Genomic DNA, 55,567 nt, shown 5'->3' with positions numbered 1-55,567 from the left:
GTTCTGTGCTGTCGGCGGCGTAACACCAGTGACCGCGATAGGCGGTGGGGTTCGTCGCGATGGCGGATCCAGTWCCGTCACCATGAATGGGTTCAAATAATCGCCCCTGCATGATCAAGCGTTTCACCGTCGGCTGACCAAAGCGGGAGGTGCATTGTTGGTGATAAGCCGGTGTCTCTGACAACTGCAACTGATGACTCTGCATACGGTGGGCTTTTTTGTCCAAGTTGTCTTTTGCATTGGGACCCGGCCAACTTTTCTCCCACGCCAGATAAAACTTGATCGCCACTTCCCAGTGTTCTAACTCGCCGCTTCGGCGGTTTGCGACCAGAAAATCAATGGCACCGAGGGTTTTTCCGTCAACATGCAATTGGATCTCTTCTGCCACCAGATCATAGTCAGGATGATGGTGGATCAACTGCGCCCATAACCATTGATAGAAAAACCCCAGTCGCGTATTGCCTTCATAGCGCAAACTGAGTGGCAAGACAGCACGTTGACGAAAGGCATCCAACCATGCTTTATCGGCAATCAGAGAGGAGCCCGCCAGCAAGGGGGGCAGCGTTAATACCGCGTCAAAGTATGTGCGCAGACAAGGCGGTAATGCCATGTGTGACGGCGTTTGAATCACGGTGTCACCTGATTTTTCATCCATGTTGTCCATTTCGATTTTGTGTGCGGGCTATGCGTCTACAGTAAGGCCGAGAGGACTAATTGTAACAGGCTGCGCGGTATGCGTGCAGCGTCGCATCGCTCAAATGCGGTGTGATCATCAATGAAAACCCACCGCTTTGTGGCTTTTATCCTGTGGTTTTCACGTTAGAATAGATGGATCCCGCGAGAAGGAAAAAGACATGAATAATATTCAATTGGAATCGGTGCTCAATGACATTCTGAGTCCACATTTGATCAACGATTACTGCCCGAACGGCTTGCAAGTGGAAGGCAAGACCGAGGTGAAAAAAATCATCACTGGCGTGACGGCTTGCCAAGCGTTGATTGAACGTGCGATTGAAGAAAAGGCGGATGCACTTTTGGTGCATCACGGTTTCTTCTGGAAAGGTGAGCCAGCCGAAATTCGTGGCATGAAGTTTCGTCGTATTAAGGCATTGATTGAAAATGGCATTAACCTGTACGCCTACCATTTGCCGTTGGATGTACACCCGACACTGGGCAATAATGCCATGCTGGCGCAGCTGTTAGGGCTGGAAGTATTGGGTGGCCTAGAACCGGGTAAGAGCAATTCCGTCGCGATTTACGGCCAATTGGCGCAACCGATGAGTGGAACAGACTTTGCCGCGCGTATTGCGATGACACTACAACGTGAGCCGTTGCACATTGGTGACAATGCGCCTACGGAAATCAAAACCGTCGGATGGTGTACCGGTGGCGGGCAAGACTTCATTGAACTGGCGGCGCAAAAAGGGTTGGATGCGTTCATTTCGGGTGAGATTTCAGAGCGTACCGTGCACACCGCCCGTGAGTTGGGGATCCATTACTTCAGTGCTGGCCATCACGCTACCGAGCGTTACGGTATTAAGGCACTGGGGGAGCATCTTGCTCAGCAACATGGCTTTGATGTGACCTTTATTGATATTGATAATCCGGTGTAAGGTGGCTCACTCTTACTCTTGTTTTGCGTTTGTCATGTGCTGACAGGGTGAACGGGCGTTGATCGTCGATATTTTGGGTTATCAAGGTTCGGTCGCCGAGGTGCGTGAGCGGCAAGAGAGCAAAAAACAGATCGTAAACAAAAGGGCCCGAGGGGCCCTTTGTATTATATGCAAGGTGTTAACCTATTACTTCACGCTATTATTCGCGTTCATGTAGCGGGCTGAACTCACGTTGCGAGTGACCGGTGTAAAGCTGACGCGGACGGCCGATACGGTTGGCCGGATCTGCATGCATTTCGTTCCAGTGTGCAATCCAACCAATAGTACGCGACATGGCGAAGATCACGGTGAACATAGAAACAGGAATACCGATCGCTTTCAAAATGATGCCAGAGTAGAAGTCCACGTTCGGGTACAGTTTCTTCTCAATGAAGTACTCATCCGACAGCGCAATTCGCTCAAGCTCCATCGCCACATCCAACAATGGATCTTGAATGTTCAGCTCATTTAGAACGTCATGACAGGCTTCACGCATCACGGTTGCACGTGGATCGTAGTTCTTGTACACGCGGTGACCAAAGCCCATTAAGCGGAAAGGATCATCTTTGTCTTTCGCGCGCTCAACAAACTCAGGGATCGCATCCACACTGCCGATCTCTTCAAGCATTTTCAAGCAAGCTTCATTGGCGCCACCGTGTGCCGGACCCCATAGTGAGGCAATACCCGCCGCAATACAGGCAAATGGGTTGGCACCCGAAGAGCCCGCAAGCCGCACGGTTGATGTTGACGCGTTTTGTTCATGATCCGCATGCAGGGTAAAGATCTTATCCATTGCGCGCGCAACCACAGGACTGACTTCGTACTCTTCACACGGTGTTGCAAACATCATGTGCAGGAAGTTCTCAGCATAATCCAAATCATTTCTTGGGAAAATGAAAGGCTGACCGATCGAGTACTTGTAACACATCGCCGCCAAGGTCGGCATTTTTGACAACAAACGGAATGCCGTGATCTCACGGTGGGTATCATTATTGATATCCAGTGAGTCGTGGTAGAAGGCCGCTAGTGCACCGACCACCCCACACATAACAGCCATTGGGTGAGCATCACGGCGGAAGCCATGGAAGAAGCTGGAAATTTGCTCATGCACCATAGTGTGACGTGTAACAGTTGTGCGGAATGTTTCATATTGCTCACGGGTAGGCACTTCGCCGTACAGCAAGATATAACAGACTTCGAGGTAATCTGCGTTATTGGCCAGTTGGTCAATCGGGTAGCCGCGGTGAAGCAGAATACCTTTATCGCCATCAATGTAGGTAATTTGAGATTCACATGATGCAGTGGCTAGAAAACCAGGGTCAAAAGTAAAGTAACCGTTAGCACCAAGTTGGCGTACATCAATTACTTCTGGCCCTTCAGTGCCCCCGATAATCGGCAGTTCGACGGGTGCTTCCCCTTCAATGTGAAGAGTCGCTTTCTTGTCTGCCATAACAATCTCCTTTGTATTTTTATAATCCTAATCCAAGGCGGATGTATGATTGTTGTACCGCTGGCTGCTGAAAATGTCAATTTTTGTACTCTCAATTGTGCGCTTGTTAATAACTTTGAATTAAAAAGTATAAATTTCTAAAAGCGTGTTTGCGGTCATGTAACGGCGTTTGTATTTGAATGTTACGGGGCGTATACTCGCGTTAGGTCTCTGATTCTGCTGATGCCTGATGCAATTACACGACGTTCCTCCCTCATTGAGTACGTGAAGAAAAGCGCTTGCCTTTACGTTTGGGAAAACAAATATGCAACATCGTGTTGCGTAAATGTTAAGCGGGCGGCTTGAGTAAGAAGCGGAGAGTCATAACTATAAAATTGCTTCCATCAAATGGAGCTGAGTGGGCAATCACCGTGAAAGTAAATAAGCCAAGACCCGTCAACCTCGACCTACAGACGATTCGCTTTCCTTTAACAGCGATAGCGTCAATCATCCATCGCGTTTCCGGCGTGATCACGTTTGTTTCCGTCGCCATCCTATTATGGCTGCTGAACGTCTCTTTATCCTCTCCTGAAGGTTTTGCCAGTGCCCAAAGCATTGTTGACAGCTTCTTTGTGAAATTTGTGCTGTGGGGAATCCTGACCGCGCTCTTTTATCACATTGTCGTCGGGATCCGCCATTTGATGATGGACATGGGATATTTTGAAGAAATGGAAACCGGTATCGCCAGTGCGAAAGTCAGTTTCGCCATTGTGGCCGTGCTGTCTCTCTTTGCAGGAGGCTTGGTATGGTAAATAACGTTTCTACCGTTGGTCGTAACGGTATTCATGATTTCATTCTGATCCGTGCAACGGCCATCATACTCACTTTATACACCCTTTATATGGTTGGTTTTCTCGCATTTGGGCCGGAGCTGACTTACGACACATGGACCGCGTTCTGGGGACAATTAAGCACCAAGGTGTTTACCCTGTTAGCGCTCTTGTCTGTCTTGATCCATGCCTGGATTGGCATGTGGCAAGTCCTCACGGATTACATTAAACCTGCGGCGCTGCGTGCTGGCCTGCAATTTGGTGTGGTTGCGGTGTTGTTTGTGTACCTGTTGTCAGGTTTCTTTATTGTGTGGGGTGCGTAAATGAGCATTGCAGTTCGTGAGTTTGATGCGGTCGTGATTGGTGCAGGTGGCGCAGGTATGCGTGCCGCACTGCAAATTTCTGAGCAGGGCCTTAAATGTGCGCTGCTGTCTAAAGTCTTTCCCACCCGTTCTCACACGGTCTCCGCGCAAGGCGGGATCACTGTGGCGTTGGGAAACTCCCATCCGGATAACTGGCAATGGCACATGTATGACACCGTTAAGGGGTCTGATTACATTGGTGATCAGGATGCCATTGAATACATGTGTAAAAACGGACCGAAGTCGGTGATTGAGCTAGAGAAAATGGGGCTGCCTTTTTCTCGTTTTGATAATGGTTCTATCTACCAGCGTCCGTTTGGTGGTCAGTCCAAAGAATTTGGTGGTGAGCAAGCGGCGCGTACTGCCGCGGCGGCAGACCGAACCGGCCACGCCTTGCTGCACACCTTGTATCAGCAGAACATCAAACACAAAACCACCATTTTCTCGGAATGGTACGCACTGGATCTCGTGAAGAACCAAGACGGTGCCATTTTAGGCTGTACCGCACTGTGCATGGAAACCGGTGAGGTGTGTTACTTCAAATCGAAGGCGACGATCTTGGCGACGGGCGGGGCGGGGCGTATTTATGCCTCAACCACCAATGCCCATATTAATACCGGTGACGGTGTCGGTATGGCACTTCGTGCGGGTGTACCGATGCAAGATATGGAAATGTGGCAGTTCCACCCAACCGGCATTGCGGGAGCAGGGGTACTGGTCACCGAAGGGTGCCGCGGTGAAGGGGGTTACCTCCTCAACAAAGACGGTGAGCGCTTTATGGAGCGTTACGCACCGAATGCCAAAGACTTGGCTGGCCGTGATGTGGTGGCCCGTTCGATGATGGTGGAAATCCGTGAAGGCCGCGGTTGCGATGGCCCTTGGGGTCCGCATCTTAAGTTGAAAATGGATCACTTAGGTAAAGATGTTCTTGAATCTCGTCTACCAGGGATCTGTGAATTATCCCGTACCTTTGCGCACGTTGATCCGGTGAAAGAGCCGATCCCTGTGATCCCGACCTGTCATTACATGATGGGCGGCGTGCCGACACAAGTGTCAGGGCAGGCGATCAAGCAAAATGCGATGGGCGATGACGTGGAAGTACAAGGCTTGTTTGCCTGTGGTGAGATTGCATCGGTCTCTGTACATGGCGCTAACCGATTAGGCGGTAACTCACTGCTCGATCTAGTGGTCTTTGGCCGCGCAACGGGTTTGCATTTGGGTGAAACACTGTTGGCTCAAGCCGAAGCGCGTCCGGCAACCGAATCTGATATTGAAGCGTCACTGGCGCGTGTGAACCGTTGGAACAACACGCAGAAAGGGGAAGACCCCGTACAGATCCGCAAAGATCTGCAAACCTGCATGCAGAATAACTTCTCGGTATTCCGTGAAGGGGATGCGATGGCGACGGGTTTGGAAGAGCTGAAAGTGATCCGCGACCGCCTTAAAACCGCCCGTTTGGATGATACCTCTTCTGAATTTAATACTCAGCGCATTGAATGCCTTGAGCTGGAAAACTTGATGGAAACGGCGTTTGCAACGGCTGTCGCCGCGAACTACCGCACAGAAAGCCGTGGTGCCCATGCCCGCTTTGATTTCCCTGAGCGTGATGATGCGAATTGGTTGTGCCATTCCATTTATAACCCGGAAACAGAAGCGATGACGAAGCGTGGTGTAAACATGGCCCCGGTGCATCGTGATGCATTTCCGCCAAAAGCGCGTACCTATTAGGGGAGGACAACAACATGAAATTAAGTTTTTCTATTTATCGTTACAACCCTGATGTTGATAACGCGCCCCATATGAAGGGTTATACGCTGGAGGTGCCGGAAGGTTCCGACATGATGGTGCTGGATGCCTTGATCTTACTGAAAGAGCAAGACCCAAGTCTGGCGTTTCGTCGTTCTTGCCGTGAAGGGGTGTGTGGCTCCGACGGCATAAATATGAACGGTAAAAATGGGTTAGCCTGTATCACGCCGTTATCGGCGCTGACCGGTGAGAAAACCATCGTGATCCGTCCGTTGCCGGGTCTGCCGGTGGTGCGTGATTTGATCATCGACATGGAGCAGTTCTACACCAATTACGCGAAAGTAAAGCCGTTCTTGATTGACGACGGCGCCATGCCGCCCGCCCGTGAAAACTTACAGTCACCAGAAGATCGGGCACATCTTGATGGCCTGTATGAATGCATCATGTGTGCGTGTTGTTCCACATCATGCCCGTCATTTTGGTGGAATCCGGATAAGTTTATTGGCCCCGCAGGGTTATTGGCGGCCTATCGCTGGCTAATTGATAGTCGCGATACCGCAACGGATGCGCGTTTGTCCGATTTGGACGATGCATTTAGTGTTTTTCGTTGCCATGGCATCATGAACTGTGTAAATGTTTGTCCTAAAGGGCTAAATCCAACAAAGGCGATCGGTCACATCAAATCGATGTTACTCAAGCGCGCAGTCTAATTTAAAGCATTATCGATATGCAGGCTTGGTAGCGTCATGCGAAGAGTCTGCTTTAAGTCCGGTGTTCATTCGGGCAAGAATGGCGATAACTAGTGGTTAAGGGAAAACAATGCAGAACGGCGTTATGAAGACTTGGATGGAGTCTTCACACCTAGCTGGCGCCAATGCAACTTATGTAGAGGATCTCTACGAGTTGTATCTCAGCGATCCAGAATTAGTAGACGAAGAATGGCGTCACGTGTTTAGTGATTTGCCTGTGGTGCGTGAAGATGCCGTAGAGCAGCCTCACTCGCGCGTTCGTGACTATTTCCGACGTCTCGCGAAAGAAACAACCTATTTAAGTGCTGCCGTCAGCGATCCAGATGTTGATGCCAAGCAGGTTAAGGTATTGCAGTTGATTAACGCATACCGTTTCCGTGGGCATCAGCACGCAAATTTAGATCCGTTAGGTTTATGGCAACAAGAACGCGTGCCAGATCTCGCTCCTGAGTTTCACAACCTGACCGAAGACGATTTCAATGAAACCTTCAATGTGGGTTCCTTTGCCATTGGCCAGGAAACCATGAAATTGTCCGCGTTGTATGACGCATTGAAGAAGACCTATTGTGGGTCTATCGGTGCTGAATACATGCACATCACGAATACTGAAGAGAAACGCTGGTTACAGCAGCGGCTTGAGTCTGTGGTGGGCCAAGGCAACTTCAGCCAAGAAGAAAAGCTGACGTTTCTTGATGAATTGACCGCGGCCGAGGGGCTTGAGCGTTACCTAGGGGCGAAGTTCCCAGGGGCGAAGCGCTTCTCCTTGGAAGGCGGCGATGCCATGATCCCGATGGTGAAAGAGCTGATCCGTTACGCGGGTAGCAACGGGGTACGTGAAGTCGTGGTGGGCATGGCACACCGTGGCCGTTTGAACATGCTGGTCAACGTCTTGGGTAAAAAACCGCAAGACTTGTTTGATGAGTTTGCCGGTAAGCATGGTGAGTCATGGGGAACCGGGGATGTGAAATACCACCAAGGTTTCTCGGCGGACTTTGCAACACCGGGCGGCGATGTGCACTTGGTGCTGGCGTTTAACCCTTCTCACCTCGAAATTGTCAATCCGGTTGTCGTGGGCTCGGTACGTGCCCGTCAAGATCGCTTGGGTGACCGAGATGGCTCACAAGTACTGCCTATTACCATTCATGGGGACTCGGCGATTGCCGGTCAGGGCGTGGTGGCAGAAACATTCAACATGTCACAGTCACGCGGCTACCGTGTGGGGGGGACTGTACGTATTGTCGTGAACAACCAAATCGGTTTTACCACCTCGAACCCAACGGATACCCGTTCGACGCAGTACTGTACTGACATTGCAAAAATGGTTCAGGCACCGATCCTGCACGTGAACGCGGATGATCCGGAAGCGGTTGCGTTTGTGACGCGCATTGCATTGGAATACCGCAATACGTTTAAGCGTGATGTGGTGATTGATTTGGTGTGTTATCGCCGTCATGGTCACAATGAAGCGGATGAGCCGAACGCGACGCAACCGTTGATGTACCAGAAAATCAAAAAACACCCGACGCCACGTAAGATTTACGCCGATGCGCTGACCGACAATGGCACCATTGAGTTGGAAACAGCAACATCGCTGATCAACGAATACCGTGATGCCCTTGATCGCGGTGAGTGCGTAGTGAAAGAATGGCGTCCGATGAAACTGCATTCTGTCGATTGGTCCCCTTACTTGGGGCATGACTGGACAGTGGATTGGGCGAACAAAGTCGATATGGGGCGTTTGCAAGAGCTAGCGCAACGTGTGTGCCAGTTCCCTGAGAGCCACAAACTGCAAAGCCGGGTACAGAAATTGTATAATGACCGTCTTGCGATGTCGGCCGGTGACAAGATGCTCGATTGGGGCATGGCGGAAACCTTGGCCTACGCCACGTTGGTGGATGAAGGCAACCGCATTCGTATTACTGGTCAAGATTCAGGCCGCGGTACGTTCTTCCACCGCCATGCGGTATTGCATAATCAAGGCGATGCCAGCACTTACATTCCACTGTCTAACCTTCATGATAAGCAGGGCACCTTCCAGGTCTTTGACTCCGTATTATCTGAAGAAGCGGTATTGGCGTTTGAATACGGTTATGCGACGGCAGAGCCGAGCGGTTTAACCGTATGGGAAGCGCAGTTTGGTGATTTTGCCAATGGGGCACAGGTTGTGATCGACCAGTTCATCAGCTCCGGTGAGCAGAAGTGGGGCCGTATGTGTGGCTTGACCATGCTGCTGCCGCACGGCTATGAAGGCCAAGGCCCTGAGCACTCATCAGCCCGTCTTGAGCGTTACTTGCAGTTGTGCGCAGAGCAGAATATGCAGGTTGTGATCCCATCGACACCGGCGCAGGTGTATCACATGCTACGCCGTCAGGTGGTACGTCCTATGCGTCGTCCGCTGGTGGTGATGTCACCGAAATCATTGCTTCGTCATCCACTGTGTACCTCTTCCCTGGACGATTTGGCCAACGGTAATTTCCAGGCCGCCATTGGTGAAATTGACCCATTGGATCCGAAACAAGTGAAACGCGTGGTGTTCTGTTCAGGCAAAGTGTACTACGACTTGCTCGAGCAGCGCCGTAAGAACGAACAGACCGATGTGGCGATTGTGCGCATTGAGCAGCTGTATCCTTTCCCGAAAGAAGAGGTAGAAGCGGCGTTAGCCGACTACCAACATGTCACCGATTACATTTGGTGTCAGGAAGAGCCACAAAACCAAGGGGCATGGTACGCCAGTCAGCATAACTTCCGCTCAGCGTTGCCAATGGGTTCGCAGCTGGAATATGCCGGCCGTCCCGCCTCGGCTTCACCGGCGGTAGGTTACATGTCGGTTCACCTGAAACAGCAAAAAGCGTTAGTAGAAGACGCATTAACAATAACGCAGTAAGAACTGGAACAAAAAGGACAAAACCGATATGACGATCGAAATTCTGGTTCCCGATTTACCTGAATCCGTTGCCGATGCAACCGTAGCGACTTGGCACAAGCAGCCAGGCGATGCCGTAACACGTGATGAAGTTCTGGTTGATATCGAAACAGACAAAGTGGTGTTGGAAGTACCCGCACCGGAAGATGGCATTCTTGAAGCAATTCTTGAAGCGGAAGGCACCACGGTTTTAACCAAGCAATTGATTGGCAAAATCAAAGCGGGTGCTGTCGCGGGTGAGCCGACCCAAGATGTGCCGGCGGAAGCGGAAGCCTCCCCGAACAAACGCAATACTGCGGCATTGGGTGAAGAAACCAATGAGGCATTGAGCCCAGCGGTACGTCGTTTGCTGAGCGAGCACGGCATTCAAGCGTCTGCGGTGAAAGGTTCAGGGGTAGGCGGTCGCATTACCCGTGAAGATGTGGAAGCGTACGTGAAAGGCGCGACGCCAACGGCACCTGTGGCTGCACCGGTTGAAGCGAAAGTGGAAGCGCCTCTGGCACACCGTAGCGAAAAACGTGTACCGATGACCCGTTTGCGTAAGCGTGTTGCAGAACGTCTGCTTGAAGCGAAGAACAGCACAGCTATGCTGACGACGTTTAACGAAGTCAATATGAAACCGATCATGGACCTTCGTAAACAATACAAAGACATTTTTGAAGAGCGCCACGGTATCCGTCTTGGCTTTATGTCTTTCTACGTGAAAGCCGTGGTTGAAGCGCTGAAGCGTTACCCGGAAGTGAATGCCTCCATTGATGGTGATGACATTGTTTATCACAATTTCTTTGATGTGAGCATTGCCGTGTCAACACCGCGTGGTTTGGTGACACCCGTGCTGCGCGATTGCGACAAGCTGAGCTTGGCAGAAATTGAAAAAGGCATTCGCGAGTTGGCCATTAAAGGGCGTGACGGCAAGCTAACGGTAGACGATTTGACCGGTGGTAACTTCACGATTACCAATGGTGGTGTCTTTGGTTCGTTGATGTCGACACCGATCATCAACCCACCACAGTCCGCGATCCTTGGGATGCACAAAATTCAGGATCGTCCAATGGCGGTAGACGGCAAAGTGGAAATTTTGCCAATGATGTATCTTGCGCTGTCTTACGATCACCGTTTGGTCGATGGCCGTGAGTCAGTGGGTTACCTAGTAACCATCAAGGACTTACTTGAAGATCCAACCCGTCTACTGCTGGACGTGTAATCGACGGGACGTGTAAGCATGCACGTCGGTTAGCCCAACAGTAAGATGGCATCAAGGCCGGACAGGCTCAACGTTCGGTCTTGGTGGTACAACAACAGTACATGAAGAGGAAATACCCAAGAGTATTTCATATGGATATAACAAGCCCCATTGGGGTATAAAATGGATAGAACATATGAATTTGCACGAATACCAAGCGAAACAGCTGTTCGCCGAGTACGGTTTACCTGTTCCTGAAGGTTACGCCTGTAATACACCGCAAGAAGCGGCAGAAGCGGCAGGAAAAATTAGCGGTGATAAGTGGGTCGTGAAATGTCAGGTCCATGCCGGCGGCCGCGGTAAAGCGGGCGGGGTAGAGCTGCACGACACCAAAGACGGCATTAAGGCGTTTGCCCAAAAATGGCTAGGGAAAAACCTCGTCACGTATCAAACGGATGCCAATGGCCAACCGGTCAGTAAAATTCTGGTGGAAGAAGCCTCGAATATTGCCAACGAGCTGTATTTGGGGGCGGTTGTTGACCGCGCCACACAACGCATCGTTTTCATGGCCTCGACAGAAGGTGGCGTGGAAATCGAGAAAGTGGCAGAAGAAACGCCAGAGTTGATCCACAAAGCGGCGATCGATCCGCTGGTGGGGCCACAGCCATACCAAGGTCGTGAATTGGCTTTCAAACTGGGTTTGAAAGGCGACCAAATTAAGCAATTCACTAAAATTTTCCTCGGATTGGCAACCATGTTTGCCGATTACGATCTCGCCTTACTCGAAATTAATCCTCTTGTGGTAACCGGCGACGACGATCTTCTTTGCCTTGATGGCAAAATCAACATTGATTCCAACGCCCTATATCGCCAGCCTAAGCTGCGTGAAATGCATGATGCCTCGCAAGAAGATGAGCGTGAAGCCCATGCGGCGCAGTGGGAGCTGAACTATGTCGCGTTAGATGGCAGCATCGGTTGTATGGTCAACGGTGCCGGTCTTGCGATGGGAACGATGGATATTGTTAACCTACACGGTGGTCAACCGGCAAACTTCCTGGATGTTGGCGGCGGCGCAACGAAAGAGCGCGTTACAGAAGCATTCAAAATTATTCTGTCAGACAGTAATGTGAAAGCGGTATTGGTGAATATTTTCGGCGGTATTGTTCGCTGTGATCTGATTGCGGAAGGCATCATCGGTGCGGTTGAAGAAGTCGGTGTTGAAGTCCCTGTCGTGGTTCGCCTTGAAGGCAACAATGCCGTACTGGGTGCCGAGACGCTGGCGAAAAGTGGTCTGAATATTATTGCTGCAACTTCCCTAACGGAAGCAGCGGAAAAAGTGGTTGCTGCTGCGGAGGGTAAATAATGTCTGTACTCATTAATAAAGACACCAAAGTGATCTGTCAGGGCTTTACGGGCGGGCAGGGCACATTCCATTCCGAGCAGGCGATTGCTTATGGTACACAAATGGTTGGTGGGGTATCGCCGGGCAAAGGCGGCACCACGCACCTTGGTCTTCCTGTGTTTAATACGGTACGCGACGCGGTTGAAGTTACAGGCGCAACGGCGACCGTTATCTATGTACCAGCACCGTTCTGTAAAGATGCGATTCTTGAAGCGATCGATGCTGGCATTGAGCTGATTGTGACGATCACCGAAGGGATCCCAACACTGGATATGCTCGACGTGAAAGTACGTTTAGACGAAGCGGGCGTACGCATGATTGGGCCAAACTGTCCGGGTGTGATCACGCCAGATGCTTGTAAGATTGGTATCATGCCGGGTCATATTCATAAGCCGGGTAAAGTGGGTATCGTCTCGCGTTCTGGTACCTTGACCTATGAAGCGGTGAAGCAGACCACAGATGAAGGCTTTGGCCAGTCAACATGTGTTGGTATCGGTGGTGACCCGATCCCGGGCTCTAACTTCATTGATATTCTGGCGTTGTTTGAACAAGACCCAGAAACAGAAGCGATCGTGATGATCGGTGAGATCGGCGGTACCGCAGAAGAAGAAGCGGCTGCGTATATCAAAGATCATGTTACTAAGCCGGTTGTCTCGTACATTGCGGGCGTAACAGCGCCTCCGGGTAAACGTATGGGCCACGCGGGCGCGATCATTTCGGGGGGGAAAGGCACGGCAGAAGATAAATTCCAGGCATTGGAAGCGGCAGGTGTGCGTACCGTGAAGAGCTTGGCCGATATCGGTAAAGCTTTGCGTGATGTGACGGGCTGGTAAGCGAGCGTTTATCACCGATTGTGAAAGACCATAAAAAAACCCGCCAATGGCGGGTTTTTGTTTTTCAGTCACGGAGTCTGATGCTCAAGGGCTCAAGGGCTCAAGGGCTCAAGGGCTCAAGGGCTCAAGGCTTCAGGCGTCAGAGCGTTTAAATTGGCTCAGCATGAAAATGGCTGCCGCCGAGACGACCACTGACGGGCCCGCGGGGGTGTCGTAATGCCATGACATCGCCAAGCCACCAAATACGGCCAAGGTACCGATCACAGAAGCCATCACGGCCATGGCTTCAGGGCTGTGCGCAAAACGGCGTGCAGTGGCCGCCGGAATGATTAACAGTGACGTAATGATCAGTGCCCCGACGAATTTCATCGCAACGGCAATCACTAAGCCGACCATCAGCATCAATAATAGACGCATGAGATCCACATTCACGCCTTCGACTTTGGCCAAATCTTCATTGATGGTCATCGAAAGCAGCGGACGCCACAAGACAAGGAGCATCGCCATAGCGATCACACCCCCGCCATAAATCCAGTACAAATCATGCGTTGTCACAGCCAGTAAGTCACCAAACAGGTACGACATTAAATCGATACGCACGTTATCGAGGAAGCTGACGGCCACTAAGCCGAGTGACAAGGCACTGTGAGCTAAAATACCGAGTAGGGTATCGGTCGCCACCACTTTTTGTTTTTGCAGCGTCACCAAAATAACGGCCAACGCTAAACAACAGATGATCAGCGCCAGATTCAAATTAATATTGAACAGAAAGCCTAACGCGATGCCGAGTAACGAGGCGTGTGAAAGGGTATCGCCGAAATATGCCATTTTTCGCCATACCACAAAGGAGCCTAACGGTCCCGCGAGCAGGGCGATCCCCACACCGGCAAGCAAAGCCGGCAATAAAAACTCAAGCATCGTGTTTCTCGTGTTGGTGATCGGTGTGATGATCATGCTGGCAAGGGCCAACGGGGCTGCCAGACATTGCATGTTCATGGTTGTGATGGTGATGATAAAGCGCCAGTTGCTCACTTTGCTGACGACCAAACAGCGCCACGTAAGAGGGGTGGTTAGCAATCATCTCGGGTTCACCAGAACAGCAAATATGGTGTTGCAGACAAATCACATTGTCAGTTTTCGCCATCACCAAATGCAGATCATGGGAAACCATCAAAATGGCGCAATCGAGCTTATCCCGCAGCGATTGAATTAAGCTGTACAGTTCCAACTGGCCATTCACATCCACCCCTTGCACCGGTTCATCCAGTACCAGAAGATCCGGTTTTTGCAGCAGGGCGCGGGCTAACAACACGCGTTGCATTTCACCGCCAGACAGCGAATGCATGTTGCTGTGCTGCAAGTGTTTACCATTCACCATTTCAAGAGCTTGCAGGCGAGCTTCTGCCGTATAGCGCCCCGCCAAGCGCATAAAGCGATCAACGTTGAGTGGCAGTGAGTTATTGAGGGCGAGTTTCTGTGGCACATAGCCAATACGCAGCCCTTTTTGGCGTAGCACTTTGCCGGAGGAAGGCTTATGAAGCCCGGTAATGACTTTGACAAGGGTCGACTTGCCGGCACCGTTGGGGCCGATCAGGGTCGTGATTTGCCCGCGTTCGAGCTTAAGAGAGACCTGATCGAGCACATGTCGTTCAGCGAATGTGACGGTGACCGCTTGTAATTCAACTAAGGTTGTCATGGTTTCTTTGCTTTCGAAATTTGCCAAAGTGAGATGTTATAATATAACATCTTTGGCGTTGTTGTCATTCAGAACTATTTTTTGGGGATCCATTATGCGCCGTTTACTTCTTACTTGCAGCTCGTTTGGCTTGTTATTTTCTTCTTATGTGCAAGCCGACGCGCCCAATGTGGTGACAACGGTGAAACCCTTGAGCATGATCGTACAAGCGTTAACGAAGGATGTGACGACCAGTGACACCTTGTTACCTGCCGGGACATCTCCCCATGACTATGCGCTACGCCCGTCGGATGCGCGCAAATTGCATGACGCTGATTTGGTGATTTGGGTGGGACCTGAGCTTGAACGCTTTTTGACAAAAATTCTTGATGGCCACAGCAATGCGTTTGCCTTGACTGCCCAGCCGGGTATCGATTTTCGCCATTATGGTGAGTCAGAGCAGGGTGATTCGCATGCAACGGCGTCGCATAATGGGCATGACCACCACGATGAAGATGCACATGCTGCTCACGAGCACAGCGACGAAGCGCACGGTCACGACCATGAAGGGATTGACCCGCACGTATGGTTAGGGCCTGAAACTGCATTGCAAGCCGCCAATGTGATCACGCAAAAACTGATCGCGTTGGATCCGAGCCACAAGACGCAGTACCAAGCCAACCTAAAAGCGTTTAACGGCGAAGTCACATCGGCAGTCACAGAGATTGAGCAGTCACTCAAGCCGCTAAAGGATAAAGGCTACTTTGTCTTCCATGATGGTTACGGCTATTTTGAAGACCAATTTCAGTTGAACAACTTAGGCCACTTTACGGTAGAGCCGGATCGCCGCCCAGGCGCTAAAACCTTGATTAACATTCGTGCCTCGTTGAAAGGTGCCCAAGCGCAGTGTGTGTTCAGTGAGCCACAGTTTACCCCGGCAGTGGTCAACAGTGTGGTACGCGGCACCGACGTAAAAGTGGGCGTGTTGGATCCAATGGCCACGGATATTCAGGAAGGGGCTGACGGCTACCCGCAGTTTTTACGTCAACTCGGCCAACGCTTCGTATCGTGCTTACAATAACGCGGCTATCGCGTTGCGTGCCTAATTAGCCAGACACTCGCCATGTCGTCAACAACATGGCGGCGTGTCAAAAAATCAGAGCATCAAGTTGTAGTAAATCGCTGACGTAAAAGCATTTTTAATGCTGAATTTTGTGTGTAAAACGTACTTTGGTACGTTTTTTTATGCATCCTGCCTCATTTTATAAATGCCAACTTATATTCAATGCCCTGATATTGCATAATGAGCCTATATTCTTATTGCTCTGGTTGTGGTGTATTTCAAAGGCTATGTTTAAACGGTTTACGGCTTCCATTGTATTATCGCTCCTGCTCTTATTGATGGGGGGACGCGCTTTTGCATCCAGTCCTTTGTTCTATCCTTTGCCGGTTGAGAAACCGGGAGGGATGGTTGTTGCCAGTAAAATACTGCAAGATACGCAACGCGGTTTGTGGATTGTAGATGTGCAGGGCACATTGTATTTTTACGATGGACTCACCCTTAAACTGGCCCTTGATAGCCAAGGCCATGCCATTGATAACGTGCAAGATGCGGCGATGGCCGGATCGAAGTTATGGCTGGTAAGGGGCGACGCGGCCTATTACTACGCGCCGGCGACCACCGAGTTGCTGCGTTTGACCATTAGCCAAATACCGATGGAATACGTTGCCAGTCAAGGTGATACCATTTGGTTTGCCAGCCGGCGTGGCGTGTATAAGATGCAGGAAGATGACTTACAGCCTGCCTTCATTCCTTTTGAACACCCGTTGAAACTCAGAGGACTACACATCGAGGGACCCTCGGTGTTCGTGGCCGCCCAAAGTGGCTTGTATGAGTTGCCCTCCACCGATCAAACAGTATTTCAAAAACACTTTCCACAGCAACATATCACCGATGTCTTTCTCGATACCCAAGGTACCTTGTGGTTTGCCTCGTTGAATGGATTATTTAAAGGACGAGATGGCCAGCCCGTTGAGTTCATTGGTGGCCGTTTTGACTTACCCGTCTCGACCTTACAACAAACGGATAAGACCTTGTGGGTCGGATCGAAGCACGGGTTGTTTGCTATTGATCTCGAGACGCAGCAACAGCAGCAATTTTTGCCCTCCAAGCACAATGATTATGCGTTGCCGGGGCAGCGCATCTTGGACTTAGAGCGTGATAAAGCGGGTGGCTTGTGGATTTCAACCGAAGAGGGGATCAGTTACCTTCCTCAAGGGACGGAATTATTTAACCGGGTGCGATTTGGCAACGACGTCGATCAAATCAAGGCGCACCGCATTAATGATGTTGTGTATACCAGTGACGGCAGTTATTGGTTGGCGACGGATAACGGTTTGTTCGAGTTGTCATCGTCGATGGAAGTCCTACGCCACGAACCGACGTTAGGCCATGTTGATAAAATCAGTGTATGGCAGCAAGAGCTGTGGTTGCTGGCCGATAAGACGGTGCGGGTGTATTCGCGTAAAACGCATACTTGGCGCCCACTTGCGTTACCGCATGGCTCTGCCAGTCACGCTATTACCAGTTTAAAAGTGGATCATTATGGCTCGCTGTGGCTGGGTATGCGGTCGCAACTTTACCGCTATTGGCCGGACACTCAAGAGTGGATCTCGTTTGGTCAGCACTGGCTGAAAGATCCGATGGGTGATGAAAGCGTTACGGTGATCTATGAAGACAGCGAATACCAGATCTGGGTAGGCACGGATTATGGTTTGTACCAGTTTGAAGCGGGCCACTTATACCTCGTCAATAATACCTCGTCGCAAGGGGGCGTGCGTGATCTGTATGAGGATCGCATGGGCCAACTTTGGATTGCCCATCACTACGGCTTACAGTATTCCCAAACCTTGTCGCCGCTGTCGTTGCAACCGATCTCGCTCTTAGGCGGGCGCGCGTATCCCTTCTGTATTGTGGGTGACAATAATGGGGTGTGGGTCAGCACCACGAGTGGCTTGAGCTATTTATCCTTTAATGCCCACCCAAGACGCCACTTCACGGACACGGAAGGGTTGGTGCCCAACGAATTTTCCGACCAAGTGTGTCAGCGAAACGATACCGGTAAATTGTTATTCAGTAGCCGAGAAGGGGTGGTACAGATTGAGCCCCGCACGTTATTAAGCAGTAAAACCGCTATCGCCCCCTTAGCGCTGAGCGAAGTGCGCGTGAACAATACTTTGCATCAGTTGGGGGGGCTGGCGAGTGAACCTTTGTTATTACCGTATGGTGCCATGGCAAGTTTTGAGTTCAATATCACCGCCCTAAAAGGGCAGCCACATTTTGATTACCGATTGGTGAACGAAAGCAATGTGCCTACGGAATGGACAACCATTAATAGCCGTTTCTTGTTATTGGAACCGCTGTCACCGGGCAATTATTTGCTCGAAGTGAAAGACAGCCTGTTTGATGGCGGTGAAGTGGTGCGTTATCCCTTCAGTGTTGAGCGTCCTTGGTTCTTATCGTCGTTCTTGATCGGCGGCGTGCTATTGGTACTGGGTGCCATCGTGCTGACGACCTTGTACTGGCGAAGTCGTACGTTCAATGAACAAAATCAGCAACTCAAACAAGCGGTATACCAGAAGACAGCCAAAATTGAATTGCAGAAAAAACAGCTTAATGCGAGCAATATGCAGTTGCAGCGTATTTTGGAAATTCGTCAGAATTTGATGGCGCAGTTGTCGCATGAATTACGTACGCCGCTGAGTTTGGCGCAGGGTATGCTGGCGGGATTGAAAGAAAAGCTTCCTCCGACGAGCCAGTTGGAGGTGGTGGAGAAAAATATTGCGCATTCGTTACATGTGGCAGAGCAGCTGTTGTCGTGTGATGCGCTGGCGTTGATCGAACCGGATAAACGCTGTGAGCAACGTGTCGCGCCCATTATTCAAGCATGCTGTATCAGCTGGCAGGTCGAAGCGGAGAAAAAACAAATTGCCCTGTGCTTGGAAGACAGCACAGCGAAGGTCAGCGTGTTCTTGGCACCGTATCACCTTGAAATCATGCTGGGGAATTTGCTTTCTAATGCCTTGAAATATACCGATCATAAAGGCGGGATCACCGTCAATGTGCGTGAAATGAAATCCCAATTGGTCATCTCGGTGAGTGACACGGGACGCGGGATGACGGAAGAAACCAAGGCCCACTTGTTTGAAAGCTACTATCAGGAAGAGCCGGTATTCAGCCCTGAGGCTGGGTTTGGCTTGGGGTTGAGTACGGTTAAACAGCTGGTGGAGTTGTACGACGGCGACATTTCGGTGATCAGTTACCAAGGGGTCGGCAGTGAGTTCATTATTCGCTTGCCTATTTATCGCTCGGAAATTCATGGGCTCGAGAATGCCTTAGAGGCGGTGGATGCGTCGGAAGCCAAACTGAAAATATTGATTGCCAGTGCCGATACGTCACAAAAAGAGACATGGTCCTCGTTGCTGAATACCGATTACCAGCTGCACTTCGTGGCTGACGGCTATGATGCATTGATCGCTATGCAAGATCATGCGCCCGATATGCTGATTGCGGATCTGCATCTGCCAGGATTAACCGGAACACAGCTGTTACAACGTCTGGCAGAGGAATTGCCTTTCGATTATCAACCAAGACTGATCTTGGTTACGGAAGGCAATGAGGTCGATCACGGTGAAGTCTTAATGGCTGGGTGGGCGCATGCAGTGCTGACAAAGCCGCTCGATACCAGTCAAGCCTTTGTTGCGGTCAGTCGTTTGTTGCACAGCTTGAAAGAGAGTACAACAGAGGGGGCAGAGGAAGAGGTAGTGGATACGGTTTGGCGTGACAGTGTAAAAGCGTTAGTGGCAGCGCATTTCCATCATCCAGACTTTGGTACATCTGCGGCCGCCAAGGCCTTGTTCATGTCAGAGCGCAGTTTACAACGTAAGTTTAAACAAGAGTTTGGGATAGCCTTTAAAGACTATGTGACCCAGTTCCGTTTCACCCAAGCGGCATTAATGCTCAAGCAAGGGGACAGGGTCGCGGATGTCGCCTTGGCCTGTGGGTTTAACGACCCATCGTACTTCAGTGTCAGGTTTAAAACCCATACGGGACAAACCCCTACGCAGTTTGCCAGCGGATTTGTCAATCAAGATGTCGAACAACGCTGAACGGTCTATTGACGTAAACGCGATAAAATAAAAATGTGATGACAGAGAATCACGCTTTAAAAGCCCAGCCTTAGCCGCTGGGCTTTTTTGTTTGTGAGTGTATTGAGTGCCGAGTCTCTCGTATTGAGTAGCGAGTTCTGAATGTGACGTTCGCGCTTAGAGGCTTAGTGCGTGGTGGTGAATTTGGGGAATTGATGAGGGTATTCACGGCGTTGGATTGTGCACAGGCGTCAGCACAACAGAGACGGTGCTGTGTTTTGTTGTATTGAGGGATTCGGTCGAGAAAGAGGAGAAAAAAAATGACGTGATATGGCCTCTCGACCATATCACGGGTACCAAAGGCACCTTCGCTTGCTGCTGGTTAGTGGGGGAACCACCAACCATTGGAATGGGGTCTATCATCGAGCATGTCCACTGCATGAAATGCTCTTCAATTCGATAGTGATTATATTAACGTTATCTGAGGGGGAGGGTGATTAAATTGCCGCCAGTTCACTGTGATTTCTCGCCATATTTCATCACCCCTGAGTAAGAGAGACGTTTAATTGACGTTAATATTGTCAAATATGTTGATATGAAACACGGCTGCAACAACCTGCAACACAAATGCGAATATTGTCAGTAATGTAAACAATGATCCCATTAATGAGGGCTATTAATTGATTTAAAACAAGGTGAAATATGTTTCAATCTGTAACCTTGCTAAAGATAATGCTAATTATTCTTATTTAAGGTGGCGATTAAGAATGAAACTGTCAGAAATGTCATGTGGTGTAGAAGGGGTTGTGACCAGCATGTCCGGTCTCGAGGCTGCAACGCGTAAAAAATTGATGGTGATGGGTGTATTGCCCAATACACCTATCAGTGTTGTGCGTGTCGCGCCATTGGGCGACCCGCTTCAGGTGCGAGTACGTGGCGTTGATCTTGCGTTGCGTAAGACACTGGCGGATAGCATTGATGTGGAGTTGAAATAATGCAGTACAACATCCTAACGGTGGGCAACCCAAACAGCGGTAAAACCACACTTTTTAATGGCTTGACCGGTGCCAAACAACAGGTCGGTAACTGGGCAGGTGTGACGGTTGAGAAGAAAACCGGTCACTATGAGTGTGCGGGTGATCATTTTGCGCTGACCGATTTGCCAGGGATTTATAACCTGGATAGCGCGAACGATGCGAACAGTTTGGATGAAGCCATTGCATCACGTGCCATTTTAACGACGGCTGCGGATGTGATCATCAACGTTGTGGATGCCTCTTGCCTTGAGCGTAGCCTGTACATGACGCTGCAACTGCGTGAACTGGGCCGCCCAATGGTGGTCGTGCTGAACAAGATGGACGTACTGGATCGCCAACGTCAGGTGTTGGATGTTAAAGGACTGGAAAAAGCACTGGGTTGCCCCGTGATGACCTTGTCCACCCATAACTTGAAGCAAGTAGAAGCCTTTAAATCCCACCTGCATAAAATGTTGGCGCAGGGCATTGCCGTGCATGACTTGTCTTTGGACTACGGTGATGCATTTGAGCAAGCGATCACACAACTTGAGCCATTGGTGAGCGATAACGATTTGAAGGCGCGTGCGCAAGCGGTGCGCATTTTAGAAAATGACACGTTAGTTATTCGCACCTTGTCAGATGTGGATCAAACCAGAGCTTGCGACGTTCGCAATCAGCTGATGACTCAGGTAGACCCGGATATTCAAGTGGCGGATGTACGTTACAGTTACCTGCATGCGCTGTGTCAGAAAGTACGTCGCCAAGAAGGCAAGTTAAGCCGTAGCCTAAGCGATAAAATTGATCAGGTATTATTACACCGTGCTTTTGGTATTCCCTTCTTTTTTGTTGTGATGTACCTGATGTTCATGTTCTCCATCAACATTGGTAGCGCATTCATTGATTTCTTTGATATCAGTGTCGGTGCGATCTTGGTGGATGGTGGGCACTACTTGATGGATGGCCACCTGCCTATCTGGTTGGTGACCGTGTTAGCTGATGGTATTGGTGGCGGTATTCAGACCGTTGCCACCTTTATTCCCGTGATTGCTTGCCTGTATTTGTTCTTGGCGATGCTTGAAAGCTCGGGCTACATGGCGCGTGCTGCGTTCGTGCTCGATAAAGTGATGCAAAAGATCGGTCTACCCGGCAAAGCGTTTGTCCCATTGGTACTGGGCTTTGGCTGTAACGTACCCGCTATCATGGCCACGCGTACGCTAGAACAAGAGCGTGAGCGTAAGCTTGCGGCCGCCATGGCACCGTTTATGTCATGCGGTGCCCGTCTGCCTGTGTATGCGTTGTTTGCCGCGGCATTTTTCCCTGAAAGCGGCCAGAATGTGGTGTTTGGCCTGTACCTACTGGGTATTGCCGCCGCGGTGATGACCGGTTTGATCTTACGTCATACGCTTTATCCGGGCAGCAGCGACAGTTTCATCATGGAACTGCCAGATTATGAATTGCCGACGATGCGTAACGTGGGGATCAAAACGTGGCAGAAGCTGAAGCGATTCGTGTTAGGGGCCGGTAAAACGATTGTGGTGGTGGTGGCCATATTGAGCTTCTTCAACTCACTGGGCACCGATGGCTCTTTTGGTAACGAAGACAGTGCCAACTCCGTCTTGTCGAAAGCGGCGCAGGTGGTGACACCTGCATTAGCCCCAATCGGTGTGAATGCCGATAATTGGCCAGCCACGGTTGGTATCATTACCGGTATCTTTGCCAAAGAAGCCGTCGTGGGCACCTTGAATAGCTTGTACGCACCAGCAGAAGAGGAAGATGGCGGAGAATATGATCTGATGGCGAGCTTGCAAGAAGCGGTGAGCTCAATCGGCGCGAACTTGGCAGATATCAGCTACTCAGATCCGCTCGGCATCACTGTCGGGGAGCTAGAGAACTTAGATACTGCGGCGGAAGAGCAAGCGGTTGATGCTTCACTGTTTGGGAATATTCAGGCCCACTTTGTGAGTTCTGCGGCGGCGATGGCCTACTTGATCTTCATCTTGCTGTATACACCGTGTGCGGCGGCGATGGGGGCGTATGTCCGTGAGTTTGGTCAGAAGTTTGCGGCATTTATTGCCGGTTGGACCATGTTGTTGGCGTATACGTTTGCCACTTTGTGGTATCAGGTGGCCCATTTCATGGATCACCCTGTCACCAGCATGTTGTGGATAGGCTTTTTTGTTCTGCTCAATGGTGGCTTGATCGTGATATTTAAGCAGCAAGGCCGCAAACAAGCACAAACACTGGTAACCGAATTATGATTTTACAGCAGCTAAAACAGTACATTGAACAACAGGGTCGTATTAGCCGTTCATCATTGGCTCACCATTTTGGGATGTCAGAAGACGGCGTAGAAGCGATGCTGGATATCTGGATCCGCAAGGGCAAGATTGGTCGCGAACTGGTTGGCTGCAGCAGTGATGGTTGTTGCCAAAGCGCCGACGACATTTGGTACCGTTGTCTGCAAGATAACGAACTGTCTGTCACCGTTATGCGCGGTTAACGCGTCTCTCTGTATGAAAAAGGCAACCTTCAGGTTGCCTTTTTTATGTCTGGTCTTTTTGTGCCAGTTTCATCTGCGCAGATTAAGCAGGAATGAAAAAGCCGTCAGTATGGCTCAGTTCTGCCTGCAACTCTTCGGCGAGTGCTTGCTGCAAGGCCTCGCTGCGCTGTGTGCCATCCGTATTGCCCCATACCGGCCCTGGCCAAGCAATGTCTGACTGAAAACGGGCGATGTGGTGTACGTGCAACTGTGGCACCAAGTTACCCAATGCGCCGATGTTGATTTTATCGGCTTGGTAATCTTTTTCCAGTAGGGCGGCCACCGTGCTCGATTCACGCATCAGTTGGCACTGTTCCTCGTGTGACAGGTGGTGAATTTCAGTCAGGGCGTCTTTACGTGGCACCAAAATTAACCATGGCCCCAAGGCTTCTTTCGACAGAAGCACCTGACAAAGTGGAAAGTTGCCCAGTACCGTGGTATCTGCGGCCAGTCTCGGATGGAGTGTAAAGTGCATCGTAATATTCCTAAATTGTATTATTCAGCTCACAGGCTGGGACATTACTCCCTACGGGTATCGCAGGGTGGGTTAGGATATAACAGTCAGGAACTGCATGGATGTCAGTAAGATAGTGTGATTAAAGGACGGTAGCAATATTTTCTCCTTTTTTATGGGTGGTATTTGCTACGGGTATAAGTATGGATGATGCAGAAGCTTGTATTGGCCGTTTCTCAAACGCTAATCAGTCAGGTGTCGATTAGCGTGATTTCAAGGTAAGGAGCATGCTTATGACAACAGAATATCAAGAGGTGTTGGACTTTTGGTTCGGTGACTTGAATAACGACACCCCACTTTCTGACCGTCATGCACTGTGGTTTAAGGGCGATGCGGAAACGGACGCGTTGATTGCGCAACGTTTTCAGCATTTGGTGAGTCTGGCGGGTTCAGGGGCGCTCAGTCATTGGGGGGCGTCACCGAAAGGCAGTTTGGCATTGATTATCTTGCTCGACCAATTTACCCGTAATATCTACCGTGGGTTGAGTGCCGCCTTTCGTTACGATGCACTGGCACTGGCGTTGTGTCGTCGCGGGTTGGCGAAGAATCAAGATTTGCAGCTAACACCCATTGAGCGGGTGTTTTTCTATTTGCCGCTAGAACATTCTGAAGCGCTTGACGATCAAGAAGAAGCCGTATTTCGTTTTGATCGTCTGCGTCAGGGCGTCACACCTGAAGAGGTGGATATGTTTGATGGCTTCTATCAGTATGCTGTCAGCCACCATGATGTCGTGAAACGGTTTGGTCGCTTTCCACACCGCAATGCTGCGTACGGGCGTCTGTCGACCGAAGAAGAGTTACATTGGTTGCTGAAAGGCGGCCAACGTTTTGGTCAGTGAGGCGGAACAACATCAGCGTTAAGTCAATGATTGTTGGATGCCTTGAATGCTCGATGGATACCGATGGCTGAAGGCGGCTGAAAAAGAAAAAAGCCTTCTCACAAGAGAAGGCTTTTGTTTTGATCGCTTTGAGGGCGTCAGTAATAAATTACATACGCTCTAGGGTTTCAATACCCAGTAGATCAAGACCTTGTTTGATGGTCTTCGACGTCAATAGCGCCAGCTTCAAGCGGCTTTGCTTCACGTCTTCTTCTGCATTCAGGATCGGACAGGCTTCGTAGAAGCTTGAGAAGATACCCGCTAGCTCGAACAGGTACGCACACATTAGGTGTGGTTGACCTTCACGCGCCACTGACTGTACCGCTTCTTCAAACTGAAGCAGTTTAGACAGAAGGATTTGCTCTTTCTCGTCGTTAATCACAACAGGGTGCGTCAGGTCTTTAAGTTCAACATTCGCACGCTTGAAGATAGACGCAACACGTGTGTAAGCATACTGCATGTACGGTGCAGTGTTGCCTTCAAACGCCAGCATGTTATCCCAATCGAAGATGTAGTCAGTGGTACGGTGCTTAGACAGATCAGAGTACTTCACCGCCGCCATTGCGACAGTTTTCGCAATGTTTGCTTTTTCTGCTGCATCTAGCTCAGGGTTTTTCTCTTCAATCAGCTTGTTTGCACGCTCTTCTGCTTCATCCAATAGATCAGCAAGACGAACTGTACCGCCGGCACGAGTCTTAAATGGACGACCATCTTTACCTAGCATCATACCGAATGCGTGGTGCTCAAGAGACACGCTCTCTGGCACATAACCCGCTTTACGTACGATAGACCAAGCCATCATCAGGTGCTGATGTTGACGTGAATCGATGAAGTACAGTACGCGATCAGCATGCAGCTGCTCGTAACGGTATTTAGCACATGCGATGTCCGTAGTGGTGTACAGGAAGCCACCATCACGCTTACGGATGATAACGCCCATAGGCTCACCATCTTTGTTCTTGTACTCGTCAAGGTAGACAACAACCGCGCCATCGCTTTCTACTGCCAGACCTTTTTCTTCAAGATCAGCAACGATGCCAGGCAGCATGTCGTTGTACATGGACTCGCCCATCACGTTGTCGTTGGTTAGCGATACGTTCAGACGGTCATAGTTACGCTGGTTTTGTACCATAGTAACGTCAACCAGCTTGCGCCACATGTCTGCACAGAACGCATCGCCACTTTGTAGCTTCACGACATAGTTACGAGCACGGACAGCAAATTCTTCATCTTCATCGTAAAGTGTCTTTGATTCGCGGTAGAACGCTTCAAGATCAGACAGCTCCATCGACACTTCACCGGATTCTTTCTGTACACGCTCAAGGTTTGCGATAAGCATACCGAACTGTGTACCCCAGTCACCCAGGTGGTTAGCACGGATCACGTTGTGACCAAGGTGCTCAAGCGTACGGACAACCGCATCACCGATGATGGTTGAACGTAGGTGACCCACGTGCATCTCTTTTGCCACGTTTGGCGCAGAGTAGTCGACGACGATGGTTTGTTGTGCTTCTTTTTCAACGCCAAGACGTTCGTCAGCCAGTGCCGCTTCCGCTTGCTCTGCCAACCACGTTTTGCTTAGGAAGATATTGATAAAACCAGGGCCGGCAATTTCTACTTTCTCAGCAATGCCGTCTAGGTCAAGTTGATCAATGACTTTCTGTGCGAATTCGCGAGGGTTCGTCCCTAGCTGTTTGGCAACGCCCATTACACCGTTTGCTTGGTAGTCACCAAACTGGACTTTTGCCGATTGGCGAACCGCAGCTGGACTTCCAGCAGGGGCACCAGCGGCTTCTAGCGCCTGAGAGACTTTATCATTAATGAGTGCTTGAATATTCACACGCTTATCCTTTAAATCGTTCGTTACGCCCGTCGATGCCGGCGAGGCAAAAGCGTCAACGTATTCAAGTATCACCGTCAAAAATAGTCACGAGCACAGGCCTATACAAGATAGTCCAGAAGGGCTTTTTTAAAACGTGAGTATTTTTGACGGGGCCGCCTCGCAGGGAAGGAGGTGGGGCATCTTGAATACATTGCTTGCATTGCCCTAATCATACCCACAATTTTAGGTCGTTTGGCAAGGTATAAAGATGATAGTTGATGAATTTTTTTTATTGCCCGTCAACGCACAAACCGCGAGCCAGCATAGAGCAGAAAAGGGCTGGGCGGCATAGGGGGCCTAACAACGTGGATGAGAAAAACTATCTTGGGAGCGTGTTGTCAGCCGCATTGAAAACCGGATTGAACGCTAACACGCTTTTTGTGGGGGACAAGCCGTGACCAGAGCGTCGCGGGATGGCGCTTTCTTTTCTGATGAAATTGTATAATTATGCGCAAAAGTCAACGGGTCGAAAGGAGAGTCACGACATGCAAGTATTAGAACAAAAGGGGCTGCTTCCGGCGCAAATGCTGGCGCAATTGCCGACCTTTATGGCCAAAATTGACGCACTGGCGGCGGAGTTAGGCCTATCGCTCAATGATTATCAGGCGGATCATATCGCACTGCGTGTGAACGACCGTGTACAAGCCGAAGCCTTACACCAAGCGTGGCTGGCTTACGGGGAGGAGTGGTCAAACAATGAAATCAATGGTCGTCCTATCATTGTGATTGGTTTCCATGAGCCGCTCAAGGTGGGGGCATGGACCATTGAAGCGTTGGAACTGCCATACCCAGGGGATAAACAGTACCCGCAAGAAGGCTGGGAACATGTGGAGTTTGTGATCCCGTCTGACGTGAATGACACTGACAGTTTGAAAACCGTATTGGATGAGACATTCCCGGCGTTAGCGTGGGATCGTTTGAACGAGCAAGGGATCCATGTCAAAGCCAGCTCCCCGTCGGGAGAGCACGAGCGTTTGGCCAACCCGACGTATGCCTTCAAGAAAGACGGCGTGTGCATAAAGCTGCATCCGTGTTCACTGAAAGCCGTGATTGCCAGCGAAAACGCGTAAGCAAGGTTGTGCTTGGCGGAGCTTTGGCATAGCACGCGAAAAACACAGGCACAACGTAGACAAAAAAATAGCGCGAGGCATGGCTTCGCGCTATTTCGTTGTACGATTCTACTCGAATCTCGAATCTCGAATCTCGAATCTCGAATCTCGAATCTCGAATCTCGAACCTAGAGAATCACCGTCCGGTTGCCATACACGAAGACGTGATCGTCAACGACCAGCCCGAGCGCCTTGCTCAATACGGATTTCTCCACATCCCGACCGGCTTTCGCCATATCAGCGGCACTGAAGGTGTGATCAACCGGTGAAATGTCTTGGGTGATGATCGGGCCTTCATCCAAATCGTTGGTGACAAAGTGGGCGGTCGCCCCGATGATTTTTACCCCACGTTCAAAGGCTTGTTGATACGGTTTCGCACCGATAAAGGCTGGCAGGAAGCTGTGGTGAATATTAATGATTTTATTGGGGAACTGTGCGACAAAATTTGGCGTCAGAATACGCATGTATTTGGCCAGTACCACGTAATCGGGTTGGTATTGCTGCACGGCAGCCAGTAATTGTACTTCGTGCTCATCGCGGCTCAGCCCTTCATGGCTGACGTGATGGAAAGGCACATCAAACTTTTCAGACAGATTGCCCAGAGTGTCATAGTTACCGACAATGGCGGCGATCTCGAGATCCAGCGAGCCATCAAAGGCTTTGACAAGAATATCCCCCAAGCAGTGCGCTTCTTTGGTCACCATGATCACTATGCGTTTGCGATCGGAGCTGATCAGGCGACGGCGGCTGTTTTCAGGTATCGCGCGGTCGAGATCGGCCAGAAAGGTCGTATCATTAAAGTAACCTTCCAACTCGGTGCGCATGAAAAACTGGTTATTGCCGTGATCCACAAACTCGCGGTTGTGAATGATATTGAGTTGATGCTTATAACAAATATTGGTGATTTTGCTGATCAACCCCATGTTATCTTTGCAATCGGTCAGCAGCGTTTTCTTTTCCATGTACTCTTCCTTGAGATGATAGGCCGGTAAGCCCTTACCCCATTATGTACCTCGCATTCTTAGCAAGGTCAAAAGGTTTCTGGATCAAAGAAAAGCGTGTTTTATCGCCGCACCGTTGCAAGCGGGTGTGAGAACGCAGGGGGAGTTACCGAAGGGAAACCGGCGACGGTAGGGCTCGCGCCGAATTAATCGTGGTCGCCCAACGGGAATATTGGCATAATGTGGCGCTTATTTCCTGTATGTTCTGATTGCGATGATAGCCAAGTTTTTTGCCGCCGGTGGCGCGCTCGATAAAGCCATTCCTGGGTTTCAGGCACGCCAACCACAGATCGACATGGCTGAGGCGGTGGCGGATGCCATTCAGTCGCAAACCCAGTTGGTGGTCGAGGCGGGTACCGGTACCGGTAAGACCTTTGCCTATTTAGTGCCAGCCTTGGTCAGTGGCAAGAAAGTCATTATTTCCACGGGTTCCAAGAACTTACAAGAGCAGCTTTTTCACCGTGATTTACCCCTGATGACCAATGCGCTGGGCTTTACTGGCCGTGTGTCATTGCTAAAAGGGCGCGCGAACTATCTCTGTATTGATCGTCTGAGCCGCCAAATCACAGAAAGTCACGGCGTACATAGCGATCCCACCTTATTGAGCCAGTTGGTGCAAGTGAGACACTGGTCCTCATCCACGAAAACAGGCGACTTGGGGGATTGTGAAGCCATCGCCGAAGACAGTCCGGTGCTGCCAATGGTGACGTCCACCAATGACAACTGTCTGGGGCGTGAATGTCCGTCGTATGACGAATGCTTCGTGGTGAAAGCCCGCCGTCGCGCCATGGAAGCGGACATCGTGGTGGTGAACCACCATCTTTTCCTCGCCGATTTAGCGATCAAAGAAACCGGGTTTGGCGAGCTGATCCCAGAGGCTGACGTATTCATCTTTGATGAAGCCCACCAGATGCCCGACATTGCCAGTCAATATTTCGGCCAGAGCCTGACCAGTCGCCAAATTCAAGAACTCGCTAAAGATGTGGAAATTGGCTATCGCACCGAAGCCAAAGACATGCGCCAATTACAGAAAACGGCGGATCGCTTGTATCAAGCCGCGGCCGACATGCGCATTGTGTTGGGCGAGCCAGGATTCCGCGGTAACTGGCGTGAAGCCATTACCAGTGCGTCGATTCAGCGAGAAATCACCCGATTAACCGATGCCTTGGACTTAACCCACGAAGTGCTGAAACTGGCATTGGGGCGCAGCCAGTTATTGGACACCGCGTTTGAGCGCGCGACCTTGCTGAAGGCACGCTTGCAGCGTGTGTGTGATACCAGCATTACTGGTTATTCTTATTGGTATGAATGTACGCCGCGCCACTTTAGTTTGCACATCACGCCGCTGTCGGTGGCTGAAAAGTTTCATGAGCAAATGACCCAACAGGGCGGCGCATGGATCTTCACATCAGCCACCTTGGCCGTGAATGACGATTTCAGTCATTTCAGCCAACGCTTGGGGTTGACCCCGAAGCAGCAATTTTCGCTAGAAAGCCCGTTTGATTATCAACAGCAAGCGCTACTGTGTGTGCCGCGCTTTTTGCCTGAGCCGAACAGCATGGGCATTGCCGATCGCTTGGTCGACATGTTGGCACCCCTGATCACACGCAATAACGGTCGCTGTTTCTTTTTGTGTACCTCACACCAAATGGTGCGGGATTTGGCCGAAGGCTTCCGTGCTAAGCTGGATTTACCCGTGTTAGTACAGGGGGAAACCACCAAACAGAAGCTGTTGGCGGAGTACCTTGAGCGCGGTGATGCGTTGCTGGTGGCCACAGGTGCCTTCTGGGAAGGGGTCGATGTTAGAGGCCAAGCCCTAAGCTGTGTTATTATCGATAAATTACCGTTTACTGCACCGGATGATCCGTTGCTTAAAGCGCGAATAGAAGATTGCCGCCTGCGCGGTGGCGATCCGTTTGCACAAGTCCAAATTCCTGATGCGGTGATCACCTTGAAGCAGGGGGTTGGACGTTTGATCCGAGACAAGAAAGACAAAGGTGTTTTGGTGATTTGTGACAACCGATTAGTGACGCGTCCGTATGGCGCGGTCTTTTTACGTAGTCTGCCGCCGATCCCTCGCACACGCGATGTGGAAGGCGTTGGGCAGTTTTTATCTTCCATCGACGGTGATCACACACCGGATGATTGCGAAGAACAGCATTCAGAGGCTTGAATGAGCAACACAATCCTTGCAGTGGATACTGCCACAGAAAATTGTTCCGTAGCCCTTCTGATGGGCGGTGAAGTGATTTCACGCTGTGAATATGCGCCGCGTGAACACACCATCAAAATCCTTCCTATGGTGGATGCCGTACTGGCAGAAGCGGGTATTGGCCTGACACAGCTGGACGCATTGGCGTTTGGTCGTGGCCCTGGCAGCTTTACTGGCGTACGTATTGGTATCGGCATTGCACAAGGGTTGGCGTTTGGCGCTGATCTGCCGATGCTAGGTATTTCCACCTTGGCCGCGATGGCACAAGGGACGTACCGTGCGCACCAAGCTGACCACGTGATGGCTGCCATTGATGCCCGCATGGGTGAGGTGTATTGGGGTCAGTACGTGCGTCAGGCGGATGGTGATTGGTTAGTACAAGGCGGTGAGATCGTCGTTCAGCCACAGGAACTCATTACACAACTGCAGGATGAAACCGGCCGTTGGTTCACGGCCGGTACAGGTTGGGAAAGCTATGCTGAAGCCTTATCGCAATTGCCTGCGGAATTAGTGCAAGGTACTGTTCTTTATCCGGATTCATCGGATATGGTACACTTGGCTCAATACGCTTTTGCCCGTGGTGAAGCCGTGTCTGCCGAGCACGCGAGCCCGGTGTATGTCCGTGATACCGTGACGTGGAAGAAGTTGCCAGGTCGCGAGTAAGCGCGTTGGATGGATGTCGTGCAGCGTGCACGGCATCGTGACTGTTCTGGGAGTTTTTCATGGTATCTATTCAGCGCCTCCCCGTTACCCTTACACCATCATCATCCCCATCGAAAGCGAAGCCGTCGCAAAGTCCGGTCACGCTGGACGTTACGCCTCAGCCAGTAGCTGTTAGCGCGCGTACGCCGATGATGGCGGCCGATCCCGCTCAGTTTGAAGCAGCACATGCCCGTGTTCAGTATGATCAACCTGTCGGTAAACACCGTGAAGCGTTAGCGTCATACATGGGGGTGATGCATCAACAGCAACGTGATGATTTTTCCGCGTTGGTTGGGGTGGATCTCTACGTGTAAGCGGCATCATGGAAAGAGGCACTACGCAGGCACTTGTATGCTTCTTCATCAGTTGACAGGGGGTGTGAATGTTTAGAATGCTATTTGTTGGGTTGCTTGCCGGGAGTATGGTAGGCTGCGCGGCGGTACCTGAAAGTCTACGTACCGAGAGCGATAACCCACTGACAGATATTACGTTAGTCGCACAATATCAGGCCGAGTCAACGATAGCGCAGCCTGAAGTGCGATTAGGCGGTGTGATAGCCAGTGTGCGTAATGGTGAGCAGGCAACACGCATCGAAGTTGTGTCGCTGCCTCTCTCTGCCTCGGGTAAACCCACGTTAGGGGCAACCCCCGAACAACGCTTTATTGCTTATATCGATGGGTTTGTTGAGCCGATGGCTTATCATCCTGGGCGTTTGATTACCGTCGCAGGACGTGTCTCCGGACAAGAACGTGGCACGGTTGGGGAGTATGCGTATACGTACCCCGTTGTGACGGTATCGGGCAGTCAACTGTGGCAGGTCAAAAAAGAAATTTGGCTGACAGAGACGACCCCTTTTCCACCGTGCTGGGGGCTGCATTGCTCACCGCATCGCGGCAACGGTTTTACGCGAGGCGAAGTGAGAGAACGTGTCACCGAATAAAGCATGAGGTCCACGGTAACGATGCACCACATTGAGATCCCGATAGCAGGCTCGCATTTAGCGGGCTTGTGTTCGTTTACACCGCCGGATTTTTCTGACCATGCGGTGAATAGGGCATTACCGACGGATAAACCGTTGTTGATCATGCTGCACGGATGGCAAGACAACGCTGCCAGTTTCACGCCGTTATTTCCTGCCTTGGCAGCGCATTTTTCGGTGCTCGCCATGGATTGGCCGGGACATGGGCTTTCGCCTCATCGTGCGGTCGATAATTTCTCTCATTTTGTCGACTATGTGGATGACTTGGCCCAAGTGATGGCAGCGTTAACGCCACCGGATGGGGTGTTGCCGCCTGTGATCCTGACGGGTCACTCGCTCGGTGCTTTAGTCGCGGTGTGTTATGCTGCGGCCTTCCCTGAGCAGGTAGAACGCCTGGTGTTGATAGAAGGGTTGGCACCGTTATCGGAGCCGCCGACGCAAGCCGCTGAGCGATTACGGCAAGGTATTATGAGTCGGCAACGTTTTCGTCAGCGTGCCCAGCACCGCTTGTCACGGTCGATGGCAACGTTTGAGCAAGCACTCGCATTACGTTGCCATGTGAACCACTTATCGGCTGAACAGTTACGTCCCATCGTGACGCGGGGTGTGTATGAAGCCCACGGCCGCTGGTGGTGGCGGCATGATCCGCGGCTGCGTTGTGATTCGCTCTACCGCATGGGTAGCGAGCATGCACAGGCGTTAGCGAGTGCAGTTACCGCCCCGATATTATCGATTGTGGGTCATCACGGGTACCCACATTGGAAACTTAGCCACGCTGCTCAGCAGACTTGGTCATCACTCATTCAGCATGAGGTGACAGGTGGACACCATTGTCATCTGGAAAGTCCTCATGCGGTGACTGAACAGATTTTGTTGTTCAGTTCAAAAATAAAGAAACTGATCGGTTAAGGTCAGTGTTACTTGTAGGTTCATTGTGCTGTAATTGTCTGAATTGACAGTAAATGCCGATCCCGTTATCGCACATTGGCACCAAGCTACATTAATAGGAGAATGCAACGTGGATAAGGTTTGGCTTAACCGCTATCCGGAAGATGTACCGGCTGAAATCTCACCGGATCAATATCCGTCATTAGTTGAAATGTTTGAGCAGTCAGTACAGAAGTATGCTGACCAAACGGCATTTATCAACATGGGGCAGGTCATGACCTTCCGCAAGCTGGAAGAGCGTAGCCGTGCCTTTGCCGCCTACCTGCAAAACGAACTGCGTTTGCAAAAAGGCGACCGCGTGGCGGTAATGATGCCGAACTTGCTGCAATACCCCATTGCACTGTTCGGTATTCTTCGTGCCGGTTGTGTGGTGGTGAACGTAAACCCGTTGTACACCCCGCGTGAACTTGAGCATCAGTTGAATGACTCCGGTGCCAAAGCGATTGTCATCGTGTCAAACTTTGCGCACACGCTAGAAAGCATCGTGAAAAACACCGGTGTACAGCACGTGGTGTTGACCAGTTTGGGTGATCAACTTTCTCGCCCGAAAGGCACGTTAGTGAACTTCGTCGTGAAGTACATCAAGAAAATGGTACCGAAATACCATTTGCCGCATGCGACATCGATGCGTATGGCGCTGCGTAAAGGCCGTCGTATGCAGTACGTGAAACCGTTTATGAACGGTAACGATGTCGCGTTCTTGCAGTACACCGGCGGTACAACGGGTGTAGCCAAAGGCGCAATCCTGAGCCACCGCAACATGCTGGCGAACGTGATGCAAGCCAAAGGCGCATACGGTCCGGTACTGACGGAAGGCCGTGAGTTGATTGTGACGGCGTTGCCGCTGTATCACGTGTTTGCGTTGACCGTTAACTGTTTGTTGTTTGTGGAGATGGGCGGTCGCAACTTGCTGATCACTAACCCGCGTGACATTCCGACATTTGTCAAAGAGCTGCAGCGTTACCAATTTACCGCGATTACCGGTGTGAATACCCTGTTTAATGCGTTGGTGAACAATGCCGATTTCCGCAATGTGGATTTCAGCCAGCTTCGCTTGTCTGTGGGTGGCGGTATGGCCGTACAGCGTGCAGTGGCAGAAAAATGGAAGCAAATTACCGGTAACTACTTGCTGGAAGGCTATGGCCTGACCGAGTGTTCGCCGCTGGTTGCTGCGTACCCGTACGATTTGGTTGACTATAATGGCTCTATCGGCCTGCCGGTGCCTTCCACTGAAGTACGTATGGTAGACGATGAAGGTAACGTGCTAGGCTATGATCAAGTCGGTGAATTGCAGGTACGTGGTCCGCAGGTGATGCAAGGCTATTGGCAGCGTCCGGAAGCGACCGATGAAGTGTTGACGAAAGACGGCTGGTTATCGACCGGCGATATCGTCCGCTTTGACGATGAAGGCTTCTTGCATATTGTCGACCGTAAGAAAGACATGATTTTGGTGTCAGGCTTTAACGTTTATCCGAACGAGATTGAAGACGTCGTGGCATTGCACGGTAAAGTCTTGGAAGTCGCCGCGATCGGTGAACCGCATGAAGTGTCTGGCGAAATCGTGAAGATTTGCGTGGTGAAGCGTGATGATAGTTTGACTCGTGAAGAGTTGTTGACTCACTGTCGTCAGCACCTGACAGGGTATAAGATCCCGAAAATTGTTGAGTTCCGTGAGGAATTACCGAAAACCAACGTCGGTAAGATCCTTCGCCGCGCATTGCGTGAAGAATCTCAACAACCTACTCAGGACGCGTGATCGCATCACGTAACGAGAATTATCCAATGCCGGCGTTATGCCGGCATTTTATTGGTAGGATATTGTGAATTTTGAAATTATAACCACCACCGCGCGCTTAGAAACGATCTGCTTGGCAGCCCGTCGTCAGCCCGCAGTGATGCTGGACACTGAATTTGTACGTACCCGTACCCTTTATCCAAAGCTGGGCCTTATTCAGTTGTTTGATGGGGAAGCGCTGGCACTGATTGACCCGATTGCGATTGACGACTTAGCACCGCTGTGGGACTTGTTGCGTGATCAATCCGTGATCAAAGTGCTACACGCGTGCGGCGAAGATTTGGAAGTGTTTCAGCACTATGCCGGTTGTTTGCCGGTTCCCATGATTGATACGCAGGTGATGGCGGCCTTCTTGGGTTATGGTGTCTCCGCGGGCTTTGGCACGCTGGTTAATGACTTCCTGGGTGTTGAGCTGGATAAAGGCGAAGCGCGCACCAATTGGATGGCTCGTCCTCTGACGGATCGCCAGCTCGATTATGCGGCGGCCGACGTGTTCTACCTTCTACCCTTGTATCAAAAGCTGCTGCCGTTGGTGGAAGCGAAAGGGTGGAAAGCCGCCCTTGAGCAAGAGTGTGCGAATTTGATGCTCAAGCGCATTAAGACGATCGATCCCGATAAGGTCTACCTTGATATCAAAAATGCATGGCAATTGAATCCGAAGCAGTTGGCTATCCTACAGCAAGTGGCCAAGTGGCGTCTGCTGGAAGCACGCAAGCGTGACTTAGCCTTAAACTTTGTGGTGAAAGAACTAAACCTGTGGAAATTGGCCCGTCTTAACATTAAGTCAAAAGCGGTGATGACCCAAGAAGGGTTTGATAGCATGGAAATTCAGCGTCATGGTACCCGTTTGTTGAAAATGGTGTACGACGTGGATGATTTGTCACCAGAGCAATACCCGGAAAAAATCGTTCGTTTGGACGATGTGGCAGGGTATAAGCAGATGGTGAAAAGCATCAAAGACGTGGTGACTGACGTTGAAGCGCAAACCGGACTGATGCCTGAGTTTTTGGCCTCGAAAAAGCAAGTGAACGAGTTAATTTCTTGGGCGTGGAAAAAACAGCGTCCGCAAGATAAGTTGCCAGAGATGTTGAGAACGTGGCGTAAGCCATTGTTTGAACAAAAAGTGCTGCCGATACTGGATCGCTAAGCGTTGATGCCAATAAAAATAGGTATACGACGATAAAAAGAAAAAGCCCCGCTCGCGTGAGCAGGGCTTTTTTTATGCGTTACTTGTCTTCGTCAGGCAAGGTGACGTTGAGCTCAAGAACAGAGAGATCTTCTTCTTTTTGATCAAGGTTAACGGTGACTTGCTCAGGGCTAATGGCCACATACTTGCGGATCACTTCCAAGATATCTTCTTTCAATTGAGGCAGATAACTAGGGGCTCCCTGACCTGCAGATCGGCGTTCAGCGACAATGATCTGAAGGCGCTCTTTGGCAACACTGGCTGTCGTTGTTTTCTTGGGGCGGAAGAATTCTAACAGTGCCATAATGCATTACCCTCCGAATAGACGTTTAAGGAAACCTTTCTTCTCTTCTTCAAGGAAGCGGAACGGACGTTCTTCACCCAGTAAGCGAGCAACGGTATCTTCATAAGCCAAACCCGCATCCGATCCTTTATCAAAGATCACAGGTTCACCTTTGTTCGATGCGTTCAGTACCGCTTGGCTTTCCGGGATCACGCCAAGCAGTGGAATGTGAAGGATCTCTTCAACATCGGTCACGCTCAACATTTCACCGAGCGTAACACGTGCTGGGTTGTAGCGTGTCAGAAGCAGGTGTGTTTTGACCGGCTCTGCCGCTGTTTCAGCACGGCGAGATTTCGAGTCGAGAATACCCAAAATACGGTCTGAGTCACGCACAGACGAGACTTCAGGGTTCGTCGTTACAATGGCTTCATCCGCGAAGTATAAGGCCATCAAAGCGCCGGTTTCGATGCCTGCTGGTGAGTCACAGATGATGAAATCAAAGCCCATCTCTGATAAGTCATTCAGCACTTTTTCCACGCCTTCTTTACTCAGCGCTTCTTTATCACGGGTTTGAGAAGCAGGCAGTACAAAAAGGTTTTCGACACGCTTGTCTTTGATCATCGCTTGGTTAAGATTCGCTTCCCCATTGATCACATTGACAAAATCGTAGACTACGCGACGCTCGCATCCCATGATCAAATCGAGGTTACGTAAGCCAATATCAAAATCAATCACGGCTGTTTTTTTGCCGCACAGTGCAAGGCCAGATGCAATAGCTGCACTAGAGGTAGTTTTACCAACGCCCCCCTTACCTGAGGTTACCACGATAATACGTGCCATTTTTTAATTCCTTATTAAACGTTATAGAGTTAAATGCTCTATGTTCAAATTATTTTCAGCAAGTGAGATAACCACATTCTTACCCCAGAACGCTTCTTGGATTTTATCGCTCAGCCAGTAGTTTCCTGCAATCGAGACTAGTTCTGCTTGCAGGTTGTGGCAAAAAATCTTCGCCTCGCTATGGCCGTTTGCACCCGCAATAGCACGTCCACGTAACGTGCCATAAATATGGATACAGCCATCTGCAATAATTTCGGCCCCTGCACTGACGTGATTCATCACCACAAGGTCACAATTTTTTGCATATATTTGCTGGCCAGAACGCACCGGATTGCGGATGATTCGCGTGGGCTCCATCATCGCTTCCTGCACCGGCTCCATCGTCGGCTCTGACGCTTTGACCTGGCGTGCCGCATTCATGATGGCAAAGCCAGCCTCTTTGGCTTGCTGTTGACGTTGTTTTGCTTTGCATCCACTGATCCCAACCGGGATCATACCCGCTTCACTGACGCTGCGTTTAAGCTGTACAAAATCGATATTATCACTGACTTGGCTAATATCGATAACAACTGGAGCGGCAGCGAAGAAATGGGGAGCGTGATCAACTTTCTGTCTGAGAAAGTCAGCCGCTTGAGGGATGTCACCGTCCACGAGGTGGAGGGCTGAGAGGGTATAAGAGCCTCCCTTGAGTTCTGCTGATTTTGTCATGGGCATTGACTGACTGTCGCTAAAATAGCCGTTCAGGTACGTTATCTCTTGGGTACTTGCATGTTATATTCCCAAGCGTATATCAGCAAGCTATCCTTGCTTTAGCGTTGGAAATTCAGACAAGCGTCTCATGAGTTTGGCGTATCAAGCAGCACATAAGGGAATGTTCCCGGCTGTTTGTGGTCTGAATTGAGAGTTAATAAGTATTTATAGGTTATAGAAACATGTTGTGCGTCATTTATAAAAGTCCAAAAAAAGAAGGCACGTATCTTTATATCAACAAAAAAGATGATTTTTCTGCTGTGCCAGAAGCCTTAATGACAACCTTCGGGGCCCCTCAGCTTGTGATGGTACTGAAGTTGCAAGACGGGCGTAAATTAGCACAGGCAGATGTGGAAAAAGTAAAAGTTGCATTGGCCGACACCGGTTTTTATTTGCAGGTGCCACCACCCGTAACCAATTTACTGGAACAGTACAAGGCAGAGAAAGCAGCAAAAAACCAAGGGTAAATTATGCATAAGCGATTGGTATCGGCCTTAGTGGCCTTAGGATTAGGATTGTCATCGGCGGTATCTGCTGCAGATGAAGGATTTGACAGTTATGTCGAAGGGCTAAAAGTAGAAGCCCGCGAAAATGGAATTTCAGAGTCGATTATCAACTCTGCTTTTGACGGCATTACATTTACAGAGCGCGCCGTAAAGGCAGATAAAAATCAGCCAGAAAAAAAATTAACGCTGGATGAGTATATTCCCCGTGCGGTGCCTGATTGGAAAGTCAAGCAAGCCAATGATCGCTACCAAAAACACAAAGTCGTGCTGGAAAAAATTGGCCAGCAATACGGTGTTCAGCCACGTTTCATTGTGGCGTTGTGGGGCGTGGAAAGTAATTTTGGTCGTTTAATGGGCAATTACAATGTGGTGGAAGCGTTGTCGACCATGGCCTATGAAGGACGTCGAGAAGCTTTTTTCCGCAAGCAAGTGATGGCGGCATTAGAAATATTAGAGGCGGGCCATATTGCCCCTAAAGATATGAAGGGCTCTTGGGCGGGCGCAATGGGTCAGCCGCAATTTATGCCAACATCCTTTTTATCGTACGCGGTTGATGGAAATAATGACGGCAAGATCGATATCTGGCAGACCGATGCGGATGTGTTTGCTTCTGCGGCGAACTACTTAAAACAAGCTAATTGGGACAGTGAATATACGTGGGGCCGCCAAGTGACCTTGCCTGACTCTCTTGAGAAGAGTGTGTTTGGGGTGAAAAAAGAGCAGGCGCGTGCATTGAGTGAATGGCAGACACTGGGCGTGAGACGATTAAATGGGCAGGACTTGCCAGAGGCTGATATCAATGCCTGGCTTATTCAACCTGATGATAATCACGGTAGAGCTTATTTAGTTTATGGGAACTACCAATCATTGCTGGATTGGAACCGTTCGCATTATTTTGCGCTTGCAGTCAGCCATTTGGCTGACAAGATCCGCTAGCAGATAAATGTGTCGGTATCATGAATAATCATAAAGCCAGACTTTCGTGTCTGGTTTTTTGTGCTTGATATGTTTATCACTTAAATGAGGGTGCTTTATTGTTCTGGGTGCCGCATGGGAAGAAAAGATAATTCGAGAGCACCTATTGCTATTTGGTATGTTTATCGTGAAGGCGTCGATAATTGTGGTTGGCTGTTTCGTGAGAGAAAGTGAATAAACGTAGCGAAAAAGTGTGATGTTTATCCCAATGTTTATCTTTATGATAGATAAAGAAAACCCGGCATAAAGCCGGGTTTTAGCAGTTAAAAAGTGAAATCGAAATTAGATTTCAAACTCTTCTAGTGCTTTGCCATCATCCAGTGCTTTTTTCAATGCGCTTGGAGTACGGCCTTGGCCAGTCCACGTTTTCTCTTCACCGTTTTCGTCGATGAACTTATATTTAGCTGGACGCTGTGCACGCTTCGCTTTAGGTGCTTTGTGTAGTGTTGCCGCAAGCAGTTCTTCTGGGTCAATACCATCAGCAAGTAGCATTTCACGGTATTGTGCTAGCTTCTCTGTACGTTCTTTTTCTTTAGCAGTCTCTTCTGCTTCAGATTCTTCACGCTCAGAAACCACAGTTTGTAGTTTTTCTAGAGCTTCTTGAAGTTGCTCTAGTGAATATTCACGAGATAGTGCGCGAAGGCTACGAAGGTTCAAAAGTGCTTTCATTGCATCAGACATCTTTTTATTTCCTGTTGTTCTAAAACTATAAAATAATAATAGCAGTGACAATTCAATATTTGCAATATTAATACGTTTAGTTGCTAGATGCCAAATAAAAAATCACCTTCTTATTTGTTTTTTTTTCCTAATTCGCGGGCGCAATTCTCATTTGTAATGTTTTTTTATCGTTCAGTCACAAAAATAAACGAATATTGATGGTGTAGGGAACCTGAACTTTTGCGATCAATTGCATAGTGTTTTTGTCAAAAAAAGGCTGCATATCGTGCCTTTTTGCATCGGTCTGGTAACAGGATGCTCCGGTGCTGTTAAGAACTGCGTCGTAAGTTGTTGCAATTAATATTTCTGTCCGTAGAATTGACTATTCCTTGACTAAGGGTAGAGGTTGCATCGTCTAAGAGTAACAAATCGTAGGGTGATTCCGATGAGGATTTGTGAAAGGCGCCGATGCCGAAGTAAGTGCTGGTTTATCACACCGCCTTGCTGGGGTTGTCACCAAATAGGGGCAACACTGCCATAGTATATATTGTTATAAATTACATTAACTATGGAGCGCTACTGTGGAGTCGGATCAGGGTAACTTCTTTTCCTCACACTCAACTAGCATGGTTTTCACCATGTTCAGCAGTAGATCTCCAACCAGGAACGGTTGTCGTAGAGATCATGAACATTGTAGATTATTCACATTCCGCATTATCATTGCTCCCCCCCCTTGTGGCGCTGGGACTTGCCATTTTAACGCGTCACGTCTTATTTTCCCTCGGTGTAGGGGTACTGCTTGGTGCCTTTTTATTGACCTTTAATCACCCTGATACGGATATGCTCGATTATGTCAGCACAACCGTCAAAGGGCTGTTTATTGAAGAAGGGAGCCTCAATAGCTCGAAGATGAGCATTGTTGCCTTCTTGATCTTATTGGGGATGACGACGGCATTATTGACCCTATCAGGCGGCACAAGAGCCTTTGCTGAATGGGCACAAACCAAAATAAAGACCAAGCGTGGCGCGAAATTACTGGCCGCTTTCCTCGGTGTCTTTATTTTCATTGATGATTACTTTAACAGTTTGGCCGTGGGCTCAATTTCCCGTCCAGTGACGGATCGCTATTACGTGTCACGGGCAAAACTGGCGTATATCCTCGATTCAACCGCAGCACCGATGTGTGTACTGATGCCAGCATCAAGCTGGGGCGCATACATTATTACCGTGATCAGTGGCATTTTAGTGTCACACGGCGTGACCGAATACACCCCTTTAGGCGCGTTTTTATTGCTTGCGCCAATGAATTTCTACGCGGTCTTCGCCTTATTAATGGTCTTTGTGGTGGCATGGTTCCAATTGGATGTCGGCCCAATGAAGCGTCATGAGCTGGAAGCTAGCCATTGCCGTGGTTTTGATGAAGGTGACAGCGATAAGCGCGCGAAAGATATCAATGATGAGCTGGAAATCAATGAAAGCCTGAATGGCCGCGTGTTGGATTTAGTGTTGCCGATCGTGATTTTGATTGCTGCGACGATGTTCTTCATGTTGTATACCGGTAACCAAACACTGGCGGCCGATGGCAAGCCGTTTGACTTGCTGGGTGCGTTTGAAAATACCGATGTGGGCATGTCTTTGGTGTTGGGTAGCTTGGTCGGCCTGATGTCAGCCATGGTGTCGGTATTGCGTCAGCGTTTGCCGATGTCGGATGTTGGCTTTACCCTGTGGATCGGGGCGAAATCCATGTTCGGTGCCATTTTGATCCTATTGTTTGCGTGGAGCATCGGTAATGTGATCAACGATATGGGCACCGGTAGCTACTTGTCGACGTTAGTGGAAGGCAATATCAATCCGATGTTACTTCCGGCTATTTTGTTCTTGCTGGCAGGGGCGATGGCGTTCTCCACCGGTACCTCTTGGGGCACCTTTGGCATCATGTTACCGATTGCCGGTGACTTGGCTGGCGCGACGGATATCACCTTGATTCTTCCTATGTTGGCGGCGGTATTAGCGGGTTCGGTATTTGGTGATCACTGTTCACCGATTTCAGATACCACCATTTTGTCGTCAACCGGGGCGCGTTGTCACCATATGGACCACGTCTCAACGCAGTTGCCGTATGCCTTGGCAATGGCGGCCGTGTCGACTGTTGGCTTCCTGGCGTTAGGTTTTACGGACTCGTTAGCCGTCGGCTTTATCGCGGCCAGCGTGGCCTTCTTGTTGGTGTGTTCAGGGCTGGCGTGGTTGTCTCGCCGTCCGTAACCGCACGTTACTGCGATACCCTGAAAGCCTGCCCTTTGTGCAGGCTTTCTTTTTTTTGTCGCAAGCTGAGACTTTCTTTGGGAGATATGCGCGAGGTTCTTTCAATCTGGGGGGCTTTTCTGTAGCATCGCGGCAGTTTTTTCCAAGCATCCATCGTATTACTACAAGGGAAACGACATGGCCCAGATGTATTTCTATTATTCGGCAATGAACGCGGGTAAATCGACCACCCTGTTGCAGTCTTCATTTAATTACCGCGAGCGAGGGATGAACCCGGTTATCTTTACGGCAGCGATTGATGATCGTTACGGTAAAGGGATCGTGAGCTCCCGTATCGGCCTGCAAGAAGAAGCCGAGTTGTTTAACGTGGAAGACGATCTGTATCAGCGTTTGTCACACATGCATGCGGATAATAAGATTGATTGTGTCCTGATCGATGAGAGCCAGTTTCTGACGAAACCGCAAGTGTATCAGTTGACCGAAGTGGTCGATAAATTGCATATCCCAGTGTTGTGCTACGGTTTACGCAGTGATTTCCGTGGTGAATTGTTTGATGGGAGCCGTTATTTGCTTGCATGGGCGGATAAGTTAGTTGAACTGAAAACCATCTGTCATTGTGGCCGTAAAGCCAATATGGTGATCCGCCAAGATGAAAGCGGTAAAGCCATTGCTGATGGCGATCAGGTGGAAATCGGTGGTAATGACCGCTATGTGTCAGTGTGCCGTAAGCACTACAAAGAAGCGCTAGAAAGCTAGGCAAGAAGCTAAACACCGCACAATGAGATTTAAAATGAAAAGCCCGCGATCATGATTGCGGGCTTTTTATTGGGCGTTTATTCGCAAACCTATATGCGGTCTTATTTATGACGCTCTTGCAGTTTTGCCGTCACGTCTGACAGTGACAGGCCTTGGTCTTGCAATAGCACCAAGAGGTGGTAGATCAAATCGGCCGATTCACACACTAACTCCGCTTTATCGCCCGACGTTGCCGCAAGCGCGACTTCAACGCCTTCTTCGCCCACTTTTTGCGAAATACGCTTGGTGCCACGGGCATAGAGGCTGGCGGTGTAAGAGGAATCAGGATCGCTTCCTTTACGGGCTGCCAACACCTGCTCCAATTGATGAAGGAACACCAACGACGGCTTATCGACGGCATCGCCATCAAAGCAGGTGGTCGTGCCAAGGTGGCAGGTGGGGCCAATCGGATTCACCTGTACCAAAAGGGTGTCATTATCGCAATCGAGCGCAATGTTTTTAAGCGCTAACACGTTGCCCGAGGTTTCCCCTTTGGTCCACAGGCGTTGCTTGGTGCGTGAGAAAAACGTGACTTGCTCTGTTTCCAACGTTTTTGCCAGTGCGTCCTGGTTCATGTAACCGAGCATCAGCACTTGGCCACTGGTGTGATCTTGCACCACGGCAGGGACAAGTCCGCCCACTTTTTCCCAATCGATGTTTGCTTGTAGGCTCATAGTCGGATCTCCACCTGTTGTTGCTTCAAGTACTGTTTTAAATCACCAATGTTGATGATTTGCTTGTGGAAGACAGACGCGGCCAGTGCGCCGTCTACGTTGGCATGGTTAAAAGCATCAGCAAAGTGCACCATCTCACCAGCACCGCCGGAAGCGATCAGCGGCACGCGGCAAACAGCACGGACCATGTTGAGTTGGTCCAGATCGTAGCCGTTACGCACACCGTCTTGGTTCATCATATTCAGTACGATTTCACCGGCGCCACGACGTTGCACTTCCTGTACCCAATCACAGGTTTCCCATTGGGTTGCTTGGGTGCGACTTTCATCGCCCGTGAACTGGTAGACCTGATATTTTCCGGTGTCTGCATCAAAGTACGAATCAATGCCGACCACAATACATTGCACGCCGAATTTGTCAGCCAACTCGGTGATGAGGGCAGGGTTGGCCAATGCCGGCGAGTTGATCGATACCTTATCCGCGCCAAATTGCAAAATGCGGGCAGCGTCATCGGTGGATTTGATCCCGCCAGCGACACAGAACGGAATGTCGATTACCTCGGCCACGCGGGCGACCCAGCTTTTGTCGACGACGCGGCCATCGCTGGAGGCGGTGATATCATAGAACACCAACTCGTCTGCGCCTTCTTCGGCATAGCGTTTGGCGAGCGGGACAATGTCACCGATGATTTCGTGGTTGCGAAATTGCACGCCTTTGACCACCTGGCCATCGCGCACATCAAGGCAAGGAATAATGCGTCTTGCTAACATAATGGACTCCTTATTCTGCCCAGATACGGAAAGCGTCTTCCGCGGTGAATTTACCGTCGAGCAGGGCGCGACCGACAATCACACCTTGTACTCCCGTGCCTTTTAGCGCGGCGATGTCATCCAGCGAACCAATGCCGCCAGATGACTGAAACGCCACGTGTGGGTATTGCGCGCACAAGTCACGGTACAGGTCGACATTGGATCCTGCTAACGTGCCGTCACGAGAAATGTCGGTACATAACACGTGTTTCAGGCCCACGGTGAGGAAGTCATCCAATAGTGCTTCAATGGATACGCCAGAATCTTCCTGCCAGCCAGAAATAGCGACTTTGCGGTTGCCTTGGTCATCAATGTTGACGTCCAGCGCCAGCACGATGTGTTCAGGGCCGTATTTTTCCATCCAGCTTTTGACTAACGCGGGGTGTTTCACCGCGGTTGAGCCAATCACCACACGCTGTGCACCGGCATCGAGCAAGTCTTTTACATCTTGTTCGCTGCGTACGCCGCCGCCAATTTGGATATTGGCGGGGGTGCTGGCCAGAATCGTGGCGATCAGATCGAGCTGACGTGCCGAGGTGTCTTTGGCGCCAGTGAGATCCACCAAGTGGAGCCAGTTCGCGCCCGCTTGATGGTACAGGGCAAATTGCTCGGTCGGCATGACGGGGTATTCGGTCACTTGGCCGTAGTCACCTTGATAGAGACGGACAACTTGACCGTCAATTAAATCGAGTGCAGGGATAATCATCGACGTTCCTTATCACATCTCTAAAAAGTTTTTGATCAGTTGGGCGCCCGCTTTACTGGAACGCTCCGGGTGAAATTGCACGCCATAGTAATTGCCGCTTTGCAGTGCGGCAGTAAATGGCTGGCCGTATTCACACTGTGCGATGGTGTTTCCTTCACGCACCGGCATGGCGTAACTGTGTACAAAGTAGAAGTAAGTGCCTGTCGGAATACCGGTAAACAGCGGGTGGCCGTCTTGCGGTGTGATGGTGTTCCAGCCCATGTGTGGCAGAGGCAAATCGCCCGGCTGCATTTTTTCGACGGGCGCATCACACAGCCCGAGACACTCCACGGAGTCTTCACCGGCTGAACCGTGTTCTTGCGACAGACGGCACAGCAGCTGCATGCCAAGGCAAATACCGAGCAGAGGCTTATCGACCTGTTTGACTAGATCGATCAGTGCGCGTTCCTGCAGGTTTTTCATCGCTTCGCTGGCGGTACCGACACCGGGTAAAAATAGCTTGTCGGCCGCCAAGACCACCTCAGGATCTTTGCTGACGGTGACCGTATAGCCAAGGCGCTCAATGGCAAAGCGCACGGACGCGACATTGGCACAACCGGTATCAATAATGACGACGTTTTGTGTGGTTGAGGTCATTACAAGACCCCCTTGCTGCTCGGTAACTCATTGCCCTCGACTTTGATGGCTTGGCGCAGAGTGCGGCCAAAGGCTTTGAATAAGCTTTCGACAATGTGGTGATCGTTATGACCGGTTGAAGAAAGGTGCAGGGTGCAAGCCAAGGTATCGGTTAACGAGCGGAAGAAGTGGGGCACCATTTCGGTCGACAGATCGCCCACTTGATCGCGGCTAAACGTCGCGTCAAATTTCAGGTACGGACGCCCCGACAAATCCAATGCACATTGCGCTAAGCACTCGTCCATTGGCAGGCTAAAACCGAAACGGCCAATGCCTCTCTTATCGCCCAAGGCTTGCTTCAAGGCTTCGCCTAAAGCGAGAGCGGTGTCTTCCACGCTGTGGTGATCGTCAATGTGCAGATCGCCGTCCACTTTACAGATCATGCGGAACCCGCCGTGGGTGGCGATTTGATCCAGCATGTGATCAAAGAAGCCTAGTCCCGTCGCAATCTCGTTGTCGCCACTTTCGTCCAGATTCACTTTCACGGTGATATCGGTTTCTTTGGTGGTGCGTACCACTTCGGCGATGCGTGGCTGAGTGGTGAGATCCTTGACGATCTGCTGCCAGCCCATGCGCTCCGGGTGGTATTGAATACCGCGAATGGCCATGTTCTCGGCCAGTTGCAGATCCGTTTGGCGATCGCCGATCACGGCAGAGGTTTCAAAGTCGACGCGACCTTGTTGCAGGTAGTCTTTCACCATACCGAGTTTAGGCTTACGGCAGCTGCAGTTGTCGGCGTCAAAGTGTGGGCAGATCAACACATCGTCAAAGCGAACACCTTGCGAGGTGAAGATGTCCATCATCATATTATGTGGGGCATCGAAATCCGCTTGCGGGTAGTTGTCGGTGCCCAGTCCATCTTGGTTGGTCACCATGACTAGCTTGTAACCGGCGGCTTGGAGCTGAAGCAGCGCGGGGATCACAAAGGGTTCAAGTGCCAATTTGTCTAAACGGTCCACTTGAAAATCAACCGGGGGTTCAACAATCAATGTGCCGTCACGGTCGATGAATAAAATCTTTTCCTTGCTCACAATGGCTTTCCTTATTGTGCGCGATTACGCGAGTTGTTGACGAATGAAGGCGAGGGTTTTTTCGCACTCATCACGGCTACCGACACTGATGCGGATGCAGCCTTCGATTGGGCTACGGCGTAAAATGATGCCGTTTTCCCACAGGGCGTTAAACAGGCCTTCGCTGTCAGGAAATTTCACTAACAGGTAGTTGCCGTAACCGTCAAAGACCTCGACCCCCGGTAACATGCCCAAACCGGCTTGCAGGTAAGCGCGGTTGGCACTGAGATCAAGGACTTGGAATTTGGTGCGTGCTAAACCGGCTGGCGACAAGGCTTCGACGGCAATGTCCGCCACTGGTACCGGCACCGGATACGGCGCGATCACTTTCAGCAGTAGCTCGATGACAATCGGGTGGGCGAGGGTGAAGCCGCAACGCAGACCGGCCAGCGCAAAGGCTTTAGACAGCGTACGGAGGATCACTAAATTCGGGTATTGATTGAGCAAGTCCACCACGGAAGCATCCATGCAAAAATCGATGTAGGCTTCATCGACTACCACTAAGGCACGGTCGGCTGTCAGGGTTAACAGTGCTTCAATGTCATCACGCTTGAGCAGATTGCCGGTCGGGTTATTCGGGCTGCAGACAAACACCAGTTTCACGTCATCGAGGTGGGCGGCAATGGCGTCTAAATCCAGCTGCCAATCTGCCGTTAACGGCACTTGCTTGGCGGCCACATCAAACGTTTGTGCACTGATCGCGTACATGCCATACGTCGGTGGGCAGTACAGAATAGCGTCTTTATTGGGCTCACAGAATGCACGCACTAACAGTTCAATGCCTTCGTCGGCACCGCGTGACGTCAGTACATAGTCGCGGTCAACACCGGCATAACTGGCGTAGGCGCCAATTAGGGTATCCGGCTGACACGTGCTGTAGCGGTTGAGACGGTCACTCTTGATGGTGTACTCGTTCATGAACGGGGATTCGTTCGCATTGAGCCAAATGTCCCCACAACCGCCCAGACGGCGGGCTGACATGTACGGGGTCATTTCTCTGACCGTTTTACGGGCCAATGCTTCAATATTCTGGCTCATTACAGCTCCTTTAACTTCTCAACTCGGAGGGTGACGGCACGTTTGTGGGCATCAAGCCCTTCGGCATCGGCAATGGCTTCAACCACTGGCGCAATCGCCAGTAAGCCATCACAACTTAATTCTTGTACGGTCATGCGCTTGGAGAAATCCGCCAAGCCCAGACTCGAATAGGTACGGGTATACCCGTAGGTTGGCAGTACGTGGTTGGTGCCAGAGGCATAATCCCCCACGGACTCGGGTGACCACTTGCCAAGGAAAATGGAACCTGCGTTATCCAATTCAGGCAGCAGGGCACGCGGGTTGTCCGTTTGGACGATCAGGTGCTCGGGGCCGTAACGGTTAGAAATCGCGACACATTCTGCAATGGAATCCGCCACAATCAAAATGCTGGCCCCCAGTGCCTGACGGGCAATGTCGGCGCGGCTGAGTTGCAGTAATTGGCTGTGAATGGCATCGGCGACACGGTCTGCCAACGCAGGATCGGGTGTCACTAACACGACCTGTGAATCCGGGCCGTGTTCGGCTTGGCTCAGTAAATCGGCGGCGATGAAATCGGGATCGGCACTGCTGTCGGCAATCACTAACACTTCGGATGGACCCGCTGGCATATCAATAGCGGCACCGCGGAAGTCATTGCTGATCTGGCGTTTGGCTTCAGTCACGTAGGCATTGCCCGGGCCAAAGATTTTGTCCACTTTCGTGATGCTTTCGGTGCCATACGCCATGGCCGCGACCGCTTGGGCGCCACCCAGTTGGTAGACCTCTTCAATGCCACACAGTTGGGCGACATAAAGAATTTCATCGGCAATCGGTGGTGGCGAACACAGAATAGCACGTGCACAGCCTGCAATTTTCGCGGGTACACCCAACATCAATACCGTTGACGGCAACGGCGCACTGCCACCGGGAATGTATAGCCCGACCGCATTGATAGGGCGGGTGACTTGCTCACAGACCACACCCGGTTGGGTTTCCACACGAATGGCCGCCGGACGTTGCGCCTCATGGAAAGTGCTGATGTTGTTGTAAGCCGCTTGAAGGGCTTGCTTCATGGTGTCCGTTAAACGACCAGACGCAGCCACAATGGCCTCTTCCGACACGCGCAGGTTATTGAGTGCCACGTTGTCGAATTTTGCCGTGAGCGCTTTCAGTGCCGCATCGCCGTCGGTTTGTACTTGAGCGATGACCGATGACACCGCCGCGGTAATGTTTGCGCCTTCTGTGATCGCAGGGCGTTCTAACACGCTGTTTTGCTGTGTTTCGCTCAGTGATTGCCAGACAACAGTTTTCATCGCTTACTCCATCATTTTTTCAATTGGCAGCACAAGGATGGAGCTGGCACCCAACTCTTTGAGTTGCTCCATGGTTTCCCAGAACAGATTTTCAGAGCTGACTAAATGGATAGCGACACGGTTTTTGTCTTGAGACAGTGGCAGTACCGTTGGATCTTCGGCACCCGGCAGCAAATCTTTGATTTGCTCAAGGCGGTCTGTTGGGGCATGCAGCATGATGTATTTGGATTCTTTGGCTTGGATCACCCCTTGCATACGGGTCAGCAGGCGATTGATCAGGGCTTGCTTGTCGTAGCAGAAGTCACCGGTACGTTGGATCAGCACCGCTTTCGAGCGCAAAATCACTTCTGCTTCTTTCAGGCCATTGGCTTCTAGCGTGGCCCCGGTAGAAACGAGATCACAAATGGCATCGGCCAAACCAGCACGGGGAGCGACTTCAACCGAGCCGTTCAGCATACAGGTACTGAATTGTACGCCTTGCTCATCCATATAACGTTTCACTAATTGTGGGTACGTGGTGGCAATGCGCTGGCCTTGCAGATCTTGTGGGCCGTTGTAGGTCGCGCCTTTGTTGATCGCAATCGAGAGGCGGCAGCCGCCGAAATCGAGGCGACGCAGTTTTTCATAGTTGGCCGGCTCACCACGGGCGATACGCTCAAGGGCGACTTCTTCCAGCTCGTTTTCGCCGATCACGCCTAAATCCACCACGCCATCCATGATCAAGCCGGGAATGTCGTCATCACGGACCAGCAGTAAATCAATCGGCATGTTTTCAGCGTGAACGACGAGGCGTTCCCCGACCATATTGAACTTCACGCCACAGCGTTTTAGTAGCTCTTGGCATTCTTTGCTCAAGCGTCCCTTTTTTTGAATGGCAATACGTAGTCGTTGTGTTTGCATAATTCTGATCCCTGTCATCCCTGTGAACGGAAAATGGTGTAGCGAAAATGGCTGCGCGTAAAAACGGAAAAACCCTCGGAAAATGTCTCTCCCGAGGGTCTTGAATGCTGAGTGCTTATCTGACCGCTGGAAGAGTGATGGGTGTCTTCCAGAGTGAGGCGTATCCTCCCGAAAGACTAATCAGGATGATGATGGTGGTGTAGGTTTACCATGTCGATACGCATAATTATGTACTCTGTCTAAATCTTTATTAACGCTGTGCTTGATATTCACACTAACTAAGCTAGGGGTGTTTTGCAACAGGTATTTTACGGAAATATTAAATTTCATCATGCGTGTGTTGTTGGTCTGTGCATATTGTGGGTGTCACGCCGCACACCCACCGATTTTTGCTTTCATGTACCACGTAAAAAAAACAGAAATAGGCTGTTTGTTAACGGCTATTGTTGTTTGAGAAGAGGAGGGAGTTGTTTGGGGGAGGCGGGATGACGAGGACTTTTTCTGGGCGGCATCACTAGAGGGAAATAGTAACTATCCCACGAACGTGCCGAGGTTTGTGCTGTTGCGTATATAGCGGTTGTGTCCATCGGGTGTAAGAGGCTCCACACGCCAGCGGCCTGTGGAGCAAGAGACGATCAGGGTAAACGTACCTGACGATGGATGTCGTTAGCCGCAACACTTCTTGTATTTTTTACCGCTGCCACACACGCACGGGTCGTTACGGCCAATTTTGTCACTCACGGCTGGCGTCAGCACTTCTGGCTCTTCCGGCTCAGGGTATTCCCCGTCAAGGTAGAACCATTGTGCTTCGCCATTCACGTCTTCCTGCAAAAAGCGAGAACGCTCGTGCAGGCAGTATTCTTCTTTACCGTCACGGTAGAACGCTTGAAACTCAACAAATCCTTCGCCATTGTCGGCGATTTCGCTGTTGATCACGTCAAGGCCGAGCCATTTGGTATTCACTGATTCTGCGATGGCATCGCGGTGTTGTTCGGCTTCGCAGCTTGGGTGATATGTTTTCACGACAAAATCCACCAATCCCAACACATGGGCGCTGTAGCGTGCACGCATCAGTTGCTCAGGGTGTGTTGCAAGGGTTGGATTTTGGTGGATCGGTTGGCAGCATTCTGCCAGTGGGCGTTTGTTTCCGCACGGGCACGACGAATGACGTTGGGTCATGGTTTACTCGGTATTGTGTTGTTCATGATGAGTCGCCCATTTTAATGACTCTAGATACTGTTCTGCAACGACAGATTCAGCGACATGCAAAATCTGGCTGAGTTGGCGTATGCGCGGCCAATCGGCATTGTCATAGGCGATCGCCAATTGCAGTAATAACCCCAGTTCACCGTGTTGGGCGATCAGTGCATGGCGGATGGCTTTATTCAATGCTAATTGTTCGATGATCACGTCAATGGGCTGATCCAGCATGGATTCCAGTAAAGAAAATAAACCGGTAAGAAATGCTTGGTTCGCACTAACTTTTGGCGTGATGTGCTGACTGAGGTATTCACAGAAACGGGCGCGTTGCAGTGACAGCAGATAGAGCGACAGCGGTTTATCTTCGGTCGCTTGTGAGGTGGCGACAAAGGTGACAAAGCGGCGTAACTGGGTCTCGCCCATGAAGGCTAAGGCTTGTTTGAACGACGACATCGACTTGGCGCGTGGTGCGGTGATGTTATTGACGTGGCGTAACAGCTTGTAAGACAGTGACACATCGTTCGTGATGAGCTGCTCGATGTGGCAGAGATCCAGTTCAGGCTGACTGATGGCTTGATACAAGCGCAATATGGTCAGGGCCGAAGGCGACAAGGTTTTTTGTCGCAGCAATTCCGGGCGACTGAAAAAGTAGCCCTGAAACCAATCGAATCCCGCATCTCTGGCCGCCATAAACTCAGCATGGCTTTCGACTTTTTCGGCCAGAAACCGTAAAGGGCTGCCTTTTTCGCGGTGATGGCGAATGAAAAAGCCAGCGCGGCTGATGGGAATAGCACGTATATCAAACTTAATAATGTGGATATACGGCAAAAAGCGGTTCCACGGCGGTGAGGGAATGAAATCATCCAGCGCCAACGTGTAACCGAGGTGATGCAGTTCCATTACCGCATCAAGCAAGGCATCATCCGGTTCACACGATTCGAGAATTTCAATGATGAAGCTTTCTTTGGCAAACATCAGCGGCGTGCGCTTGATCAGGCTGCTATAGGGGAAATTGATAAAGGCTTTTTTACCGGCAGCAACATGCAACGAGTTTCCGCCAAGGAAGTTATCGGTCAGTAGGCGGTGGGTAGCGTGTTCGGCTTCGACACCGGGAAAAGCATTATTCGGGCCATCACGAAACAGCAGTTCGTAGCCGATAGTTTCTTTTTTTCGGTTGAGAATGGGTTGTCTGGCAAGGTATGAATGCATAAAAGAGGCAAAACTCGCGGTCGGTAATATTGTTGAAATGGCCGTATATTTGCCAGTGGCCCGCCAAAATCGGTATGATACCCATGCTTCTTACAGTCATTGCGGGTCAATACGGATGCTGATTACGCCGTATCGCTCTGACTTGACGCATAGAATGAGCCTTAATCTTAATAGATAATTCCTTTCCTTTCGCAAAATAATGTGTAACTCATGACAGTATTCACAGTCATACAAGCGGGATTGCTTGTAGGTGGATGCGTTTTTATGATCATGCTACTGATGGCATGGCGTAGAAATCGTAAGCAGGAAGCACAAACCAAAATCCTCCCAATCGGTCTTATCGGCGGGGTGGCGAATTTCTGCGATACCTTGGGTATCGGCAGCTTTGCTATTAAAACTGCAGGGTATAAACAATTTAAACTGATTGATGATCAGCTATTACCGGGTACGTTAAATTGCCAAGCGGTGATGGCAACGGTGTTTCAATCACTGATCTTTTTGACTGCGGTAGATGTGGATCCAACAACCCTTGTCAGCATGGTAATTGCGGCGTGCTTAGGGGCAACCTTTGGTGCCCGTTTAGTCTCAAGTTGGGACCGGCAGTTGATCCGTATCGTCATGTGTGGCGCGTTACTGGCGATTGCTGGCATGATGTTGGCGGGGCAGCTCAAGCTGTTACCGTTGGGGGGCATGGCGTTAGGGTTGACGGGCTGGAAGTTGGCGATTGCGATTGCCGGTAACTTCTTGTTTGGCGCCTTGATGACGGTGGGCATTGGCTTGTATGCACCGTGTATGACCATGGTGTACCTGCTGGGCATGCACCCATTGGCGGCCTTCCCGATCATGATGTGTTCGTGTGCCTTCCTAAGTTTCTTCTCGGCCGGGGGCTTTATTGTGCGTAACCGCATTAATAGCCGTGCTGCGCTGGTGGTCGCGATTACGGGCCCGATTGGTGTGGTGATTGCGGCGTACTTGGTGAAGTCACTGGATATGCATGTGTTGGCGTGGTTGGTGATTGGGGTGGTGTTGTATACCTCATTGACGATGTACCGTTCTTGGCGTCAAGAGCGACCACAAGCGCTGGCTGCGAAAGAGGCTGAGGCTGCGTCACCGATCTTGTCGGGTTCAGAGTCATAACGTACCCGTGATCAACAACGATTGAGAAAGCTTCGGTAATACAGCACCGGTGAAAAAAAAAGGTACGCATGGCGTACCTTTTTTATGTCTGACGATTGGGTTTCCCGTTGTCTTGCTGAGGGGTTATGCTCGCAATTCGTGCATGGGTACCATTAGGCCGGTGAATGCGCAGTGTGTGGCGTGGTCTCGGGCGCGGTGAAATCACGGGTTTCCAGTACATTGCCCGAAGGGTTGCACACCAAGACTGAGCCATGATCATACCAATCACCCAGCACGGTGCGTGTGGCGGGTTGACCGTGAAGAGACACGTGATGCACATCAGGACGGTGAGTGTGACCGTGGATCATCTGATGCACACCATATTCGGTCATCTTCGCAAGCACTTCATCGGGCGTGACATCCATGATGCTTTGGCTTTTGGCGCGATTATTTTTATGGCTGTTGCCACGCATTTTCTGGCCAATGTTCTGGCGAGTGCGTAATGGCAATCGGAAGAACAACCATTGAATGAAACGGTTATGCACTTTTTTACGGTACTGTTGATAGGCTTCATCCAGGGTGCATAAGGTGTCACCATGCAGCACCAGTGTTGGGGTGCCATAAAGATCAATCACGGTGTGCTCAGGTAAGAGCTGCACGCCGGTTTCGCGGCTGAATCGCTTGCCCACAAGAAAGTCGCGATTGCCGTGAATGAAATAGCATGGGATCCCACGGTCAGTCAGCTGGCGAAAGGCCTGCTTGATCTGCTGGTGGAAAGGAGAGTCATCGTCGTCACCGATCCACATTTCAAATAAATCACCCAACACATAGAGGGCATCAATCCCTTGTGTGTCGTGTGCCATGAAATGCAGGAAACAGTCGGTAATGTCAGTGCGTTCGGCACTGAGGTGCAAATCTGCAATAAAGAGTGTGGTCATAGGAAAAAAGGGGCGACACTCTGGCCGCCCCTTATGAAGACTTATGCTTCGATAGTTACGCTGTTGATAAGCACTTCTTCAACAGGTACATCTTGGTGTACGTAACCCCAGTTGCCCGTTGAAACCGCTTTGATCTTGTTCACAACGTCCATACCTTCAACCACTTCTGCGAATAC

At 50.5% G+C, this 55,567-nt stretch carries 51 protein-coding genes, 1 riboswitch and 1 other annotated feature (1 of these 53 running past the window's edge); of the genes, 28 read left to right on the top strand and 23 right to left on the bottom strand.

The genetic code is table 11. From position 1 onward, the window contains the following. A partial coding sequence (locus L4C36_RS08430; RefSeq protein ID WP_428477354.1) for a DUF1853 family protein occupies positions 1-655 on the bottom strand: 655 nt, incomplete at its 3' end. 199 nt (positions 656-854) lie between these two features. Here L4C36_RS08430 and L4C36_RS08425 point away from each other — a divergent pair. Continuing rightward, entirely contained in the window at positions 855-1,613 is a 759-nt protein-coding gene (locus tag L4C36_RS08425) for a Nif3-like dinuclear metal center hexameric protein (RefSeq protein ID WP_428477353.1), read from the top strand. Positions 1,614-1,812: 199 nt separating this feature from the next. Here the strand turns inward: L4C36_RS08425 and L4C36_RS08420 are convergent, their stop codons facing one another. Further along, entirely contained in the window at positions 1,813-3,102 is a 1,290-nt protein-coding gene (locus L4C36_RS08420) for a citrate synthase (RefSeq protein ID WP_428477352.1), read from the bottom strand. A 410-nt stretch (positions 3,103-3,512) separates the two neighbouring features. On the opposite strand from L4C36_RS08420, the gene sdhC reads away from it, so the two are divergent. The 8 genes from sdhC (at position 3,513) to sucD (ending at position 13,109) form a co-directional block, all read left to right on the top strand. Further along, on the top strand, positions 3,513-3,893 hold the full coding sequence (gene sdhC, locus L4C36_RS08415; RefSeq protein ID WP_428477351.1) for a succinate dehydrogenase cytochrome b556 subunit: 381 nt from the start codon (positions 3,513-3,515) through the stop codon (positions 3,891-3,893). Next, positions 3,887-4,234, top strand: a complete 348-nt coding sequence (gene sdhD, locus L4C36_RS08410) for a succinate dehydrogenase, hydrophobic membrane anchor protein (protein ID WP_428477350.1) — start codon at positions 3,887-3,889, stop codon at positions 4,232-4,234. Before sdhC ends, sdhD begins: the two co-directional genes overlap by 7 nt. After that, positions 4,235-6,001, top strand: coding sequence for a succinate dehydrogenase flavoprotein subunit (sdhA, locus tag L4C36_RS08405; RefSeq protein ID WP_428477349.1), 1,767 nt, complete (start codon positions 4,235-4,237; stop codon positions 5,999-6,001). A 14-nt stretch (positions 6,002-6,015) separates the two neighbouring features. Then, positions 6,016-6,729, top strand: coding sequence for a succinate dehydrogenase iron-sulfur subunit (locus L4C36_RS08400; RefSeq protein ID WP_428477348.1), 714 nt, complete (start codon positions 6,016-6,018; stop codon positions 6,727-6,729). A 109-nt stretch (positions 6,730-6,838) separates the two neighbouring features. Further along, a complete protein-coding gene (gene sucA / locus L4C36_RS08395) occupies positions 6,839-9,652 on the top strand; it encodes a 2-oxoglutarate dehydrogenase E1 component (protein ID WP_428477347.1) in 2,814 nt (937 codons plus the stop codon). A gap of 28 nt (positions 9,653-9,680) precedes the next feature. Continuing rightward, the gene (odhB, locus tag L4C36_RS08390) at positions 9,681-10,895 is read left to right on the top strand and encodes a 2-oxoglutarate dehydrogenase complex dihydrolipoyllysine-residue succinyltransferase (protein WP_428477346.1); all 1,215 of its coding nucleotides are present in this window, start codon (positions 9,681-9,683) and stop codon (positions 10,893-10,895) included. Between the two features lie 175 nt (positions 10,896-11,070). After that, on the top strand, positions 11,071-12,237 hold the full coding sequence (gene sucC / locus L4C36_RS08385; protein ID WP_428477345.1) for an ADP-forming succinate--CoA ligase subunit beta: 1,167 nt from the start codon (positions 11,071-11,073) through the stop codon (positions 12,235-12,237). After that, complete coding sequence (gene sucD / locus L4C36_RS08380; RefSeq protein ID WP_428477344.1) at positions 12,237-13,109, top strand: succinate--CoA ligase subunit alpha; 873 nt, start codon at positions 12,237-12,239, stop codon at positions 13,107-13,109. The genes sucC and sucD overlap by 1 nt, the downstream gene beginning before the upstream one ends. 132 nt (positions 13,110-13,241) lie before the next feature. On the opposite strand, the gene znuB is transcribed toward sucD, so the two are convergent. Beyond that, positions 13,242-14,027 (bottom strand): zinc ABC transporter permease subunit ZnuB, encoded by a 786-nt coding sequence (znuB, locus tag L4C36_RS08375; RefSeq protein WP_428477343.1) that lies wholly within the window; start codon positions 14,025-14,027, stop codon positions 13,242-13,244. Next, a complete protein-coding gene (gene znuC / locus L4C36_RS08370) occupies positions 14,020-14,805 on the bottom strand; it encodes a zinc ABC transporter ATP-binding protein ZnuC (protein ID WP_428477342.1) in 786 nt (261 codons plus the stop codon). Before znuC ends, znuB begins: the two co-directional genes overlap by 8 nt. A gap of 94 nt (positions 14,806-14,899) precedes the next feature. Here znuC and znuA point away from each other — a divergent pair, with 94 nt between their 5' ends. The 5 genes from znuA (at position 14,900) to L4C36_RS08345 (ending at position 23,448) form a co-directional block, all read left to right on the top strand. Further along, a complete protein-coding gene (znuA, locus tag L4C36_RS08365) occupies positions 14,900-15,865 on the top strand; it encodes a zinc ABC transporter substrate-binding protein ZnuA (RefSeq protein WP_428477341.1) in 966 nt (321 codons plus the stop codon). 269 nt (positions 15,866-16,134) lie between these two features. Continuing rightward, positions 16,135-19,953, top strand: a complete 3,819-nt coding sequence (locus L4C36_RS08360; protein WP_428477340.1) for a two-component regulator propeller domain-containing protein — start codon at positions 16,135-16,137, stop codon at positions 19,951-19,953. A 746-nt stretch (positions 19,954-20,699) separates the two neighbouring features. Next, positions 20,700-20,927, top strand: a complete 228-nt coding sequence (locus L4C36_RS08355; RefSeq protein WP_428477339.1) for a FeoA family protein — start codon at positions 20,700-20,702, stop codon at positions 20,925-20,927. Next, positions 20,927-23,206 carry a Fe(2+) transporter permease subunit FeoB gene (gene feoB, locus L4C36_RS08350; RefSeq protein ID WP_428477338.1) on the top strand — a complete coding sequence of 760 codons (2,280 nt, stop codon included), beginning with the start codon at positions 20,927-20,929 and terminating at the stop codon, positions 23,204-23,206. Before L4C36_RS08355 ends, feoB begins: the two co-directional genes overlap by 1 nt. After that, positions 23,203-23,448, top strand: a complete 246-nt coding sequence (locus L4C36_RS08345; RefSeq protein ID WP_428477337.1) for a FeoC-like transcriptional regulator — start codon at positions 23,203-23,205, stop codon at positions 23,446-23,448. Before feoB ends, L4C36_RS08345 begins: the two co-directional genes overlap by 4 nt. Positions 23,449-23,530: 82 nt before the next feature. Here the strand turns inward: L4C36_RS08345 and L4C36_RS08340 are convergent, their stop codons facing one another. Beyond that, a complete protein-coding gene (locus tag L4C36_RS08340; protein ID WP_428477336.1) occupies positions 23,531-23,962 on the bottom strand; it encodes an HIT domain-containing protein in 432 nt (143 codons plus the stop codon). Between the two features lie 272 nt (positions 23,963-24,234). On the opposite strand from L4C36_RS08340, the gene L4C36_RS08335 reads away from it, so the two are divergent. Then, positions 24,235-24,840 carry a DUF924 family protein gene (locus tag L4C36_RS08335; RefSeq protein WP_428477335.1) on the top strand — a complete coding sequence of 202 codons (606 nt, stop codon included), beginning with the start codon at positions 24,235-24,237 and terminating at the stop codon, positions 24,838-24,840. Positions 24,841-24,988: 148 nt separating this feature from the next. Here the strand turns inward: L4C36_RS08335 and argS are convergent, their stop codons facing one another. Continuing rightward, entirely contained in the window at positions 24,989-26,719 is a 1,731-nt protein-coding gene (argS, locus tag L4C36_RS08330; protein WP_428477334.1) for an arginine--tRNA ligase, read from the bottom strand. Positions 26,720-27,246: 527 nt separating this feature from the next. Between argS and L4C36_RS08325 the strand changes: the two genes are divergently transcribed. Further along, positions 27,247-27,831: a VOC family protein gene (locus L4C36_RS08325; RefSeq protein WP_428477333.1), complete on the top strand. Its 585-nt coding sequence runs from the start codon at positions 27,247-27,249 to the stop codon at positions 27,829-27,831. Positions 27,832-27,998: 167 nt separating this feature from the next. Here L4C36_RS08325 and purU read toward each other — a convergent pair whose 3' ends face one another. Continuing rightward, positions 27,999-28,832: a formyltetrahydrofolate deformylase gene (purU, locus tag L4C36_RS08320; RefSeq protein WP_428477332.1), complete on the bottom strand. Its 834-nt coding sequence runs from the start codon at positions 28,830-28,832 to the stop codon at positions 27,999-28,001. 253 nt (positions 28,833-29,085) lie between these two features. Here purU and yoaA point away from each other — a divergent pair, with 253 nt between their 5' ends. The 7 genes from yoaA to rnd all read left to right on the top strand — a co-directional run bounded on the left by yoaA (position 29,086) and on the right by rnd (position 36,654). Continuing rightward, positions 29,086-31,044, top strand: a complete 1,959-nt coding sequence (yoaA, locus tag L4C36_RS08315) for a DNA repair helicase YoaA (RefSeq protein WP_428477331.1) — start codon at positions 29,086-29,088, stop codon at positions 31,042-31,044. Further along, positions 31,045-31,746: a tRNA (adenosine(37)-N6)-threonylcarbamoyltransferase complex dimerization subunit type 1 TsaB gene (tsaB, locus tag L4C36_RS08310; protein WP_428477330.1), complete on the top strand. Its 702-nt coding sequence runs from the start codon at positions 31,045-31,047 to the stop codon at positions 31,744-31,746. Positions 31,747-31,805: 59 nt separating this feature from the next. After that, positions 31,806-32,099: a hypothetical protein gene (locus L4C36_RS08305; RefSeq protein ID WP_428477329.1), complete on the top strand. Its 294-nt coding sequence runs from the start codon at positions 31,806-31,808 to the stop codon at positions 32,097-32,099. 68 nt (positions 32,100-32,167) lie between these two features. Then, positions 32,168-32,725, top strand: coding sequence for a Slp family lipoprotein (locus L4C36_RS08300; RefSeq protein WP_428477328.1), 558 nt, complete (start codon positions 32,168-32,170; stop codon positions 32,723-32,725). Positions 32,726-32,728: 3 nt separating this feature from the next. Continuing rightward, entirely contained in the window at positions 32,729-33,673 is a 945-nt protein-coding gene (locus L4C36_RS08295; protein ID WP_428477327.1) for an alpha/beta fold hydrolase, read from the top strand. Between the two features lie 109 nt (positions 33,674-33,782). Continuing rightward, positions 33,783-35,468, top strand: coding sequence for a long-chain-fatty-acid--CoA ligase FadD (gene fadD / locus L4C36_RS08290; RefSeq protein ID WP_428477326.1), 1,686 nt, complete (start codon positions 33,783-33,785; stop codon positions 35,466-35,468). Positions 35,469-35,532: 64 nt separating this feature from the next. Continuing rightward, entirely contained in the window at positions 35,533-36,654 is a 1,122-nt protein-coding gene (gene rnd / locus L4C36_RS08285) for a ribonuclease D (protein ID WP_428477325.1), read from the top strand. Between the two features lie 79 nt (positions 36,655-36,733). Here the strand turns inward: rnd and minE are convergent, their stop codons facing one another. The 3 genes from minE to minC are packed head-to-tail and all read right to left on the bottom strand — an operon-like array spanning position 36,734 to position 38,524. Next, entirely contained in the window at positions 36,734-36,997 is a 264-nt protein-coding gene (minE, locus tag L4C36_RS08280) for a cell division topological specificity factor MinE (RefSeq protein WP_428477324.1), read from the bottom strand. Between the two features lie 6 nt (positions 36,998-37,003). Beyond that, on the bottom strand, positions 37,004-37,816 hold the full coding sequence (gene minD, locus L4C36_RS08275) for a septum site-determining protein MinD (RefSeq protein ID WP_428477323.1): 813 nt from the start codon (positions 37,814-37,816) through the stop codon (positions 37,004-37,006). A gap of 21 nt (positions 37,817-37,837) precedes the next feature. Further along, entirely contained in the window at positions 37,838-38,524 is a 687-nt protein-coding gene (minC, locus tag L4C36_RS08270; RefSeq protein ID WP_428477322.1) for a septum site-determining protein MinC, read from the bottom strand. A gap of 224 nt (positions 38,525-38,748) precedes the next feature. Between minC and L4C36_RS08265 the strand changes: the two genes are divergently transcribed. Continuing rightward, positions 38,749-39,033 (top strand): YcgL domain-containing protein, encoded by a 285-nt coding sequence (locus L4C36_RS08265; protein ID WP_428477321.1) that lies wholly within the window; start codon positions 38,749-38,751, stop codon positions 39,031-39,033. Positions 39,034-39,036: 3 nt separating this feature from the next. Continuing rightward, positions 39,037-40,008 carry a lytic murein transglycosylase gene (locus tag L4C36_RS08260; RefSeq protein ID WP_428477320.1) on the top strand — a complete coding sequence of 324 codons (972 nt, stop codon included), beginning with the start codon at positions 39,037-39,039 and terminating at the stop codon, positions 40,006-40,008. A 321-nt stretch (positions 40,009-40,329) separates the two neighbouring features. Here L4C36_RS08260 and L4C36_RS08255 read toward each other — a convergent pair whose 3' ends face one another. Beyond that, positions 40,330-40,728: an H-NS family histone-like protein gene (locus tag L4C36_RS08255; RefSeq protein WP_428477319.1), complete on the bottom strand. Its 399-nt coding sequence runs from the start codon at positions 40,726-40,728 to the stop codon at positions 40,330-40,332. Positions 40,729-41,099: 371 nt separating this feature from the next. Then, positions 41,100-41,294: riboswitch (Lysine riboswitch) on the top strand. A gap of 97 nt (positions 41,295-41,391) precedes the next feature. On the opposite strand from L4C36_RS08255, the gene L4C36_RS08250 reads away from it, so the two are divergent. Together L4C36_RS08250 and L4C36_RS08245 are read left to right on the top strand one after the other, a co-directional pair. Further along, complete coding sequence (locus tag L4C36_RS08250; protein ID WP_428477318.1) at positions 41,392-42,969, top strand: Na+/H+ antiporter NhaC family protein; 1,578 nt, start codon at positions 41,392-41,394, stop codon at positions 42,967-42,969. Between the two features lie 177 nt (positions 42,970-43,146). Then, on the top strand, positions 43,147-43,725 hold the full coding sequence (locus L4C36_RS08245; protein ID WP_428477317.1) for a thymidine kinase: 579 nt from the start codon (positions 43,147-43,149) through the stop codon (positions 43,723-43,725). Between the two features lie 101 nt (positions 43,726-43,826). Here the strand turns inward: L4C36_RS08245 and hisIE are convergent, their stop codons facing one another. From hisIE to L4C36_RS08195, 10 genes are all read right to left on the bottom strand, one after another. Further along, positions 43,827-44,438, bottom strand: a complete 612-nt coding sequence (gene hisIE / locus L4C36_RS08240; RefSeq protein ID WP_428477316.1) for a bifunctional phosphoribosyl-AMP cyclohydrolase/phosphoribosyl-ATP diphosphatase HisIE — start codon at positions 44,436-44,438, stop codon at positions 43,827-43,829. Then, positions 44,435-45,208 carry an imidazole glycerol phosphate synthase subunit HisF gene (gene hisF / locus L4C36_RS08235; protein WP_428477315.1) on the bottom strand — a complete coding sequence of 258 codons (774 nt, stop codon included), beginning with the start codon at positions 45,206-45,208 and terminating at the stop codon, positions 44,435-44,437. Before hisF ends, hisIE begins: the two co-directional genes overlap by 4 nt. 10 nt (positions 45,209-45,218) lie before the next feature. Further along, positions 45,219-45,953, bottom strand: a complete 735-nt coding sequence (gene hisA / locus L4C36_RS08230) for a 1-(5-phosphoribosyl)-5-[(5-phosphoribosylamino)methylideneamino]imidazole-4-carboxamide isomerase (RefSeq protein WP_428477314.1) — start codon at positions 45,951-45,953, stop codon at positions 45,219-45,221. Between the two features lie 12 nt (positions 45,954-45,965). Further along, complete coding sequence (gene hisH / locus L4C36_RS08225; protein ID WP_428477313.1) at positions 45,966-46,589, bottom strand: imidazole glycerol phosphate synthase subunit HisH; 624 nt, start codon at positions 46,587-46,589, stop codon at positions 45,966-45,968. Further along, positions 46,589-47,659 carry a bifunctional histidinol-phosphatase/imidazoleglycerol-phosphate dehydratase HisB gene (gene hisB, locus L4C36_RS08220; RefSeq protein ID WP_428477312.1) on the bottom strand — a complete coding sequence of 357 codons (1,071 nt, stop codon included), beginning with the start codon at positions 47,657-47,659 and terminating at the stop codon, positions 46,589-46,591. Before hisB ends, hisH begins: the two co-directional genes overlap by 1 nt. A 24-nt stretch (positions 47,660-47,683) precedes the next feature. Continuing rightward, a complete protein-coding gene (hisC, locus tag L4C36_RS08215; protein WP_428477358.1) occupies positions 47,684-48,724 on the bottom strand; it encodes a histidinol-phosphate transaminase in 1,041 nt (346 codons plus the stop codon). 11 nt (positions 48,725-48,735) lie between these two features. Then, complete coding sequence (hisD, locus tag L4C36_RS08210; RefSeq protein WP_428477311.1) at positions 48,736-50,028, bottom strand: histidinol dehydrogenase; 1,293 nt, start codon at positions 50,026-50,028, stop codon at positions 48,736-48,738. Between the two features lie 3 nt (positions 50,029-50,031). Beyond that, entirely contained in the window at positions 50,032-50,928 is an 897-nt protein-coding gene (gene hisG / locus L4C36_RS08205) for an ATP phosphoribosyltransferase (protein WP_428477310.1), read from the bottom strand. Between the two features lie 63 nt (positions 50,929-50,991). Further along, positions 50,992-51,129 (bottom strand) — a sequence feature (His leader region). A gap of 465 nt (positions 51,130-51,594) precedes the next feature. Then, positions 51,595-52,107, bottom strand: coding sequence for a YchJ family metal-binding protein (locus L4C36_RS08200; protein WP_428477309.1), 513 nt, complete (start codon positions 52,105-52,107; stop codon positions 51,595-51,597). 3 nt (positions 52,108-52,110) lie between these two features. Further along, positions 52,111-53,337 carry an EAL and HDOD domain-containing protein gene (locus L4C36_RS08195; RefSeq protein WP_428477308.1) on the bottom strand — a complete coding sequence of 409 codons (1,227 nt, stop codon included), beginning with the start codon at positions 53,335-53,337 and terminating at the stop codon, positions 52,111-52,113. Between the two features lie 210 nt (positions 53,338-53,547). Here L4C36_RS08195 and L4C36_RS08190 point away from each other — a divergent pair, with 210 nt between their 5' ends. Next, positions 53,548-54,474, top strand: a complete 927-nt coding sequence (locus tag L4C36_RS08190; RefSeq protein ID WP_428477307.1) for a sulfite exporter TauE/SafE family protein — start codon at positions 53,548-53,550, stop codon at positions 54,472-54,474. Between the two features lie 152 nt (positions 54,475-54,626). On the opposite strand, the gene lpxH is transcribed toward L4C36_RS08190, so the two are convergent. Together lpxH and L4C36_RS08180 are read right to left on the bottom strand one after the other, a co-directional pair. After that, the gene (gene lpxH / locus L4C36_RS08185; protein ID WP_428477306.1) at positions 54,627-55,391 is read right to left on the bottom strand and encodes a UDP-2,3-diacylglucosamine diphosphatase; all 765 of its coding nucleotides are present in this window, start codon (positions 55,389-55,391) and stop codon (positions 54,627-54,629) included. A gap of 41 nt (positions 55,392-55,432) precedes the next feature. Next, on the bottom strand, positions 55,433-55,567 hold the end of the coding sequence (locus L4C36_RS08180) for a peptidylprolyl isomerase (RefSeq protein WP_428477305.1). 363 nt of this gene lie beyond the right edge of the window; only the last 135 of its 498 coding nucleotides appear in the window; the start codon falls outside the window, past its right edge; it ends in the stop codon at positions 55,433-55,435.

Source organism: Photobacterium japonica (assembly GCF_050337005.1).
Taxonomy (GTDB): Bacteria; Pseudomonadota; Gammaproteobacteria; order Enterobacterales; family Vibrionaceae; genus Photobacterium; species Photobacterium japonica.
Note: the sequence above shows the minus strand (reverse complement) of the source record. Positions and strands in the feature narration are given on the sequence as shown.

What these genes read in the sequence shown, in the direction of transcription:
- L4C36_RS08425 (WP_428477353.1), top strand. Translation starts at nt 855, where the DNA reads ATGAATAATATTCAATTGGAATCGGTGCTCAATGACATTCTGAGTCCA.
- L4C36_RS08420 (WP_428477352.1), bottom strand. Translation starts at nt 3,102, where the DNA reads ATGGCAGACAAGAAAGCGACTCTTCACATTGAAGGGGAAGCACCCGTC.
- sdhD (WP_428477350.1), top strand. Translation starts at nt 3,887, where the DNA reads ATGGTAAATAACGTTTCTACCGTTGGTCGTAACGGTATTCATGATTTC.
- sdhA (WP_428477349.1), top strand. Translation starts at nt 4,235, where the DNA reads ATGAGCATTGCAGTTCGTGAGTTTGATGCGGTCGTGATTGGTGCAGGT.
- L4C36_RS08400 (WP_428477348.1), top strand. Translation starts at nt 6,016, where the DNA reads ATGAAATTAAGTTTTTCTATTTATCGTTACAACCCTGATGTTGATAAC.
- sucA (WP_428477347.1), top strand. Translation starts at nt 6,839, where the DNA reads ATGCAGAACGGCGTTATGAAGACTTGGATGGAGTCTTCACACCTAGCT.
- odhB (WP_428477346.1), top strand. Translation starts at nt 9,681, where the DNA reads ATGACGATCGAAATTCTGGTTCCCGATTTACCTGAATCCGTTGCCGAT.
- sucC (WP_428477345.1), top strand. Translation starts at nt 11,071, where the DNA reads ATGAATTTGCACGAATACCAAGCGAAACAGCTGTTCGCCGAGTACGGT.
- sucD (WP_428477344.1), top strand. Translation starts at nt 12,237, where the DNA reads ATGTCTGTACTCATTAATAAAGACACCAAAGTGATCTGTCAGGGCTTT.
- znuB (WP_428477343.1), bottom strand. Translation starts at nt 14,027, where the DNA reads ATGCTTGAGTTTTTATTGCCGGCTTTGCTTGCCGGTGTGGGGATCGCC.
- znuC (WP_428477342.1), bottom strand. Translation starts at nt 14,805, where the DNA reads ATGACAACCTTAGTTGAATTACAAGCGGTCACCGTCACATTCGCTGAA.
- znuA (WP_428477341.1), top strand. Translation starts at nt 14,900, where the DNA reads ATGCGCCGTTTACTTCTTACTTGCAGCTCGTTTGGCTTGTTATTTTCT.
- L4C36_RS08360 (WP_428477340.1), top strand. Translation starts at nt 16,135, where the DNA reads ATGTTTAAACGGTTTACGGCTTCCATTGTATTATCGCTCCTGCTCTTA.
- L4C36_RS08355 (WP_428477339.1), top strand. Translation starts at nt 20,700, where the DNA reads ATGAAACTGTCAGAAATGTCATGTGGTGTAGAAGGGGTTGTGACCAGC.
- feoB (WP_428477338.1), top strand. Translation starts at nt 20,927, where the DNA reads ATGCAGTACAACATCCTAACGGTGGGCAACCCAAACAGCGGTAAAACC.
- L4C36_RS08345 (WP_428477337.1), top strand. Translation starts at nt 23,203, where the DNA reads ATGATTTTACAGCAGCTAAAACAGTACATTGAACAACAGGGTCGTATT.
- L4C36_RS08340 (WP_428477336.1), bottom strand. Translation starts at nt 23,962, where the DNA reads ATGCACTTTACACTCCATCCGAGACTGGCCGCAGATACCACGGTACTG.
- L4C36_RS08335 (WP_428477335.1), top strand. Translation starts at nt 24,235, where the DNA reads ATGACAACAGAATATCAAGAGGTGTTGGACTTTTGGTTCGGTGACTTG.
- L4C36_RS08325 (WP_428477333.1), top strand. Translation starts at nt 27,247, where the DNA reads ATGCAAGTATTAGAACAAAAGGGGCTGCTTCCGGCGCAAATGCTGGCG.
- purU (WP_428477332.1), bottom strand. Translation starts at nt 28,832, where the DNA reads ATGGAAAAGAAAACGCTGCTGACCGATTGCAAAGATAACATGGGGTTG.
- yoaA (WP_428477331.1), top strand. Translation starts at nt 29,086, where the DNA reads ATGATAGCCAAGTTTTTTGCCGCCGGTGGCGCGCTCGATAAAGCCATT.
- tsaB (WP_428477330.1), top strand. Translation starts at nt 31,045, where the DNA reads ATGAGCAACACAATCCTTGCAGTGGATACTGCCACAGAAAATTGTTCC.
- L4C36_RS08305 (WP_428477329.1), top strand. Translation starts at nt 31,806, where the DNA reads ATGGTATCTATTCAGCGCCTCCCCGTTACCCTTACACCATCATCATCC.
- L4C36_RS08300 (WP_428477328.1), top strand. Translation starts at nt 32,168, where the DNA reads ATGTTTAGAATGCTATTTGTTGGGTTGCTTGCCGGGAGTATGGTAGGC.
- L4C36_RS08295 (WP_428477327.1), top strand. Translation starts at nt 32,729, where the DNA reads ATGAGGTCCACGGTAACGATGCACCACATTGAGATCCCGATAGCAGGC.
- minE (WP_428477324.1), bottom strand. Translation starts at nt 36,997, where the DNA reads ATGGCACTGTTAGAATTCTTCCGCCCCAAGAAAACAACGACAGCCAGT.
- minD (WP_428477323.1), bottom strand. Translation starts at nt 37,816, where the DNA reads ATGGCACGTATTATCGTGGTAACCTCAGGTAAGGGGGGCGTTGGTAAA.
- minC (WP_428477322.1), bottom strand. Translation starts at nt 38,524, where the DNA reads ATGACAAAATCAGCAGAACTCAAGGGAGGCTCTTATACCCTCTCAGCC.
- L4C36_RS08265 (WP_428477321.1), top strand. Translation starts at nt 38,749, where the DNA reads ATGTTGTGCGTCATTTATAAAAGTCCAAAAAAAGAAGGCACGTATCTT.
- L4C36_RS08260 (WP_428477320.1), top strand. Translation starts at nt 39,037, where the DNA reads ATGCATAAGCGATTGGTATCGGCCTTAGTGGCCTTAGGATTAGGATTG.
- L4C36_RS08255 (WP_428477319.1), bottom strand. Translation starts at nt 40,728, where the DNA reads ATGTCTGATGCAATGAAAGCACTTTTGAACCTTCGTAGCCTTCGCGCA.
- L4C36_RS08250 (WP_428477318.1), top strand. Translation starts at nt 41,392, where the DNA reads ATGAACATTGTAGATTATTCACATTCCGCATTATCATTGCTCCCCCCC.
- L4C36_RS08245 (WP_428477317.1), top strand. Translation starts at nt 43,147, where the DNA reads ATGGCCCAGATGTATTTCTATTATTCGGCAATGAACGCGGGTAAATCG.
- hisIE (WP_428477316.1), bottom strand. Translation starts at nt 44,438, where the DNA reads ATGAGCCTACAAGCAAACATCGATTGGGAAAAAGTGGGCGGACTTGTC.
- hisF (WP_428477315.1), bottom strand. Translation starts at nt 45,208, where the DNA reads ATGTTAGCAAGACGCATTATTCCTTGCCTTGATGTGCGCGATGGCCAG.
- hisA (WP_428477314.1), bottom strand. Translation starts at nt 45,953, where the DNA reads ATGATTATCCCTGCACTCGATTTAATTGACGGTCAAGTTGTCCGTCTC.
- hisH (WP_428477313.1), bottom strand. Translation starts at nt 46,589, where the DNA reads ATGACCTCAACCACACAAAACGTCGTCATTATTGATACCGGTTGTGCC.
- hisD (WP_428477311.1), bottom strand. Translation starts at nt 50,028, where the DNA reads ATGAAAACTGTTGTCTGGCAATCACTGAGCGAAACACAGCAAAACAGC.
- hisG (WP_428477310.1), bottom strand. Translation starts at nt 50,928, where the DNA reads ATGCAAACACAACGACTACGTATTGCCATTCAAAAAAAGGGACGCTTG.
- L4C36_RS08200 (WP_428477309.1), bottom strand. Translation starts at nt 52,107, where the DNA reads ATGACCCAACGTCATTCGTCGTGCCCGTGCGGAAACAAACGCCCACTG.
- L4C36_RS08195 (WP_428477308.1), bottom strand. Translation starts at nt 53,337, where the DNA reads ATGCATTCATACCTTGCCAGACAACCCATTCTCAACCGAAAAAAAGAA.
- L4C36_RS08190 (WP_428477307.1), top strand. Translation starts at nt 53,548, where the DNA reads ATGACAGTATTCACAGTCATACAAGCGGGATTGCTTGTAGGTGGATGC.
- lpxH (WP_428477306.1), bottom strand. Translation starts at nt 55,391, where the DNA reads ATGACCACACTCTTTATTGCAGATTTGCACCTCAGTGCCGAACGCACT.